We start from the raw sequence: 57,671 nt of genomic DNA, 5'->3' as shown, positions 1-57,671 counted from the left end.
TGTATTAGGAATAATTACTTTATCGCTATGTACAATACTGACAACAAATTCAACGAAAAATATAAAGTATTTACTTTTAATTTCGATAGTTTTTTTTATTCTTGCATCCTTTATAACCTTAACCAGGGCTTCTATATTTAAACTTTTTTTACTGATAATTATAGTTTTTTTAATTACGGGAAGGTTAAGTCTTAAGAGTGTTTTTTCGCTAAAAAGTACAGCTATAATAATTTCCCTGTTTTTGTTCTTTGTTTTCATCCAAGCGGCTAGGCAAAGTGAATATGTTGATAGTTACGGTTATGTTAGTTTAGTTTATAAAACTTTCTTTGGCTATTTTGGAGCTTCTTTTAATAGAGCTGGAGCTATACTTTATGAAGATTATTACCTTCCAGGGAGCGGTTTTTTTTATTATAGCTTGAATTTTTTATGGAATTACCCCTTAATCCCGGACCTGCTAGGGATCAAAGATATTGCTTTATATTTTGACGAAAGCTTTCCTGTTAATAGTTTAGAGGCAGTGAAAACTAATTTTTATTACCTATCTAGTTCTTCACTTTCTTTGACTTATAACTGGCCCAGTATATATGGTGTTGCAATCTCGGAGTTTGGCTATCTTTTCCCAATTTATTTCTTGATTTTAGGAGCTGTTTACGGGCTCGTTTTCAGGGCATGCTGTATTTTTAGAACTCCATTCTATTTTGCGCTTTGCGCGTATTTAATTAATTCTGTTTTATGGTGGTTTGCAGGTATTAATTCATACGACCGCTATTTCGGAATCTTTTTTACAGCAATATTTATTTTCTCGTTTATTCAAAGGGTTAAGTTAAAAAGTGTCAAGTAAAATTCTTTATTTCAATTACTCGCATCTTTACCCAGTTACAGGGGTAGGAAAAGTTGTTGCTGGTTTTAAATCAGAGTCAGATTATGAGTCTATTAATCCCTTTCAAATTAAAAGTAAGAGTAAGTTTTTAAATTATGTGAATAGAATAATTTTTCATTTTTACTATAGCATTCTGTTGCCTATTTTCTTCTACCTTGGTAGATATGAACGTTATATCGAATTCAATATGGTTAAACCTCTTTTTATACCAACAAGTAAAGTAGTTTACTTTGTCCATGATCTCGCCTTTTTGAAAAACCCAGAGCATTTAACAGGCAGAAGTCTTTCGGTTAGGAAGGAATTTATTGAGGCGCTGAAATATAATAATTCTTGCCTCTGCAATTCTGAAAATACAAAAAATGACATAGTCAAACTGCTGAAGTTGGAATCTAAAAATATTTATGTATGTCTATTAGGTTTTGAAACTAAATTAAAATTGAATAAATCTGAGCTCTCTAGATTCAAATCACGCGATAAGAGATCTTACCTATATGTTGGAACAATCGAACCAAGAAAAAAACTCTACGAGATGCTTCGAGCATTTAAAAAATCTAGTGCAAAAGATGCTGAATTGATTTTAGCAGGTAGTTATGGATGGAAAAATGAATCGACTATTAACCTAGCAAAAGAAATAAACAATGAACTTGGTTATGAAGCTGTAAAGTTTACAGGTTATATATCTAATGACGAACTTTCCAAGCTATATTCGTGTTGTCAATATTTTGTATACCCTTGTGATGAAGAGGGCTTTGGTATTCCTTTGTTAGAGGCATTATATTTTCGCATTCCCGCATTTGTTAAGTATTCAGATGTGTCACAGGAAGTTCTTGGAGATAATGCTATGTACCTAAATGAGTTTGATGATTTTATTAAAGTTTTTCAAGGGAAGTTTGATTTGCAGATTGATGACGACAAAGCTATTGAGCATTTAAAAGCTTTTACCTGGGATAATTTCAATAAGAGTCTAAAAGATGGAGTAAAAAAAATTGGCTAGTAAAAGTAAAATATTATGGGTCAATGCTCCATTGTTTAATAAAAATCAAGGAGTTTTTAAGTATAGTGAGGTTATCATTAATTTGATAAACAGCAGACTTGACGGCAATGTTCAGGAACTTTTTTGGACTGGTAAAAAAGGAGTTTATCGTCATTTATGGGAGTTTTTAATTCTACCTTTTATTGTTTTATTAAAATCATTTTCTTTTAACAAAATTGTATTGTACCAAGAATCAATTATATACCTTCTTCTGTTCTCTATTTTTTTTAAAGACAGAGTTGTTGTTATTCATCACTTTCCAGATATGAAGACTACCGGAACTTTAGTTAGTCGTATAAAGGTTATGTATCTAAAATTTAACTTTATGCTTTTAAAGCTGCCATTGAATTACAAGGTTCTGGTTCCGACAATATCGACTAAAAATGACTTACTCAATAATTCCACTGTGCATGAAAGAGACGTTTTTGTTATCCCGAATCTTTTTGATTTTTCAATAACCCCTGTTGAGCGAAGTGGTAGGGTAGATGATGAACATGCCTTTGTTAAAATATTAAATGTTGGCTCAGATGAACCAAGAAAATCCCTCAAAACAATCGTTAAAGCATTGTCTGAACTAAATAATCAGTGTGATAAAAACTTCATTTTTGTACGAGCAGGGAAGATTGTAGACAAGAAGAGCCATGAGTCTACATTGCAGTTAGCAAGGGAGAAAAATGTGAAGTTGAAGTACTTTGATGAGCCAAGTGACTCTGAGTTGAAAAAGTTATATTTAGATTGTGATATTTATGTGTCAGCTTCTGAGCATGAGGGGTTTGGAAGGACGGTAATTGAAGCGCAGTTAGCTAGTTTACCTGTTGTGGCTACTGCCATACCTGCGCATGAAGAAGTGCTTCAAGGATCCGCATCTTTGTTTAGTGTCGGTAACCATAAGCAACTTACGCAATGTGTTTTAAAAATACTTGACACTGGTTTTAAACGGAATCTAATTAAGAAGGGGAAAGTTAATTCATCTAGATACCTGCCAATTAATAGTGAAAATGTTATTAAAAAGGTTTTTTTTGATGGGTAGTAAAATTTTATTATTATTAACTCGCTCTCCACTCCCTGCTTCTGGAGGGAGAGAGATGATGTTAATGCAAGCCATACATATGATTTCTGAAATGGGAGCTAAAATTGATATAGCTTTCTTCACTAAAGATGGCTCTGTTTCTTCTCAGAAATTAAAGTTGGAATTGGAGGAAGGTGGAATCTTTGTTGATAAAATTGTTCCTTTGTCTTATGCCGGGATGTTTACTGCAGCTTTGCGCGGAGTGGTTTCAAACAAACCAATGCAAAATGCACTTTTTTACACTAAAAGTAATATAAATATACTGACCCAGCTAGAGCTAGAGAATAACTATGACGTTGTCTATTTTGATATGTTAAGGACAGCGCAATATGCGAGTTTATTTCCTCACTCAAGAACTGCACTCGATTTAGATGATTTGTTATCAGTGAGGTATCGCAGAGTTTTGAACCAAGGTATTAAAGAGTTTAATGCGTTAGGTACATTTTCTAGATTTTTTGAGTCAACATTCACAAAGAAATTACTTAATTTTACAATTAATATTGCTTTGAGTATTGAGGCAAAGAGACTTCATAAAGCTGAGAGGTTAGCATTAGAAAAGTTTAATGCTGTTGGGCTGGTCTCACCATTAGAGGCCAAGGAACTTTCTTATGATACAAAGAAAGAGGTTATACCTTTACCTCCGATTCTTGAGATCAAGAATGTAACCTCAAATAGTGTCAAAAATGATATTGTGTTTGCTTTTGTTGGTAATTTAGCTACTAATCAGAATTACCAATCGTTGATGGTAATAATTAATGACTATTTACCAGTTTTATTTTCTGAATATCCTACATCTACTTTTATTGTTATTGGAAATACTCGAGGTGTTGATTTAAATATAGTTCCTAAGGAGTATTGCGAGCGAGTCACCTTCAAAGGTTTTGTTGATAATTTGCAAAGTGAATATGAAACGATTGATTTTGCTTTGTGTCCAATAAAGTTTGGAACAGGAATTAAATTGAAAATAATTGAAGCAATTGCTAACAATACTCCAGTCTTGACAAATGACATTGGGGCTGAAGGTATTGGTATTGAAAATTTCACAATGGGTTCTATTTCTAACTTAGTAAGTGGGCATCTCAGTTTTATCGATAAATGTATTGAAGATGATAATTTTTACGATGAAGTAAAGGTTACTTCAAAAAATTATTTAAAATCTTCCTTTAGTTCTGAAGTCGTTAAATATAACTTCAGAAGATTTTTACTTGGTTAGTTAGTTTTATTTTTAAACTATTAAGAGGGAAAAATGATTTTACCAGTAATCATGGCGGGTGGCTCAGGCACACGCTTATGGCCGCTATCACGTGGCAACTATCCAAAACAATTTTTAAAATTAAATGGCGAGCATACCATGCTTCAAGATACGCTAACTCGCTTAACGGGTTTAGCGCACTCACCAGCCATGTTAATTTGTAATGAAGAGCATCGTTTTATTGCTGCAGAGCAAGTGCGCCAATTAGGTGCAGAGCATGGCGGTATTTTTTTAGAGCCAGTAGGGCGTAATACCGCACCGGCTATTGCTTTGGCTGCTTTTAAAGCCATTGAAAATGAGCAAGACCCGTTATTATTAGTACTTGCAGCAGACCATGTAATTGAAGACTCAGCTGCTTTTCAGGCTAGTGTAAATAAAGCTGCAGAGTTAGCAAACCAAGGTAAACTAGTTACATTTGGCATTGTAGGTAACAGCCCTGAAACAGGTTATGGCTATATTAAACGTGGTGACGCTGTAGAGCATGGCTATGTTGTTAACAGTTTTGTTGAAAAGCCGAACTTAGATACAGCCAAGCAGTATATTGAAAGCGGTGATTATTACTGGAATAGCGGTATGTTTTTGTTTAAAGCAAGCCGCTATTTAGAAGAATTAAAAGCATTTCGCCCAGACATCTACAAAGCTTGCGAAAAAGCTATTGCAGTACAAAACAGTGATATGGACTTTATTCGTGTTGATAAAGCGGCTTTTGAGGCCTGCCCTGATGAGTCGATTGACTATGCAGTAATGGAACACACAAAAGATGCCGTTGTTGTACCAATGGATGCTGGTTGGAGCGATGTGGGTGGCTTTGCTGCTCTTTGGGAAGTGTCGTCACAAGATGAGAATGGTAATGCCTTTAAAGGTGATGTAAAAGCGGTAGATACAAAAAATACACTTATATTTGGTGAAGATAAACTCGTTGCAACAGTCGGTGTTGAAGACTTAGTAATTGTAAATACGAAAGATGCGGTGCTTGTTGCGCATAAAGATAAATCACAAGAAGTTAAAGCGATTGTAAACCAGTTAAAAGCAGAAGAACGTCCTGAAGTTACTTTTCATCGAGAGGTGTATCGCCCGTGGGGTAAATATGACTCAGTTGATAATGGTGAGCGCTTTCAAGTCAAGCGTATTACTGTAAAACCAGGAGCTAAATTGTCGGTACAAATGCACCATCACCGCGCAGAGCATTGGATTGTGGTATCAGGCACAGCAAAAGTACAAATTGATGATAAAGAGCAATATGTAACAGAAAATGAGTCAGTTTATATTCCCATCACCGCGGTTCATGCTTTAGAAAACCCAGGTAAAGTTGACTTAGAGTTAATCGAAGTACAATCGGGTTCGTACTTAGGCGAAGATGATATCGTGCGTTTTGAAGACCGTTATGGTCGAGTGAAATAAGCGAGAGATAGGTCTTAGAAGTTAGATAACAGTAGTTAAATAAAATACAAAAGACATCAGTTATCAAATGTTAGTAGTCATATTTTAGAAAAGCAGCTAGGGCAATTTATATTGTGCTAGCTGTATTCTTATAGAATAGTTAAATAAATAGGTTTTTTATGGATAGCCAGTTAGTTTGCTCTCAAGTCATTGCAAAAAGTGGTATTGAGTTCGGCACAAGTGGTGCGCGAGGTCTGGTAAAAAATTTTACCTCAGATGTAAATGCGGCATTTGCAGTTGCCTTTATATCAGCGATAGAAAATGAATTTACTTTTGATACTGTAGCAATTGCTATAGACAACCGCCCAAGTAGTTATGCAATTGCACAGGCTTGTGTAGAGGCATTAAAACAACATAATTTAAATGTTGTGTATTATGGTGTAGTACCCACTCCAGCACTTGCTTACAAAGCAATGCAAGATAATATGCCTTGCATTATGGTCACAGGCAGCCATATTCCGTTTGATCGTAACGGCTTAAAATTTTACAGCCCTGACGGTGAGATCACAAAGGCAGATGAACAAGCTATTCTGAACAGCCAGGCCTTATTCACAGCGTTAGCAGAATCTCTTTCTGAACTGACAGTAGATATTTCTGCCTGCGAATTTTACACACAGCGCTATACCTCTCTTTTTAATGCTAACACGCTTAAAGGTAAGAAAATTGGTATTTATGAACACTCAAGTGCTGGGCGTGATATCTATAAGGTACTCTTTGAGCAACTAGGTGCAGAGGTTATCAGCCTTGGCCGAAGTGATAAATTTGTACCAATCGATACCGAAGCTGTATCTGATGAAGACAAGCAACGTGCGCTTGATTGGTCTCGCGAATACAACTTTGATGCGATCTTTTCAACAGACGGTGATGGTGACCGCCCCTTAATTACTGATGAAAATGGCAATTGGCTACGTGGTGATATACTTGGGTTGCTTTGTAGCCGATTATTAAATATCGAAGCCCTTGCCACGCCGGTAAGTTGTAATACTGCTATCGAAAAATCAGCAAGTTTTAAGCAAGTCAAGCGTACTAAAATTGGCTCGCCATATGTTATTACTGAGTTTGCAGAGTTAGCTCAGCAATATAAATCAGTGGCAGGCTTTGAAGCTAATGGGGGTTATATACTAGGTTCTGATTTAACATTTAATGGTAAGTCACTTAAAGCTTTGCCAACAAGAGATGCCCTATTACCTGCATTAATTTTATTGGCGCAAAATGAGCCTGTATCTAAGTTGCTCGCTAAGCTACCACAACGGTTTACTGCAAGTGATCGTATTAAAGATTTTGCAAAAGAGAAAAGTTTAAAATTGATAAACAAGTTTAAAGATGATGCTAGCCATTTTTTAAATCATTTAGGATATGAGGAGGGGTACTCTGTAAATTCAACAGATGGCTTACGTATTACTCTTGAACGCGGTGATATTGTGCATCTTAGGCCATCAGGTAATGCGCCAGAGCTGCGTTGTTATGCTGAAAGTAGCAGTGAACATTCATCCACAAAACTTGTAGAAAATGCATTGAACTTTATAAGTACCTACTAGTTTATTATATAGATAGCAAAGTTAAAAATGAGTAGTAATTTGAGTGTATTCAGTTATCCTTAAATTGCATTTATAACAACAATAATTGAGACTATATGCAAATGCATAAAGGAATTTTGCAAAGTAATGCAACCATTGTTGCATTTATTCAGCGGGTGCTCGACATAGTAATAATAGTAAGCACCTTATGGATTAGTACATACCTACATAATATTCCCTGGTTATTGCAGCACACAACAGCTGCTTTGCTGGCTGTTTTTTTATTTCACTTTACTAGCGAGCTCGACAAACTTTATATATCGTGGCGCGGATTGTCATTATATAAAGAGCTTAAAAAAACCATTTCGCACTGGTTTATAAGTGCGGCAATTTTATTTTTAAGCGTTAATTTTATAGCCTCAGAGTACTTAAACCCTGCTGGACTGCAGTTTACTTGGTTTTTGTTAGCTTTAGTATTACTGAGCGTTTATCGTGTTTTTTTACGTTTTACTTTAAGAATGCTGCGTGCGCAGGGTTATAACACTCGCAATGTAGTAATTGTAGGTGCAGGTGTGCTAGGGCAAAAGCTTGCTAATAATATTATTGAACATGCGAGTTTTGGTTTGGTTTTTAGTGGTTATTACGATGACAAAACACCCACCCAAAAAGTAGTGGCTGCGCAAACATTAGGTAACTTAGAGCAATTAGTTGCTGATTGTAAAAGCGGCGGGGTAGATCGCGTTTATATTGTATTGCCGCCTCAAGCTTATGAACGCCGTAAATGGTTAGTTAAACAATTAGCTGATAGCACTGCAAGTGTTTATATAGTGCCCGATGTATTTACTTACCAATTACTGCATTCACGTAGTGATACAATAATGGGTATACCTACTATCAGTATTTACGACTCACCTATAGACGGTAGTAACGCCATAATTAAGCGTATTGAGGATGTAATACTTTCTACTTTAATACTTGTTTTAATTTCGCCTGTATTAATAGGGCTTGCTATTGCTGTTAAGGTTACATCGAAAGGGCCGGTGTTTTTTAAGCAAAACCGCTATGGCATTGATGGTAAACCAATTAAGGTGTGGAAGTTCCGCTCAATGAATGTAATGGAAGACGGCGCTAAAGTAACCCAAGCTACAAAAAATGACAATCGCTTTACACCTATCGGGCAGTTTATTCGAAAAACTAGCCTTGATGAGCTACCGCAGTTTTTAAATGTACTACAAGGGCAAATGTCGATTGTTGGGCCTCGGCCTCACGCCGTAGCACATAATGAGCAATACCGAAGTTTGGTTGATGGCTATATGCTACGCCATAAAGTAAAACCCGGCATTACGGGTTGGGCACAAATAAATGGCTGGCGTGGCGAAACCGACACCCTTGATAAAATGGAAAAACGCATAGAGTTTGACCTTGAATATATTCAAAACTGGTCACTCGCTTTAGATTTAAAAATAGTGTTTTTGACTATTTTTAAAGGTTTTATAAATAAAAATGCGTATTAATGTTTTGGCTACCGGGCTACGGGCTACGGGCTACGGGCTACGGGCTACGGGCTACGAAAATGAGAAGTAAATGTTTAGCAAAGTAAAAGCTATTTTTAGTGATGCCGAACACCGCCACACGGCAATAAATGCCGCTATTGCGCTCGCTATACGCGTTTTTGGTGCAGGTATGGCATTTATATTTAACTTAATTATTGCAAGGCAATTAGGGGCTGAGCAGGCAGGCTACTTTTTTTTAAGCTTAGCTGTAGCTATGTTGTTAGCAGCATTTGCTAGGCTTGGATTTGATAATACTGTGCTGCGTTTTACTGGCGCAAGTGCAAAAAGTGGGTTGACGGTAAAAAATATTTTGTTGTTTGCTTTAAAATACAGTCTACCAGTGGCTACTGCTATTGCTGTAATTCTTTATTTTTTATCACCAGAGATTGCAAATAGTGTATTTAGTAAACCGCAAATGGCTAATAGCCTTGCGTTTATTGCGCCTGCAGTCATTGGGTTAAGTGCTGTAACCATTATTGCAATGAGTTTACAGGCCAGGCACAACTTAATAGCGAGTATCCCGTGTCAAAACATTGCGCACTTTTTACTGTGTGGTGCTGCTGTTTTATCATTTAATACCTCTACAGCAGACACCTCCGCATTGTATCTAAGTTTAAGTTTAGGTGTTACAGCAAGCTTTTTTTATTGGCTTGCAATGAAAGATTTAAATAACAGTGGTGATGCGGTTAATGCAAATGAGCTTTGGCAAAGCGCTCGCCCTAATTGGGTTATTATTTTAATGAGCCAAGCAGTACAGTGGAGCGCGCCTATTATTATTGGTGTGTATTTAGTGGCTGAGCAAGTGGCTTTTTTTAGTGTTGCACAGCGTATAGCCTTGCTTGCAAGTTTTATTTTAATGGCTGTTAATTTAGTAGTTGCGCCTAAGTTTGCTAATTTTAAAGCTAAAAACGATATGGAAGGCATACGTAAAACCGCATTGTTTAGCGTACGCCTATTAGTTTTAAGCGCAATGCCTATTGTATTGTTTATGTTGTTGTTACCTGAATTCTTAATGGGGCTATTTGGCGAGCAATTTAAGCAAGGCGCGGTTATTTTACAAATATTAGTGTTAGGGCAAGCTGTAAACGTAATTACAGGGTCTGTCGGGTTTTTATTGCAAATGACAGGTAATGAGCGTGATATGCGGTTAGTAACTATAATAAGCGGTTGCGGCGTATTAGTAAGCGTACCACTATTTACAAGTTTATATGGCGTAATAGGAGCTGCGGCTGCTACCGCCTTTTTTATTAGCTTACAAAACATACTTGCAGTGTACTTTGTAAAAAAACGATTAGGTTTTAATACACTAAAGTTTTGGCAGAAGATTTAAGAAAAGCTGAGAGTTACTAGCTGTGGGCTAAGGGCTAAGGGCTAAGGGCTACGAGTTAAAAGCTACTAGCTGCGAGCTAAAGGCTATAAGTTACGGGTTGTGAATTGAGTTTAAGGAAGAATAAGTGATTTTAGAGCAGTGGTTGATAGTGGTTATATTTATTACAACCATTGTAGGTTTGATTAAGTTTCAAAAAGTGCCAGAGCGCGTATTTGCTGCAGCCAGCCTTGCTTGCTTTGCGCTTTCACTTGTCTCTACAGAGCAGTTATTAAATAATGCGGTTAACCCAGGATTAATAACGTTATTGCTTTTGGTTGTATGTGCATTCGCATTTGAACGAACAAGCCTTTTACGTAAAATTGCCACTATTTTATTTAATGGTTCAGTATTTAAATCGTATTTAAAAACCTTGTTTGCCACTGTTATTGCATCTGGCTTTTTAAATAATACCGCCGTAGTTGCCACTCTTATTAGCCCTGTTAAAAATAATAAACTTATTCCTGCTACTAAATTGTTACTTCCGCTTTCGTACGCTGCTATTTTGGGCGGTACGCTCACCCTTATTGGTACTTCTACTAATTTAATTGTTAACTCTATGCTGATTGAGCGAGGCAAAGCTGGCTTTGCATTTTTTGACTTTTTACCGATTGGCCTAGCTGCTGTTATTGTGTGCTTTATTGTTATGGCTTTAACAATTAATAGATTAAAAGGCACATTAAATAACCACACCGTAATTAGTGATTATTTTGTAGATGCCAAAGTAACTGAAAATTCACCACTAATAGGTAAAACTGTAGAACAAAATGGTTTGCGTAATTTAGAGTCACTTTTTTTAGTTGAAATAGTGCGTGACAATCGGCTTATATCGCCTGTGGCGCCTAGCCAAATGATCCGTGAGGGCGATAAGCTTATTTTTTCGGGCGATGTAACTAAGGTACTAATATTACAACAATTTGAAGGCCTAACTTTATTTGCCGAGCAAGATGGTTTATTACATAACAACCTTACCGAGGTGGTTATAAAACCAGGTGCTGCGATAGTAGGAAAAACACTCAAAACAGCTGGATTTAGGGCGCGTTTTGATGCTGCCGTTGTTGCTGTAAGGCGAGAGGGTGAAAAGCTCTCTGGTAAGCTAGGCGAAATAACCATTCAAAGCGGTGACTTTTTAGTGCTTGCTGTTGGAGCAGACTTTGCCAAGCGTACAAATCTGACTAAAAACTTTTTTATATTAAGCGGTGTAAAAGCCGAAAATATGTTAAGTGGTCTAAAAGAGCGACTAGTTTTATGGGGCTTTTTAGCGACTATTGGCGGCTCACTTATTTTTGATATTAGCTTATTTAAGTGTTTTGTATTTTATTTGGCATTACTTGTTGGTAGTAAATGTTTGTCGTTAAACGAAATAAAGCGTCGTTTTCCGCTTGAGTTATGGTTGATTGTAATGAGCGCATTAACACTTGCTACGGCATTAGATAATACAGGTGTTTCCGCCCTTATTGCCTCTGGTGTAGAGCACTTGCTTGCAGGCCAAAGTGTTTATGTAGCATTTATAGGGGTGTTTATACTCACTTTAGTGCTCACTGAGGTTATTACTAATAACGCTGCGGCTGCTCTCACATTTCCTATCGCGTTTAGTATTGCACAGGGCCTTGGCGTGAGTTATTTACCCTTTGTACTTGCTGTTGCTTTTGCTGCAAGTGGTAGCTTTATTAGCCCTTATGGGTATCAAACAAATTTAATGGTATATAACGCCGGCAATTATAAATTAACAGACTTTATTAAATTTGGTTTACCTATTTCTATTACATACAGTGTGGTGGTTATAACGCTTGTGCCTTTGTTTTTTCCATTCTAATAATAAGCGTGAAAAACAAAAGTAATTTAAGGGTGAGTTTATTTAATTAAGGTCCTTCTGTGCAGCACCTTAGTGCTTTCTGTTGTAGTTAAATGTAGTTTAGTAATAAAACAAAAAGTGCCTTACTCACCAAAGAGAGTTCAGAGAAGTAAATGAGAAGAGCTTTTTCTCGGAGTAGCGCGAAGCGCCTCGGTGGTAGAGGTATTTGGGGTTAATAACCCTAAAGTAATTAAAACATTACTATTACCACAGAGAAATGACGGAGAAGTGCTGGATAAGTAATTAATAAACTTTATGTATCTCTATCCAGAAATTAAATTTTGCCAGCATATAAAATAGCTTACTAGCTGTTAAATACTTCGCAATCATAAGCCAAACTAGTAACCAGATGAAAATAGATAAAGTTTAGTATAAAGGTAAATTAATGAATCAAGACGAAAATATAGTATGGCATTCGCAAACCGTGTCGCGAGAGCAAAAACAGCAACACAAAGGTCATAAACCTGTCTTACTTTGGTATACTGGTTTAAGTGGTTCGGGTAAATCAACCATTGCTAACGCCGTAGAAGCCAAATTGTTTGAGCTAGGCTGTCATACCTATTTGCTTGATGGCGATAACGTACGCATGGGGCTGAACAAAGGGCTAACTTTTAGTGATGAAGACCGCATTGAAAATATTCGCCGTATAAGTGAGGTTGCTAAATTATTTGTTGATGCAGGACTTATTGTATCTACAGCGTTTATTTCGCCATTTAAAGCCGATCGTGAACAAGCACGAAGCATAGTAAATGAAGGTGAGTTTGTAGAAGTGTTTATTGATACCCCACTCTCTGTTTGCGAAAGCCGCGATCCGAAGGGGCTATACAAAAAAGCGCGTGCGGGCGAAATACCTAATTTTACAGGTATTAGCTCTGCATTTGATGTACCCGAAGCCCCTGAGTTGCATGTGAAAACAGCAGAGCAAAGTATCGAACAAAGCGTAGAGCAAATTATTCAGTACTTAAAAGCAAACAAAATTATTAAGTAATCAGGTTCTAAGTTTTAGTGGGCTTTTTTCTTAGTTATCTTTTTACCTAGAGATGTATATGAAATATGATATTTTTAACGGTGATGCCGATGGTATTATCGCTTTACTACAGCTTCAATTAGCTAACCCTACCGAGACAGTAAAGGTAACAGGGGTAAAACGCGATATTCAGCTAATGCAAAAAATCACTCCAAAAGCGGGTGATTGCATTAGAGTGTTGGATATTTCAATGGAAAAAAATATGCCTGCGCTTCACGATGCTTTATGTGCTGGGGCGCGTGTTATGTATGTAGATCATCATAAAGCCGGTAATATACCTACTCATGCTAATTTGTATGCTCACATCGATTTAGATGCGAATATGTGTACTAGTTTGATTGTTAGTGATTTACTAGATAAACAATTTCATTTATGGGCTATTACAGCAGCATACGGTGATAACTTATTTGCTAAGGCTGATAGCGAGGCCGATAAGCTTGGATTAACTGAACTTCAAAAGTCACAGTTAAAAGCATTTGGTACTTACATAAACTATAACGGCTACGGAAGTGAAGTGGCAGATTTACATTTTGCCCCTGCTGATTTATTTGAGCTGCTTATGCAGTATAAATCGCCCTTTGATGCAATAAACGATAAAAGCTCGGTTTATTATACTCTTGAGCAAGCTTATAAAGCTGATATGGAAAAAGCTGCCAATGCGCAGATTCTCCATAATTGTGATACCGCAAAAGTTATTTTATTAGAAGATGCTGCTTGGGCACGCCGGGTAAGTGGGGTTTTGGGTAATGACCTTGCTAATCAGTCACCAAATAAAGCCCATGCAGTTTTTACGTTTAATAACAAAGGCAGCTACTTAGTGAGTGTTAGAGCTCCCCTTACCAATAAGCAAGGTGCTGTTGATATTTGCAGTAAATTTGATACAGGTGGAGGCCGTGCTGCCGCTGCTGGCATTAATGAATTACCTAAAGCGCAAGTTGAACGCTTTATTAAAGAGCTCGTAGAGTATTACGGATAGTTAGGCCAAGAGCCGAGCGATGTAAAATTTAATTGTAGATGCACAGCTTGCTGGCGTTTAAAAGCAGCGCTTTTTACGGTGGTTATTACATTATAAGAGACGCTTTGCTTTTAACCATCGTAAACGTTAGCTCTTGTGTCTGCTGCGGGGATTGACTTTGGCGCTGTAGCGAAGTTTATTGGCGGGCACTTGCTGGCCTAAGCAAGCATTATTTTTGTTTTACAAAACCCTAAACTTATATACTGTATAAAAAGCACGTTATGAAATATATTCAGGTTGTATCTACTTTTAAATTGCTAAGTTAAGATCAACATATAAACTATTATTTTAAATAAAGGACTAACCATGAAAGCTGTAATCCCTGTTGCTGGCCTTGGTACTCGTATGCTACCAATGACTAAAGCCATCCCTAAAGAAATGTTACCTATTGTTGACAAACCTCTTATTCAATACATAGTAAGCGAGTGCGTGGCTGCTGGTATAAAAGAAATTGTTTTAGTTACACATAGCTCAAAAAATGCAATTGAGAACCACTTTGACACGAGCTACGAGCTTGAAGCTACACTTGAAAAGCGAGTCAAGCGAACCCTACTTGAAGAGATTCGTTCAATTTGCCCTGCCGATGTAACTATAATGAGTGTTCGCCAAGGCGAAGCGAAAGGCTTAGGGCACGCCATTTTATGTGCTAAGCCAATTGTGGGTGATGATGATTTTATTGTGTTACTGCCTGATGTAATACTTGACGGTTATACGGCTGACCAAAAGACTGAAAACTTAGCAGCTATGATTAAACGTTTTAATGAAACTAAAGCAAGCCAAATTATGCTAGAGCCAGTAGCACAAGAAGATGTAAGCAAATATGGTATTGCTGATATAAACGGCGTACAGCTAACACCTGGCGAAAGTGCGGCAATTAAAACCATGGTTGAAAAACCTGATGTAGATAAAGCACCATCGAACCTTGCAGTTGTTGGCCGTTATGTATTAAGTAAAAATATTTGGCCTTTACTTGCTAAAACCCCAGTAGGTGCTGGTGGCGAAATACAATTAACAGATTCTATTGATACGTTAATGACACAAGAAACTGTTGAAGCATTTCATATGAGTGGTCGTTCACATGACTGTGGCGATAAGCTAGGTTACTTAAAAGCGATTGTTGAATACGGTATGCGTGATGCTAAGCTTGGCGACGACTTTGGGCAATACTTAACGTCGTTGGTTAGCGATGAGCCGACTGCGCAATCAGATAATGTTGTAAACCTGTAGTTACAAAACGTTAAACTGAGTAACTTACTAAAACCGTGTTTGAGCCAAACACGGTTTTTTTGTTTATAGCTGATACTTATTTTAAGGCTTTAATAGAGAGAAATTAATCAACCACAGAAATCACGGAGGAGTGAAGCAAAAGTAATTAATAAATATTATGCTTTTCTTCTGTTTAGTGCTCAGCGCCTCGTTGTCCTAGGTGGTATAAAAATGTTTAATTAACCACAGAGCACAGAGCACACAGAGAAGTAAATGAGAATATTTTTTCTCTGTGTAGCGCGAAGCGCCTCGGTGTGCTCGGTGGTGTAAAAATATTTAATTAACCATAGAGAAGATAAGAGAGGCGACTAATCAATATTATTTATCGCATTTGTATAAGGCAAAGCCCTTGGTCTCTTATCTGGTATTATAATTAAATAAAGTACTGAATAGGGAAATGTAATTTTAGATTTATACAGATCCTAGTTGTTTACTCATTAACGTTTTTTTATCATGTAAACATAACCTAGAACATAAATTAAATGGAAAAAGAATGCTAAAAAAATTACCGCTCGTAATCGGAATAATCTTTAGTTCTCAGGTATCAGCTAACGGTGTTTCGGCTTATTTACCATTAAAGCAAAACCCTCAATTAGAACAATTAGTTGAAAAGCTTCTTGTAGTGGGTGATAACACGCATATGATGGCTAAGCCTTATAAAACAAGTGAAGTATTGAAAGCTTTAAAATCGATAGAACATAGCTACCCTAGTCTTTATCAAAAGCTCTTTAATGAACTTGCCCTATACAAACAAACGGATGCGGTAACCTATGCTAAAGCAACAGTTGCGTACGGTAATGAACCGAAGTCAATTCCTAATCAGCGTGGCCAAAAAGTAGATACTTATTTAAAGCTAGAAGCCGGAGCGTTTGCTAATTTTGGTAACCACTTTGGTGTGAGTATCGCGGGTATTGCCAATGAAGATGATTTATTACCCATCCAAAGCTTTGTATATTTTGGTAATAGTTACGCACAAGTAGATATCGGTTATAGGGAGCGTTGGTATTCACCTATGTACGATAGTGCAATGATACTGAGTACAAATGCCAAAACCCTCCCTTCTATTGGTATTAGCAATGTGGAGCCTATTACCGACTTTGATATACGTTATGATTTGTTTTATATGAAAATGAAAACCGATCCAGCAATTAATTCGGGTAAAGAAGTAGGCAAAACAGTACCAGGCAAGCCGCACTTAGCTGGTGTTCATTTGAGCTTTTCTCCCTTTGAAGATTTAACCTTAAGTGCTAACCGTTTATTACAGTTTGGAGGCGGAGATCGCTCTGTTGGTATTAGTGACTTCGCTGAAGCATTTTTTTTACCAGGCAATAACGACAATGTTAATGGTGAAGAGCTCGAAGAGTTTGGGCCTAATTATGAAGTAGGCGACCAACTCGCATCTGTTAGCTTTGATTATAAAGCGACTTGGTTTAATGTGCCTTTTAGTTTTTATGGTGATATTGGCTTTGAAGATACGTTTGGCGGTGGTAAAAAGAATAATGCATATAGCTTTGGGGTGTTTTTACCATATTTAAACGAAGATCATAGTTTAAGGTTTGAAAATAGCCGCTGGCAGGAAGGTTGGTACCAAGCAAAACTATACTCTTTAGGTAATACGATTAGTGGCCAAGTTTTAGGGCATTGGGCAGGTAATGAACGCGGCGAAAACCATCAGCCGGCGGCTGAGAGTCAATCTATTAACTGGGTATGGCAATATAGTTCTACACAAAATATTGATACTACTATTCGACGAATAGAAAATGGTTTGGAGCGTGGAGACAACGGCGCAGGCCGTTTACCTTTATCTTCTTACACGATAGGGATTGAACTAGAAACACGTTACACGCAACAGTTACAAGAGGGGTTTTGGGGCTTAGAACTTTATACTGGTAAAACAACGTTCGATGATAGCTTTATCAGAGTAGGTGCATTTTATGGCTGGTAATTACACAAATACAGGTAGTTAGCTTAGCTAGTAGCTATAATTTGTTTATTCAAATAGCATGAGTTTATTGCTATTTAAGCGCGGCATTTAATATGCCGCTTATCTATTTTTTAATACTTTTGTTAAGGTAAGTGAGTTTGCACTATCTTTAATTTATAGAATCCCACGCTCAATCATCATTTCATTAAATGCATACCCATCCTGCCTAGATGCATTAGCTACATATGGCGCATAAACCTCAAATAATAAACGTGTATCGCTATGCCCTAACATATGTGAAATATATAACGGGTTTTCGTGTGCGGCAATATGCAGCACAGCCGCAGTGTGGCGTGTTTCGTAAGGGCGCCTACGTGCTAATCCCGCTTTTTTTAATGTGGGGTACCACAGCTGTTTACTCACAAAGTGATTATCGAGCGGGTTGTCTTTATGAGTAAATACAAAGTCACTACTTGCTTGCTCTTTTAAGCGGTTAAATAGTGTATAGAGCGTATCGCACATTTTTAATTCGCGGCGTGACTTAGGCGTTTTCACATCACACAACTCACCATTAACCCAATTATGGCGAATACGAATAAGACGATGGTTAAAATCAATGTCTTCCCAACGTAAGCCATGCACCTCACAACTGCGCATACCTGTCCAAAAACGCACTTTAAAGTAATCTTGCCACTGTGTAGGCGCTGCTTCTAAAAACCGTTGAACCTCATCAGCCGTTAATGGGTTAGAGTCGGCGTGCTCTTCTTTAAGTATTTTGTATCGACGCATAGGGAAAGGAAAGTTATGCTCTTCAGCCGCTAAGCTTAAAATTGCTATAAGTGGCCATAAAATGCCATTAATACGCTTGTTGGTGAGCTTTCGTCGGCCATTTTTTTCTATCAACGTTAAGCTTTCACGAAAATAATCTACATTGGCCAATGTAATTTCGCTTACCAATATATTACCAAATTCAGGGATCAAATAGGTATCGAGGGTATTGCGTACTACGCTTTGGTAGCTGCTTTTCCATTTGGCTTTTTGACGATCGAACCACTCATTGGCGTAGTCGTTAAAAAATGGGTGAAGGCGATCGGGGTGTTTACTGCGCTGTAGAGCTTCAAACTTCGCTACTTTTTTACTCTCAGGAAAATAATCACGGTATTGAAACGTTTCTAAATCAATTTCCGCGTTCATTTTTTTGAGTAGGGTATTGGCTTTTTTTAAATTAGCCGGCGTTGCCATCAGCTTAGTGCCTTCACGAAAGCGTTGCCCATAAAGGTGTAAATCAAATTGAATACGTCCGTTAGGACGAATGCGAATGTGAGCCATAATGGCCTCCATTAGTTAATGGATCTATAAATAGATCTATCCCTCACCAATGGAATTCGTTAGAATTAAGCCATCGGCTGGGCTGGTTTAAACGTCGCGCAGCCGGTACGGGGTAGGGAGGTTCCAGTCTCTCTACCCCAACTGCTTATTTTATTGTCAGTAATACGAATACCATACACTAAGTACAAAATTGCGCTACTGACTAGAATTTCACATTTAAAATATAGTAAACACTGTATATTTGTCTAGTGCTTTTCAGCGTTAATACTCTTTCTCTTTATCCATAATGTACCCAAATAAATCTTCTTGTACTTCTCGCTTTGTATTTCGAGCATTTGTACCAGCTTGACTTTGATTTAACTCTTCAAGCAACGCTGCAACTTTAGGAAGCTGGCTCTCATCTTTCTCAATCGAAATAGTGCGATGTGGTAGTGTGTTCTCAAGTGAAAAATACACACCTAATTTACGTTCGCCGTTTTCGTACTTAAGAATGTCGAGGCGCGTACTTTCCGCTTGGGTTAAGTCGCTAATGTTAATGCCCAATAGTGCTTTTAGTGAAAAGCGATATAATGACTCACTATTTTTTGTTTCGCTACACGTTTGAGTTACCGCGATTGGGTGCACAAATTCAAAAGGGGGCATAATAAATGCAATAGCGGCTTTATCACCGCTTAAATATAAGAGTGCATTATCTGATTTTTTAATAGTTTTATACTCAGCTGAGCAGTGCCTAACTTCATTTTTAAGTGCAAGGAAATCTACTACAACATGTTTTTCGTTAATGAATTTAAGAGGCTTCTTTGCGTAAAACTCTTCAACGCCGGCCAATGAATAAGTGACTGTGACTTCCGGTGTTTTAAAGGTGATTGATTCACCTTGTTGGGCAACTTCAATTTCATCGCCTTCTGTTGCTTTACATACATTATCAACCTCACGGATAATCTCCTCTGTCAAAACCATTGAAACCGGTAGATTTAGGTTGTCAGGTAGGTGCACTTCCTCTACATTTCCATCGCGTTGAACTCGACAATATTGTTTTTCTGCGTTCATTTCACATAATTCTAAAGGCATATTTTGTTTTGCCTCATATATAACTCGCTCTATTGTAGCTTTAGAAACAGTTGAGGTTGGGCGCTGTGCACTTTCTTTGAGATAAGCTAAATGCGCTTCATATACATCAACACACTCACACCGACGCAGTGCATTTTCGCTGCTTTTAGTGTCTTTATGGATTAATTCAACTGATGTCGCATTTGAAAAGGAGGTGTGAACACTGAATTCAATGTCTTCATTTTTACTGAAATAGTTTGGGAGCTGCTTTATAAAACTGCCATCTATAGAAAATTGTGTGTCTTTTACATGACTAGAAGATTTATCAAGTGTAAATTTACTATGCGAGCATAAAGGCGGTTTACCCGCTATTATTGTAATCGACTCTTCTTTTTTATTTATTAATACGGTTGCTAGGTTATCAAAATAACGAGTATCAATAACCTCCGTGATGCTTTCGAATAGTGCTTTTTTATTACTAGGAATTTTAATCTTCATGGTTGTTCCTTATTGTATTTGAATGATTGAATAAATTTATGTGCAAACTTGAGCACACTAGGTGAAAGAGGCTTTTTGGGTATTAAATAAATAGTTAATGTTGTTTCTCCTGTAGCATGTTTAGTGATTTGAATGACTTCATTTTTCTGAGCGAACTGTGCTTTAAGCAGCTGTTTTTGTCGTTCGATATTGGTTTTTCGATTAACGGATAATACAAATTTGCAAGTTAACCAGCCCCAATCGCTATGTCTAAAAGCGGTGGTAAATGCACGAGCGTTTTTGCTATTGCAGGCCAGCGTTATTTGTAATGATTGACCATCATCAGAAAGTGCAACGGGAGGTAGATTGCTTAGAGCTGTATGCTGCTTTTTAGAAACCGGTTGAATATGATGCTTACTGCCATTACCCCATATAAAGCTAAGTGCACTGAAGTCGAGTGCTTTATGTTCAAACATGGCTTCAAAAATAAAACCCAGTAACGAGTGTTCGCTACTATGAATTGATTTTTTCCACATTGAGGCAAGATCAATAGTTGTACTCGTTTTTTCCGCTTCACTCTTTTTGCCAAGTATGACCTCTCTGAGCTGCCTATCACTCATTTTTACTGGTTGACTGCGTTTTTGTCCCAGTGTTTTATTGGCGTATTCAGGGCTGAGCCTAAGTAGTATTCGAGATAGGTCGTTAGATTTAGGGTGTAGCCCTAATAAATAGCGCAGCTCACTGTGCGTATATTCATGAAGAACATACGGTGCATGTGCACGACTAATAATAGGGAGTAGCCATTCAATATCATGTAAATACGACCACCTTGTTGTTTCATAGTAGAGGTGACCAATTTGCAAACCCATTTCATCTAAAAAAGCAGCATCATTCACTTCGTTAACAGCTCTGCCTTCAAACCAATAATCGAAACGAGTAGTCACCGAGTCGTTTGAAAGCACTTCTTGCTCTAATGGGGTTTTCCCTCGGTGTTCATTTGGTGTATCGATCACGAAATGTAGTGTTTGCAGCATAAACAGATGTACACCACTGTGGCGAAGATGATGAAAATTAAGATGCTTACCAAATAAATACCGTAAAGCACGCGACACAGGTAATAAGTAATAAAGCTGGCGTGAATGGTATTTCTCGCCTTCAAACCCCAACAAAGGTTCCTCGCGAGGTATGTTCTCTTTTATTTCAAATAGATATATAAATAACAGGCGGTACTGCACAGGAAGTGTGGTGTACACCATGCGAGTGGTGTTGCTTTTGGTGTTGCCTTCTGATGTATTAGTTACCGTGATCGTTATAAGACCAGTCCCTGGTTTAAATCGAATATCTTTACGGCGTAACCTTAGAACTTCACCACGACGCAACATAGCGTAAAACCCTAATAATGCTGCAATCGCACCAAATAAACTACGAAAAGGGTTGTTAGTTTTGCTCGATAAAAGCACTTCAAGTAGACGGTCCAATTCGTCAACAGTTAATCGACCAGGACTCACCGATGGCGCTACCAGAGGTGAGCTAAAGCTAGATAAATCGAGTGTATCTGTTTGTTCTTGGTAGCTTAAAAAGCGTAAAAAATTATAAAAGGTGCCTTTTACTATATCGGAGTCTATCGAGTCATAGACAGTTTGAGCCCACGCATTAATAGCCTCTTCGCTAATAGCCTCTGCGTAACACAGAGGGTAGGGCTCAAGTTTACTTTTAAGTGAGGTGTAGTTTTTAATCGATCCTAATGCAAGGGACGCTTTTTTTACTCCCCCATACACAAGCAGCTGTTTTGTGTAATCAAATAACAAGCGCGGTAGAATGTTATTGGCATCCCACGGCGGTGTTTCGACAGTGCTGAAACTTTCAGAGTGTTTGAGTAAGTCTTCATGAGGCCAACGCACTTTTTTTTGTAATTTAGTTAATGAATCAAACCATTTGGTATCCCAATCGATAGCATAAATCCCGGCCTCTCTTATTTTTGATAGAGTAGTGGATTTTGATAGACCGACATGCCGCTCAGGGTTAGCCAAATCCTTAACGAAAACAGGCGGTAGCTGAAAACGAAGATACCAATGGATTTGAAATCGTTTCGGCCATATCTGTTTAATACTACAGGCCGGTAACCCATTTTCTTCCAACCAACTTGATAAGTCTGCATACAAACATTTTGAGCCGATTCTTGGAGGTGACTGCGCATAATAGTCCTCTAAGAAACGATAGCTTTCGATTGATAAATAGTAATGAGTTGTTCTTAATTCATCTGCCCCATACCCCATGTGAGTAATAGCAAGGCGTGGATTACCTTCTTTATCTATAATCGAATTCGGATTATTTAAAATAGCGCTGATATGCTCAAGCGATAAGGGGGCTATCTCAAAGCCAATTATTAATGCCATAAAGCACGGTGTTAATGAGCCCCTTGTATCAAAAAAATACGTTTTTTGTTGTTGGTAGCATGCAAAAATTTTATGTGCGTGCGCTGCACCTTTTGCAAGCTCTTCAAAATATTGATGGTTGGTGTCACTGATTGTGTTTTTTATAAGTGCTGGTAATTGCCAATGACACGCTTCTCCCAAATAAAAAAGAATCCCCTCAAGCGCCTGCTTATATGCTCGTTGCTTCCCGGTCGGAATAGCATTGATCTGCTGAGTGATCTTCCTGAGATCGGTATTATCGACAATACGCGTTTTCTTTTCTGTTATTTGCCAGTGTTCTAATACCCAAAAGATGTCATCTTCTGTTGTCTTTAATGGCCAAGATTGAGTCAAATACTCAGCAATTTTTTTTGCATGCTGATGTATAAATTTTTCAGACATAAGTTAAATCCTTCAGTCCTAAACGCTTCGGTAGTGTATTTAAAAAACCTTTAATTGCTTCGAATCGAGGTGAGAACAACATATCGCTTCCGAGGCGCTCTCCCAGATTTTCATGCCCCATCAGCCGATCGATATCGTTGTCATATAGCTTGTCTGAAAACATATGGCTATTAGCACAGAAACTAAAAAAGTGGCGCAATTGATAAGGCACTACATTGGGCCAAATTTGATGCATGAATAAACGAAGTTCGCGACTTGTTAGGGCCTTCGGGATGTTTTTCTCACTACACGTATACCAAAGCTCATCTAATTCAGTATGTATGCTGAGTTGTGTACGAATAACTGATTGTAAGGATAAATACTGTTTAATCTCTTGTTGCAAGTAATCACAGAGTATTAGCTGCCTAAGGACACCTTTATCTTTGATAAATACAACATCAGAGCCTGAGTAATAAATTGATAATATACTGATGCTATGTGTAGGCCTTGCGCCAGTAAGAACAATAAACAGTAATGCAATACGATAGGTTGCTTTATTATAGTAATCTCGCAGCGCCGATTGATTTGCTAAATATGTTTTTGAACGAGGGCCTTTAGCCAAGACACTTTCTTTAGCATTTACGACTAACGTATGTACTTTTTGGAAAAAGTGACTGACGTGGTTATCTTCAAGTGATCGAGCACTGCCTATTAAAATCGCTGGAGTGCGCTTTTTATCACGACTGTTTTGTGTGATATCGAGTTCAAACTGACTTATCTCACCAGGTTGCGATAAATAGTCGGCCTCTGTTATTGACGCATTAATAAGGTTTACAGAATACTCTTCCAGAAAGAGCTCAAAATATACGTGGAGTTCAGCTTTTTTTGCTGCGTTAAGAAGGCGTGATAAGTAGCGGTTATGCGCATTAAATATCTTGCCACGGATACGATCAGTATTTAACTGTTGGTAATATATCGCGCTAGAATGATGTGCTCTATTATTCGTTATTAGCTGTGATCGAACTATTGCACCTAGTGTGTTATCCGCCTGAGCACAATTAATAAAATAATGCTGGAAGGTATTTTTGTTAACGCGAGGGTTATCTTTTAATGTATTCGGTGTTTTCCATGCTGCCTTTATTATTTCAAATAAATGTGCTTTGTTTTTGAGATTTAAAAAAGGCGTACCGTAAGTGTGATCGCTAATAAAGCGTTGAAAAAATACATTTAAATAGGTCGGCATAGGTTGCCATAAATACACAATACGGTTTTTGTATTTATAGGGTTTCGCATACTCAGCCCACGATACTGTACCATCATAATAAGTGCGAAAAGTGTGCTTTTTACAAGGTTTTGTGGCTGGTATTTTTATAAAATCAGGAATATCACTTGCCGAACTAATGTACTTCCAGCCTAGTGTTAACCACATGAATAGTGCTACTGCAGTCATTGCTGGACGAGCTTTAGCATCAACTCTAGCTAGCTTTATCAACATAATAGCTAATGTTGTGGCGTGCGCTAATGCATTAGGGTAGCGACCACCGGCATTACTTAAACGGTTACTTCTCGCAATATGCTCCGATATGCCCATGTTTAGCACTCCATTACCGAAAAGTTGAAGGAGATGTATTAGCTAGATTTGCCAATACATATTGTTTAGGTGTCGCTATTCCTTGCTCTTTAATGCAATTAAGACGGTGTTTAATATTTGTACTTAAATTGCTTTTTGAAAAAAGCGTTAATGCACCGTCAAAGAGTAGAGTTGTCAGAAGAACTTGTTCGGTAACTTCTTGCGGGTAAATAAGCAGTCTTAAGTTTAATTTCGCTTTCAGTGGATGTGCTTTAAAGCGTTCAAGTATGCTGCTTGCTGTAAGTGTTAAATAGCTATTATCGTCAGTATCAAAAATCACAGCTAATGGGTGCAAGTCTAATAATGACTGTATTACTTCTATAGGTAAGTCATCGATACTTTGGTTTGCTCTTAGCTGTATCACATCATTTTTGGTTAATTCAATTAGTAGCGGGTGAGGCTTCAGCTCAGCCTTTGAAAGTGGTATCGATTTTTGTTTGTATTTCATAATTAGCTTCTCTATACATTTTATTATCAAAGGAGCGTTAAGGCTCATTTCGAAACAGCAGTAAACTAGTCGTGTTCATAAGACCTACATAAGTACAAGCAAAAAAAGTTACTTGTTATGAGCACGGCAAGTGAATAACTAGCTCTATAGGTACAAGTTGAATCGTAAACATTATTTTTGATGTACAAAAAAAATAGAGAACCCTAAAAAGCATGCTGTAACCTACTTATTCCTAAATATTGTTTAATTTCAGTGATTTAAAATTTGGTTTTTTTCTAATAAAAAGGGTGTTTTTATGTTTTTTTAATTGATGTTATGTTTCTAGTGGATTTTGAGGCGATAAATAACGCTATTTACGCATTTGAATGTGGATGTATAAAAGAAGAGCGACTGACCAAGTATTTATTCAAGGCAGGCGAGTTCAGCTAACGAAAGCGGATAGTAAAGTACGCTAGTATTGACCCTCTGATTTATTTAAGTAGTTGCTTAACGGTAATATGAATCTGAAAAGCCTGTTCAGTTAAAACGTTATATGTTTTAAGTTTATGATTTTTAAAAATAAATTAAGATAGTCTCAAAAATGAATATCCCCCCATCTAAATGACTTCAAATTTTAGGTTTTTCATAAATTAATAAGTTTTTTGACGAGTTCCAAAAAATAGAGCATCCTATTTAGTATTCTCTAAAATTTGACTTTTAAGAAATAACTTTAATTCAATAGGTTAGTTTGCTATTTCTGTAGGGGTTATTGATTAGGTATGAATCAAATCGTAAACATAATTTTTTGGTATGTAAAAACATCAGAGCACCCTTAAAAGCATGCTGTAATGTCTTTTCTTTATCAGTCTTTTAATTTCAGTAAACTAAGTTTTAAAAAAAGGCTCTTTATGTTTAAGTCGGTTTGGAAGCAANCCCTTAAAAGCATGCTGTAATGTCTTTTCTTTATCAGTCTTTTAATTTCAGTTAACTAAGTTTTTAAAAAAGGCTCTTTATGTTTAAGTCGGTTTGGAAGCGATAAATAAGGTTATTTATGGGTTTTAATACGGGCCCAGAAGAAGACCGTTGTTGAACAAGTATTTACTCAAAGAAGACGTAGTTCATATATAAAGCATATAACGATGTACGCTAGCATCAATGTTCTGATTTTTAAAATAGTTGCATAATGGAAATATGAATTTGAAAATGAACAGCCTGTTTAGCTAAAAATTTTCGCTATTTTAAGCTCTGAGTTTTTACCAATAAATTTAAGATAGTCTCAAAAATGAATATCCCCCCATCTAAACGACTTCAAATTTTAGGTTTTTCACAAATTAATAAGTTTTTTTGACGAGTTCCAAAAAAATAGAGCACCCTATTTAGTATTCTCTAAAATTTGACTTTTAAAAAATATTTTTAATTCAATTGGTTAGTTTGCTATTTCTGTAGGGGTTATTGATTAGGTATTAATCAAATCGTAAACATAATTTTTTGGTATATAAAAACATCAGAGCCCCCTTAAAAGCATGCTGTAATGTCTTTTCTTTATCAGTCTTTTAATTTCNAAACTAAGTTTTAAAAAAAGGCTCTTTATGTTTAAGTCGGTTTGGAAGCGATAAATAAGGTTATTTATGGGTTTTAAGTTTAATGATTTTTCGCCGATTTCTGTGTAGCTATAAATATGTAAATAGCACTAATAACTTATAATAATAGCTCTCGTAAACCCCTATTTACGATAGCTATTATTATGTTAAGTAGGTGGTTAGGTTACATCGGTCATGAAATAAACAGAAATATTGACTTGTATCTAGCCTCAATTAATTTGGCTGGTTTAAAGGCTCTCGCATTAGAGCTCACACTCATACAAAAACTGGAAAAGTTAAACAACAGAAATTCTATAGATAGCCTCCATTAAAAATGGGGGATTACCTCTGCATTCAGCGAATAATGATCTATCGCCTATGAACAACTCCCACTAAACGCTGCGCGTTTTGAAGGAGTTTCAAAAAGAAAGCCTAAGCTACCTTTTTAGGCTGGTTCCCAGCCTGAATACCTAACGCCCAGTTTAAGTTAACTTGCGCACTGGCTACATCGCGGGGCTTCTCACAACCACATTCGCATGAGTGCCAGCGGTCTGCTAAGGATTTCTTCTTCTTAGCTCCGCAGTCTGGGCAGGTTTGACTTGGCTTAACTTGCTTTGTTGGTACTTCAACAAATTCGCTACTAGCTTCTTCCGCTTTGTATCGCAGCAAATTAAGAGTCATGGCTGGCGCGGTGTTCAGAATTTCCCGATTCAGACCAGCCTTTTGTTTCACCATTTTTCCGTTTTTCTCGACAGTACCTTTGGCACTGCGAGTCATGTTCTTAACGGTGAGTTTTTCGGTGGCGATCAATGCCGCCACTTCAACTAATTTTGCAGTTTCTTTATGAGTAAAATCGAGTCTTTGACGGGCGATTTTCTGGTGGAGTTTGGCTATTTGATGCTTTAATTTTCGCTGGGTGCGAGTGCCTTTTTTCGCTAACGCGAGGTCACGTTGTAAAGAGGTTAATCGCTCTTTGCTGTTTCTGAGGTAACGGGGGTTTTCGACTTGCTCAAAATTACCATCCTGATCGATTGTCGAAAAGTAATGAGAAACACCCCAATCCAAGCCAACAGCTTTAGTGCCACAGTTTCTCTCAATGGTGTCATACTCCATTGAAACTGAAATGAACCACTCACCATTCTTTCGGATGATTTCGCCAGTTTTCGGCTTGCCTCCTGTGTTTCTAGCTTTACCTCGGATCTTAACGATACCAACATCAGCCAAATAAACAGCACCATGCTTTTTTTCTTTCAGGTTGAGCTTCCAACCATCACCATGAGCCTTGTAGCCCCAACCTTTAAAGCGTTGAAATGGTTTAAAACGTGGGAATCCAGCTTTCTTATCACCTTTTTTGAGCCGTCTAAAAAAACCGTCAAAAGCCAGTGCAACACGTTTTAATGTGACTTGCTCACTCTGAGCATTAGCATTGAAAATGCCATGCGCTTTACGATTATTACGCCACAGAGTGTTGATTTTGCACTGTTCGTGAAAGTTAAGACTGTAATTAGAATCACGATATGTTTCGATGCGATCACGTAAAGCCCAGTTGTACAACTGGTGATGGTGGACAAACAAATCCATCAGCGATTCTTCTTGAGAAACTGATGGTTTCATTTTATATGTAACTTTACGGATTGCTTTTTTCATAACAACTAACTATATTTAGTTGTTATGAAAAAACAAGCCCTAAATACGCTGTATCACAGCGTTTATAATATTCACTATCATTTAGTTCTTGTAACTAAATATCGTCGTCGCTGTATCACGCCAGAGGTTGCCGCGTACTTAGAATCTCAGTACAAAAGGTTGTTAAAATCTTGGGATTGTGAGCTTTTGGAGTGCAATGGTGAGCCAGATCACCTTCACCTTTTAATTTCTGCTAATCCCAAGATGCAACCAAGTAAAATGGTGAACAGTTTAAAAACTGCTACATCAAGACTTGTGCGAAAGGAGTTTTTCGAACACTTGGGTGAGTTTTACTGGAAGCCAGTTTTTTACAGCAGAAGTTATTGTCTGGTTAGTTGCGGAGGTGCGCCACTTGAAATCGTGAAGCAATATTTAGCTCAGCAGGAAGGATTTGATTAAAGCCAGCACTTCGTGGTGGTGCGCCTTTCACCACCACCTAAATTAACTCGCTTTGGCTCATTAGATTTAGATGGAGCACTTGGCGCTATTGGGTAGAGTTTGAGAATTATCAAATTAAAGTGTCCAGTTTTAGTTGACCAGAACACCTTAATAAGAAACTAAAAAATAGTTGCTTATACTTTAGCAACGCAGGATTAGGAGGTGTTTTTTGTGTTTCTTAATTGACTTGATATGTTTTTGATACCAAAATATATTGAATTTTGGTATTGGAGGTTGGCATGGCGAAAAATACAAGTGTTACATTAGGTGAGCATTTTGACTCATTTATTAGTCAGCAATTAGAGACTGGTAGGTATGGATCTGCAAGTGAAGTTCTAAGAGCTGGATTAAGAGCCTTAGAAGATCAAGAATTGAAAATGAACAATTTAAGGAATATGTTGGTTGAGGGAGAAAACAGCGGAATAGCTGACTATTCATATGACACACTATTAAGTGACTTAGATAAAGAAAATCATTGATATGAAATTTCATATATCTAAAAAAGCTAAATCAGATTTAATAAAAATTGCTCGTTACACGCAACTTAACTGGGGCAGGCAGCAGAGAAATGACTATTTAAAATTACTTGATAGCGTTTTTCATCAAATTGCAGAAGAACCAGAGCTAGGTTATATTTGTGATTACATTAGAGAAGGCTATAGAAAGCGACCGCAAGGGAGTCATGTAATCTATTACAAAGAATTCGGCAAGAAAGAAGTTGTAATTATTCGAGTTCTTCATAAAAGCATGGATGTACATCGGGCTCTCTGAAAACGTAACTGGCCTGTGTAGTTGCTTTTTTAGGAATATATCTAACCATTCTGGATTGATTGCTTTTTGACCTTTAACTTTGGAGCGGATCGTTGCGGGAGCCGTGGTTTAGGTGGATAAATCGATTTATTGGGATTTTATGCGTGGTATAACAACGACAAAACGGACGCTGCTGCCTATCTGACTTCGTTAATGGGCCGTTTAAAATAAGGGGTAACATCTCAATTTTATCGAATCTTTCCGAGAAAACCCATTGATCGACGCGTATTGGCGTCGATGGGTAGTTCACGCTTGCATATGTATACGTTGTTAGTTTAAGAAACAGTTCTGGTCATTACTTTTAATGTTAAAATGTATTAGTTCAGACAAGATCTGACAGTTCATGTTAAGACTTATTCAGCTAAACGCTAAGGTCTAAGCTTATTTAGGCTATAAGTGTCTTTACTTTAAATCGTTAGTTCCGTCGGCCATTTCTGAAAAGCAAATACAGGAAAAATTTGGAGTGGCTGAGGGATTACCAAAGCAGTTGCGTGATTAAAAACAGCTGAGAAATTAGGTTTACGTATGAATATATGCGGCTTAAATGACAAACCGAAGCCTTTTCAAGCATACCCGATTGTTGTGTAGAGGCGGTATAAGCAGCAATACAACGGGTTTAGCACTATGGCGTTCAATACTGAAAGACAATTACAGGGATTGTTATATTGCTTAGGACCTATCCGATAAACGACTATTACGCTGTAAATCCATGCTGTAGCCCGCTAATGACTCTGCGTATTAATTCACGGCCACGGATACTGTTCATTATGGCTCGCGCGGGTTGATTATCAAACTGAACATTGGGTGTGCCTAACCATATATTCCAATTATCGATACTGCTGAAATATGCAATCCCAAAGTTTGACAATCGTGCCACTTCAATCGCATTCTCACTGATCTGTTTATTTAGAGGCTTATCTTTATTACGTAACAAAGTACGTTCAGTTGTGCCCAGCGCTTTTGCTAAAGTACTCAATTCCCATTGTATTGAAGTAGAAAAAGTACGTAAACCGGCTGTTGTTAAGCCTACTTTAACTATCGCAATTTCAGCCATAGGGTTTGAGTGTGTATTTAATTCTCCAAGCGTGACGGTATTGATAAAGTCATGCTTTGTACTTATATGCTGTACCTTATTCATTAGTAGCTCACTATGATTGACAACAATTACCTTTAGCGTTCATAGCTAACTCGTAAAACCCTGAGTAAAATAATATAGCAAGGTAATGAGTAATATCCTAAATCGCATACGATCTTTGGGACACGAAATGCGTATGTCGACTTATACGCTATCAAAGCTGGAAAATATTGCTAATTAGATAAAAGAACACTATCTGTTTCTATTTTTAAGGGCGTATAAACCAGTGGCGAGAGCCACTACAGACATAGCTAAAACTAATAAAGTGGCTATTTGTATTGCGTTCATAAATTATCTCCTGATGAGTATATTTTAAACTTCATATTAAACTATAACTTTGATAATTTTTAGTACAAATTTAATATTTACAGACTAAGGCTTTATCTAATGTTGTCGAGCAAACCGGTGTTCAGAATGAAGTAATCTCGCTGTATAACCACTGTTGAGCTGACTCATGGAAGAGTTTTTTCTCGTTATAAGCTTAGCTTTAGCCATTAATAAGACTGTGTTTTCTGAAGTTAGATAGCCTACTCCGCTGCCAAATTAATTGCTTATAATTCAAATTCAGTTGTATGAACTTTACTTTTTTTTTGCGGTTTAACATCTCAATATTAGATCATTGTTCGTTATGACAATGTTCTGCTCAATTAGCTGACCACTATGCACGGTAAGTGTTATTCACGATGAAGTGCGTCTGTTTAGCTGAATGCTGGCGTGGTAATTGATTATCATAGTAAGAAAATGTACATTAAATAGGTAATTAAAATAGAAGTTTTAATGATTAAAATGCAGTATAAATATTTCTCGACTTCGTTAGCCCCCTTTAATAAGTAGATGTAAGTGCTCTCTTTCTATATTACAAAGTACTTGTTTTGCTTATCTTTACCGCTGGTTTTAAGGAGATAATAACTTATATTCTTAATATGATTCAGTGGGGCTAGATATACGAGTTCAATAAAATATTTATGATAAATATAAATGCTCAAAATGTATTGTTTTGGGTAAAGGGAAAAAGGATTGTTATGGAAAGCCACTTTGATGATGCATTATCTGAAGGTGAACACTATCAGGCTCAAGGCTTGTCTAACTCATTTGCTAAAAAAGTAGTGCCAGAGACAAATAAAAAGTTGGAAGGGGTGCTTTATTGGAGCAACGAATCTAACCGGAATGAAAAACGTTTAAAAGACTCACTAAAGCGCTTGTTTTCTAAACACCCGGCACTAAAAGAAAAATATCAAAAGCATAGTGAAGGCCTAGAAGATCAACTAGATAAATTCTTAAATGATTTTTTTATAGAAAATATCCCGCTGCCGTACTTTTTAGCAAACTTATCGATTAAAGACGCCGCCAATGAACGCATTAACCTTGCAATTCGCATACCTAATCATGGCGAGTTTTTAGGGTACCTGCCGCCTACCAGTACGATTTGTATTCGAGGGTTTTGGGGTGTCAACCAAAGAAACCCAGTGTTTATCCCGGAAGATATTTTTACGAGTTTTAATGATGAACATGCAACTAATTACGAGGTGGAAACCCTTACATCTGCAAGTTCTATCCGCCCTGAACGTCGCTGTACTGACAATATATTAACTAGGGAGCTTGCGGCAGCGCTCCCTGCGATTTCAGTAAAAGCTGCAGAAAGGTTAGAAGCTTGGCAGGAGTTCTTAACTTTTAAAAAGCAATTAGTTGACCGAAAAACAATTGGCTTAAGGTATTTGGAGTGTACAGTTACGCCTGAGAATAACTTAGCATTCCTTGTTGTCAGTGAAGATGCTCAGGTAATTAACCAAGCAGGGCATTTATTTAAAAGAAAAAGCTTAGAGGCGTTCGAGTTAGGGATCTCCCAAAACAAATGGGACTTTAAACTTGATGCTAATAAAAAGTCTACTCGTATCCCCCGGGGTGAGGAGCTTGGTCAACTGAAAGGTAAGATAAATAAATTAGATGCCAAGACACTCAAAGAAAATACGAACCATATTAACTATTTGAATGAGAGCGGCATTAAAGATCCTACTTTAGCATATTTAGTGGTTGAACCATCTGAAGATTGGAAGAATAAACTTGATAATGCGCAAAGGCACTTTGAATTAATTGAACATGGCGGTGAAGCTGAAGAGACACTGAAAAGTTCTGATGATGAGACTGAGTTTGACCGCGTTATAAACGCACTACTTAATGCTATCCCTAAACAAGGTTTTATCTCTTTCCCCTCTGTAGGTGATCTGGCTCTCATCAAACGCCATGAACAAACTGTAAAAAATCTACGTCAAAATGAAAGTTGTTACTCTCCCTATTTATCGAGTTACCTATTTGATATCACGCAAGCTAATCAGTCAACAAATGATGCTCATATTGCGTCGTGGTTTAACGAGCAGTTAAACGATTCTCAGAAACTTGCCGTTAATAAGATGATGTCTGCACCAGATTTATGTTTAGTGCAAGGCCCACCAGGGACAGGGAAAACAACTGTAATCGCAGAAGCTATTCTTCAATTAGCACGCAGGGGAGAAACCATTTTACTCGCGAGCCAATCACACGATGCCATCGATAATGCTCTAAGTTGTATTAAAAACCGCCCTGAATTAAGAGCCATTCGACTTGCGCGCGGACAGGGGAAAATCACCGAAGAGGGAAAAGGGTTCGCTGAAGATAAAGCACTAGAGCGCTATTATTCTAGTTTGAGTACATATGTATCGCAGCAGTGGCTTGAGCCTAAAAAGCAACGTGATAAAGAGTTTACACAATTACGGCTATGGATTGATGAAGCTGATTATGTGAGTGCTGATTTAGAGTATGCTCAATCCGAGTGCAACGACCTGCGACAGCAAAGAAGTGTAGCTAAAGCGCGCTTGAGCACAGAGCAGCGAGCTTATAAAGCAGCGGTAACCAACTATGAAGCATTGGCTAAACAAAAAACAGCAACAAAGAGCTCTTTGCTAAGCATTGAAAGTCAAAAGTGGGAATTGTCACATGATTCATTTTTACCAAAAGTTAGCCAAAACCTGCTTCAAGCATTGCAAAGGATGTCAGTACACAATATTAGTGTAGATCCTAATTTTTTAGAGTTTAATCAATTTAATAATCAAAACTCCTGCTTGTTGGTTCTGAACGCGTTACTGGATACGTGGGCTAATGTTAAACGTATACTCCCAGCGATCAGCACTGACTTATTGCGCCTGCGTGATGCTGGGGCTGGTGCATTACAAGACACTGCTATTAGAGAAGAGTTAGCGTTACTTAAAATACGAGAAACTGAACTCGCTAATCGCATGGATGAAGATGACACTGAGGAACTCGCTCAGCAGTGGCGTGAAGTCAGAAGACGCATCAAAAAGCTAAAAAACCAAGCCACAGGATTAGATGCTTCAACATATAATTGTTTCGTTGATTGTACACATATCATTAACGTCATCGATGCTTCGAAAACGTATGCATTGTTAGCAAATCGCCTCCATGATTTAGAAGTGCTCGATAAAGAAATTAACAACGCACTTAATATAGTCGCCGATCAATTAAAGCAATGGTTAATTGAATATGATGCGATTAAAGCACCTGCTGATGAACAAATAAAAGAGATAGAGGCGTCGCTTTCACAGATAGAGAAAAAGTTAATCTCACAAACCCGCCGTCTTGAGTCACTTCAAGCCAGTGCTTCTAGATTAGTATCACAGCGTTATGATGATACAACACTTAGCTTAAGTGAATGTTTAATAAAAGCTAAAAAAGATTATGAGGAACAAATGTATGTGGCCATGGAGGAAGATAAGCGCCAGGCACCGATGCAAAACTTTTTAAGTGATTGGAAAGATAACTTAACGAGGGAGAGTTCAGCGCAATACGACTGGGAGCATGTTAGTGAAACGTTCGTTGAAAATTGTAACCTCGTTGCTATTTCGTGTAATGAGAGTGATAGAACGCTTAGAGATGCGGGCATGGAAAGCTTTGATACGGTTATTATTGATGAGGTATCTAAAGCAACCCCCGTTGAGTTGTTACTCCCTTTGATGCGAGCTCGACGAGCGGTATTGGTTGGTGATCATCGTCAATTACCACCTGTTTTTCAAGAGAGCCAAGATGCGCAGGCATTTACGGACAAAGTTGAAGAGTCTGAAGATGATGCTGCCGAGACACTACTAACAAAAGTAAACTTGCAGCGTTTCGAAAAAATGGTGACAGCATCACTTTTTAAAGAGCACTTTGAGAATGCGGATGAGTCAATTAAAGAAAGATTAACCACACAATATCGTATGCACCCGCAAATTATGAGTTTTGTAAATCACTTTTATGATGGTCAGCTTATATGTGGCAATAAAGATAAAGATCGTTCACATAATATTGTTTTGAAAAGTCGCAATAACAGACTTTTATCCGCAAATGATCATGTGCTGTGGATTGATACATCGCTTGATTTAAAGCGAAAGCCATTTAAAGAAAGTGAGGATAGAACCAACCGTTTAGAAGCTGAGCTCATAGCTAAAACACTTGTGGAGATCAATCAACAATATTCACAACAAGGGTTTGGTAAACAAGGAAAGAAAAAGCAAGAGGTTGGGGTGGTGTCTTTTTATGCTGCACAGTGTCGCGTTATTCGAGAGGCAATTAAAAGGCATAACCATGGTAAGGTTCAGTTTAATGCTATTCATATTGAGATCAATACGGTTATAAGGTATCAAGGCAAGGAAAAGCCCATTATTTTAATGAGTTTAGTACGTAATGATGGTGGGCCAAAAGAAAGGCGCAGATCGGCCAAGGCGAATATCGCACGGTATGAATTTATTAACGTGGCGATGTCACGGGCACAAAATTTACTGATCGTCTTTGGTGCACGAAATATGCTGGAAACCAGGGACATATGGCTTCCTAATATGGACAAACCTGGGAAACAAAAGAAGCAGGTTTACCGGCAAATATTTGCTCAATTAGATCGGGAGGCAGGCATTTTTGATGCTGCTGAATTTGCGGAACAATTTGCTTATACAACACCGTTAGGTAAAGGAGTACAACGATGATTTACGAGCATAATATACGAATTGATGTGCCTGTTTTTATTATAGAGTCTAAGGTTGCCTACCAAACGGTACGCCGCCCTACGGTATTTGAAAAAAGCGTATTGCAGTTATTTGCTAAGCACGCTGAGCAACTGGGACATTATCGACTTGAAGATATAGCAAATCAGTTAAAGGTAAACTCGGTCTTTTTTGTAGAAGCACTTAAATATTTGAGTGGATTTAGGGCTGTGGAATTTTTATATGGCTCCACAATATCAGATGGTGCGGCATTAACATGCAATAGTATTGCCATTACCGCGGAGGGGCGAGAGTTTCTCGAAAAAAACGCATTGCCGAGTAAAAGCAAAAATACAACGGAAACGGCGTACTACCATCCTTTTTCCGGTAAGCTAATTGGAAAAAACCAAATAAAAACGGATACCTACTCAGATGTGAAGTGTCTTCCTAGTGAAGAGATGGACGTTACGCTTTCTGCGGTAAAGCCGCTGGTGGATGAGAAACTGGGTCAACAATGGGAAAAAAAACCGAATGAACGAATTAAAAGCATAGAATCTGCATTTCGTGGTGCGCTTCGTGATCGAAAAACGTTTAAAATAGATATTACTCGTAACGGCAACATAGAAATCATCGCTAATGATAATGATTTTTCAATATGGCTTGATGCGGCTGATGCGGAATATCTTTGGCAGTTTTTGGTCTCTCCAGCTTTTACCACAGAGTCTAGTAACCCACCTTTTAGGGTGGATTGGCGTCAAGTACGTGATTTAGCCCCTATTAAGAAAACACGCGATTTAATTGTAAAGCAAAAGCCTTATTATCTTTTTTCTTTAGTAAACACCATTAAAACTGATGACGTACTTATTGTTTTAGATCCAAGTGAAGAAACGTCATTGGTCAATAAGGTCTTAACGCTCAAAGAGTCTCCAGTTGAATTGGATAGTGGTGTTGATGCACTAATAAAAACTAAACCTAAAGAAGGGAGTGTTTTAAAGCGTGGGCTCTGCGAGGTTTCTTATCGTGGTCAGCCGCGGCTTGTTGACCTGGCATTACTGGTTGAGTCGAGTGAAAAAATAAATGAGTTAGAACACTTTTTACTAACAAACAATGATATTAATATTATTATTTTTTCTGCCGTTATCGGTGTTCAGCAAGCCATTGAGCGCTTACCTAGTATATATATGTCACAGGTAGTCGAGTACTACGAAAAAATGAAAAAACTTAATACTGAAGTATCTCCTCATCACTTTAGAAAGAAAGTGAAGCTATTGAGAAGTACAGAAGAAGTAGTGAGTTATGCCCAGTTATTTAATGAGCAAAATATACAGTTAGATGCATTGACACCTGAGTGTGCGGTTACGCTTATCAACAACGCTATTAAAAAACGTGAACCTACATCTAGTTTATCTATTTCTAAGACACTTGCAGAGTTGGCTGATGTGTACGCGTCACTTAGAAATAAAACAGGGCAGGATTTATTAAGCTTAAATAACTTTGACTTGTTAAAGCTTAATGTTGCACGCTATAAGCTCTTACATCGCCTTCACGATCACGTTAATGTGTTTCGCGAAAGCCTTAATCCTTCTATTTTTAGCTGCTCAGATTTAGCGGTATTAGACGATAAGCTAACAAAAGCGCTTGCCCACTTTAGTATCCAATATGAAGACCCTCAGAAAACTAATAAGCGTATTATTATTATTGATACGAACTGCCTCATGCATAGCCTTCATCTCCTCGATAAAATTAAACCCTCAGACGAGCTCAAAATCCCTGTCACAGTAACACACGAGCTTGATAGGTTAAAAAATGACAAAAATGAAGAGGGTGAGTGGACAGAAACCGCTAAGCGCGCCAGAGCTGCAATTAATCGGTTAAATGAACTGAATAGTTATGAGCCTTCTCATATCGAGCTGGTGGAGAAAATGGATAGATCTTCATTAGACTCACCAGATATTCATATTCTCTCGGTGGCTGTTTATTTTAGATTGTGTAATTCATTACTGCTCACCGATGATAAAAATTTAAGAAATATGGCTAATGCAGAAGGCATTGCGAATAAGTCGACACAGGAATACCTAACGAACACGGCAGGTAAAAAGTCGAAGAAAAGGAAGAGAAAATGAGCCAGATACATAATGCACGATATAGGTTGGAACGTGAGCAGCGTCAAAGAGTAGCTGAGGAACGGGTCCGAAATACCACATATTCATTTATCGATCGTTACCATAGTGAGTTAGCTAGTGTACAGCAGCAAGGTTTAGCAGAGTACGTACAGGAACGTTATAACAGTTGTTTATCCCAGCTTAAGCGAATAGAAGCAGAGCTTGCTCATGACCCATTTAGTGCTAGAGAAAGATCTAAATCGTTGGGGAATGACGTTTTTGCTCTGCGTAATGTAGCGCGACGTATTAAAGTGCAAGTTGAAGAGGCACAGTATCAGCAACACCGAGATGAGCTTGAGGCAAAAGCCAACGCAGTAAAAGAAAGAAAAGCACATATAAGTAATGCGTGGTCAGAAGCGCTACGTAATTGGACTGATAAATTATCACTGAATTTAATGCTAAAAGAAGTTAAAGAACTTGAACAGCAAGTGTTCGCGGAGCAATCATCAGTAAAACTTCAGGATTTATTAGATCAATTTAAGCAACTTAAAACCAGAGGGTTAGCAAAAGCGGTGGAGCATCGAGCTATCATCGAAAAGCAAACACAGCACACGACTAATTGTGATGTCGTCCAAGCTGTAGTCGACATTGTTTCACCAAGCCTGCCAGCTGATGAGTCTAAAAAATTGACTGAACAAGCAAATACAATTATTTCTGCGAATTCTAAAGATGCAAATGAGCAGCTTAAAGAAATAGATCATTTATCAGATAGAGCAGATAAAATAATCGAAAATGAAGCGGTGAGAAAAGAAACGGTAAAAGCTATTTTTACCACGCTAAAGAGCACTGGTTTCACAGTGCAAAAACCAAAAATGGTGGAAACGAAAGCTGGCATTCGCGAAGTCGTTATTGCTGCAAGTAGACCTGCTGGAAACAGAGCGAGATTCAAAATACGCTTGGATGGCAGTTGCACCTATGAGTTTGATAATTATAGAGGCCAAACTTGTAAAAAGGATATTGATCAAGTTCTACCAAAGCTCAGTGAAGTATATGGAGTCGACTTATCCGATTCGCGGGTAGTGTGGAGTAACCCTGATGATGAAGATGCACAGATGAAACCCATACCATCGCAAACGATGAATAAAAAAGGGTAAGGACATGAACAAACATAAGTTGTCAGAATGGATTGAAGATCTTTCGCGCCAGGCAAAGTTGCGCCGCGGAATTGTTATAAGTGGTAATGTTAATAATAGTGTTTTTACTCAAGAAGGAACACAGCAACCTTTTAAGCTGGTGTTAAACACAACGTTTGAAAGGCTGGGTTTTAAGCACGTAATTCATTACTCTAGGGTAGGAGGGATTTGCGGTATATCGCCAGAAGATTGGAACGAATTACAGCAATCATCAACTCCACCTTCTGAACTAGTTGAGGGCGATGATTATGACTTTGATGATGAGTCAGAGGTTGATCAGCAACAAGTGCAAACGGGGCAAACAGAGCTGACGCCACAAGATTTTTTTACAGTTGCTCAACGTGTGATGCTAAATCCTCATTTTCCGAAAGTCGCATTTGTCATCGACTGGTCCAATTTACTTTTTGGGCAGGTAAATGCGCTTTCAGAGCAAGAGCGGGGCTGGTTAGCGCAATTACTACATAACCTACGGGACTCAGCAGATGAGATGTCGCGTGTAGAAATAGATAAAGTACAAAGTTTAATGGTTTTTGTTTGTGAGGGCGCGAACCAACTACCACCACAGTTGACCGTAGGTAACCCTCAGTTTGCTGAGATCGTTGTCCCGCTACCCAACCGTGCTGAACGCCAACAAGCGATACTAGGTCTTGCTCCTACCTTTAATCTTGAAGGCAGCTTAACGGTAGGATCTCGTTTATTAGAAGATTTTGTTGATTTGACGGATTCGTTAACTCTGCGTGAGATAAACCAACTCGCTCGACTTTCACGTCATCAACAAGAAGCCTTATCCTTAGAGGCATTAGTCTCGTTATATCGTTACGGTAAAAAGGAATCGCCGTGGGAGCAATTAAACTACGACAAGTTAAAAGATGTTGAGGGTACCTTAAACCAGCGAGTAAAAGGACAAGAAGAAGCCATAAAATTAGTTAGAAAAGTGCTTGTTAGAGCGTTTACAGGTTTATCAGGTCTACAGCACTCGGCAAAGTCTAGAATGCCAAAGGGGGCACTTTTTTTTGTTGGTCCAACTGGTGTGGGTAAAACAGAACTAGCAAAATCATTAGCCAGTTTTTTATTTGGTGATGAAGATGCCTGTATGCGTTTTGATATGTCTGAATTTAACCATGAACATGCAGATCAGCGTTTGGTAGGTGCTCCGCCAGGATATGTTGGTTATGAAGAAGGTGGCCAGTTAACTAACGCTGTCAAAAAAAGGCCGTTTTCATTGTTATTATTTGATGAAATTGAAAAAGCTCACCCGCGTATTTTAGATAAATTTTTACAAATTCTAGAAGATGGTCGACTTACTGATGGCAAAGGCGAGACTGTTAACTTTGCTGATACCTTCATTGTCTTTACTTCGAATATTGGTGCGAGTGAAATTGAACCTAGTGAGCAAGCGCTCGAGCAGTTCAAAAGCCACGTTACAAAGCACTTTGTTCAAGAACTTAAGCGCCCAGAGCTGCTGGGCAGAATAGGTGAAGCAAATATAGTGCCTTTTAATTTTATGACGGATTTAGATTTTCTGGTTGCTATTGCAAAGGCAAAATTAGAGCCTCTAAAAATACGTTTAAAAGAAAAGTGGGGCATATCGGATCTTATTTTTGATAATGAAACCAAAGCCCTCACCACAATTGTCGCGCAAGTTGATAAAACGGCAGGCGGGCGAGGCGTGCTGAATGCGATGGTGTCGGCTTTGTTTGACCCTTTAGCTGAGTTTTTATTTGAAAATATTTCGGATTTTTCGGACTTTAATGGGCGGCCAATCAGAGTCGTACAAGCAGGTAAAGCCTTTGATTTTGAGGTGGATTAATGGCGTGGTTAAACGTAGCTGCAATTGTAGATGCTACTGATGCAGAAGGCCCAGGCACTCGTACCGCTATTTGGGTGCAAGGGTGTTTGAAACGGTGTCCATCGTGTTGTAATCCTGATTTTTTAAAGCTTGAACCGGCAAATGTAATTGCAGTCGAACAATTGAAAAAGCAAATTCAGTCAAACAAAGAGCACTTTGGCATCGAGGGAATAACTTTACTAGGCGGTGAGCCAGTGCTCCAAGCGCCAGGTTTATCGGAGCTTGCAGAGTTTGCACAGTGTATAGGCTTATCAGTGATGTTGTTTACAGGGTATAAACTTGAAGAATTAAAAGAGCAGCAATTCAGTGGTATAGATAAGTTATTACAATACGTGGATATTGTGGTTGATGGAGAGTTTGAGCTTGATGATATTGAGCAAAACCGAAACTGGGTTGGCTCTGAGAATCAACAGTTTCATTATTTGAGCCAGAGGTATAATAGTGCTATTGAACCTATCAAAGAGGGGGTTATGACTGAGTGGCGTATAGATCCCGATGGGCTCGTTTCAGCAAATGGAATACCGTTTGTTGTGAAAGTTTGAACTAAGTCAGCTAAAGCTTGCGCTGATAAGGTATAGAGTAAACTCTAAATTACTTAATAGCTATTAAAGACATTAACATAACTGTATTTAGAGGTAAGTACCAAAATAATAAGGGTGTTGTAAGCACCTTATTATCTTTAAAACACGCAAATAAATATAAAAGGGACAGTATATGACTACACTAGAATTAAGCAATGAAGCTTTAAATTGTGAACCTTCATGGGCAATTAATAACCCATACCTAGAAATATTATCGCCACGTTTTTTTTCAAACCATGACTCGGCCGATTGGTCGGACTTACCTAAACGTGTTGGCAGATTATTTTTAAAGGCAGAGAAAAAATATTCAACCTTGGATGTAGCCGAAGAAAAAACGTTAGCGCTTGTAAAATTAATACACGAAGGTGCGTTTCTTCCTAATAGCCCAGTAATGATGAATTCAGAATCTGACGACAGTACAAACCTATTTGCGTGCCACGTATTATCACCACCTTCTAGTTTTAGTGATTTAGATGTGGCTAAACAGATCCATGATGGCTGCGGTGGAATTGGTTATGATTTTTCAAACATGGAAGATCCTATTTCGGCAACATTAAATATAGAGACGCAAACAAATTTACTAAATCCTAATAGAAAAAGGAAAGCACACAGCGCCGTTACTTTATCTTATAAACACCCAAAGATAATAGATTTTATTAAAATAAGCTCTCAATTAGTAATAACCCACACAAATATTGAATTTGATAATGATTTCTTTGATAACGTGTCCAAGCATGATTCTGACTCTTTAAAATTATGGAATACCTTATGTGAATCAATTTATACAACAGGCCGCCCTTCTATTTCATTAAAGGCAGAAAAAGAGAAACGCTCTAAGAGTAAATTAATAAACAATGTTTGCGGTGAATCACTGCTTCGTGAAAATGAGTCCTCTTTGATAGGTTCGATTAACTTAACGAAATTTGTAAAAGAGGGCATTTTTGATTTTGAGCGTTTTAAAAAAGTCGCAAAAGTAGGATTAAACTGCTTAGATAACCTACATGATATTCAAGATCATGCTTCAGAGCTGGTTCAAGAAAGGTGCCTTGAAAGTAGAAAGGTCGGTGTGGGTATAATGGGTTATTCTGATACGTTACTTATGCTGAATATACGTTATGGCTCCGATGAGTCTTTAGCATTTGTAGAAAAATTAATGTCATTGTTACAAGCTACATTAAAAAGTGAAAGTGAGCGTTTAGGAAGAGAAAGAGGGTATTGTAGTCAAGCGTTACTTTTAGAAAATAGTCCCCCTAGAAGAAATGCATCTTTGATGGCTGTACCAGCGAATGGGACGTTGAGTCTAATTGCAAATGTGTCTGGTGGAATTGAGCCTATATTTTCATATTTGATCAAACAGACAGTTCAAGGAGAAGCTATTTTTCAGCTTCAACCCACATTCAAACGTATTCTTCAACGCTATGGTGTTGATACTAATGTCATCTTCACTGAATTAAAAGCCGGAGTAAACGTGGCTGAATTAACTTCGCTCCCATTAGAGCTAAAAACTGTATTGGTAACAGCCAATGATTTATCAACCAAAGAACATATTTTTACACAATCTATGTTTCAAGCTTATATTGATGGCGGGATCTCTAAAACTATAAACCTTCCAAATAGTGCTACGGTTGATGATATTAAGCGCGCATTGCTTCTTGCTAAGGACAAAGGCTGTATTGGCGTTTCTTTGTACCGGAATGGGAGTTTAAAGGATCAGCCAACACAATCGGTGAGTTAAGTGAACAGTCCATTTATTGTATTTGAAGGGATGGATGGCGCAGGTAAAAGTGTCATCAGTTCTCTTGTTGCAAAAAAATTAAAAGCTATACATTTGGAAAGCCCAATAGGGCAGTTTAAAGCGCTTCGGGAGTATGTGGACGAGTACTTACCGAATAGTGGGCGATTTCATTTTTATATGGCTTCTAATTTCGATTTATCTAATAAGATCAGAGAATATAAAACGAATAACACCTGTGTTATTTGTACTCGTTATATATACAGTTCAATTATAGGGTATGCGTCGAGGCAAAATATAGATATAGAAACTTTATATAAGCGAAGTATGGCTGAAAAAGATGAACTTGAGAAACCTGATCTAACATTCTTTTTATACGTTGATAAGGCGCAGCAATGCTTAAGAATTAAATCGAGGAGTGATATTGAAAATAGTAAAAGTGATTTTATGTCCCTCAATGATGAGTCTTACCAAAGAAGACTATCTATGAACTATAAATATATATCAGAAAAAGAAAACTGGTTACATATTGATACGACTTCAAAAGACATTTCAGAAGTCGTCGATTTATGTATCGAAGCGATAAGTAATTTGTGACGTAAGCACCTAGTCAAATATAGATGTAAGTAACTCGTCATAACGATTTAGTTATTTCTAAATTTCAATTAAAGGATAACTGTGAGAGAAGCACTTAGACTTGAGCAGTTCCGTTGTATTATATAAGCGCGATAACTAAGTGACTTAACTATTGCTGGTTATTATCAAAACTACACTTTATAGCCACAAAAAATAAACTAAAAATGTCAAAGCTTATTTAGGCTGTAAGCGTCGTTACTTTAAATCGTGAGTTCCGCTGGCCATTTCTGAAAAGCATATACAGGAATAATTTGGAGTGCCTGAATCAGATAATGCGTGATTCATTGACAGCACGTATATCAATAAACCCTGTGAAAGTTGGCTGTATTTCGCTGTGGCTGTCGGTGTGTTCTTTTCTAAGGTAGTTAGCGGGCGTTACAGCTAATAATGAAGCGGGAAATCGTTATCAAAGCGATATTAGTGGCTGTATGGACTGATAAAACAAAGCAGCCTAGCTTAAAAAGCTAGGCTGTCGAATCCTATTGTTCGGCACGTAGTGGTGACGATGGATCGTTCACATTATTAAGCATTCGTTACTTCAGCGACTTTTGCTTTTACGCTTTTCAAAATTTCAGCGACATCAATAACGTTTTTATTTGACTTTTTGGTTTCAATTATAGCATTGACGACAACTTTTGAGCCGTTTCTATAAGGGAAAGACTCTACGAGCATAACAACTTTAGCACCGTCGACTGTCGTCATATAGTAATCCTCTAAACCGAGTTTAGAGTTACTACCATAAATGCGGAATCTGCCATGTACTTTTTTCATTAGGCGATCAAAGTTAGCTTTTACTGACTGAGAAGGGTATTCAGAGTTGATTTCAAATTTTGTTTTAAACTGCGAGTTTTTTAGATAAGCAGCTATATCGATGCTAGGCACAGCAAAAGGAAGTATAAACCCTTGCTGATAAGGCGTCATTTTTACCGGCTGATAGGTAACTATATTAGCATCTGCTGTACGCTCGGTGCTTTGTTTAATTGTGTAGACGGCACCGGATCCGATTGTTCCATTATGGACACGCTTTTCTACTAAAAAGTCGCCAGACGACTCGGCCGTTTTTATGCTGTCATACTTCACGCAACCGCTGTCGCCAGAAGAAACACATGTATTGTATGCGTTAAAACTAATGTCAATTGATTGATCGAGTGGCATCTTATAGCTAACGCTAGGGATGTTTGTGAGCTGAACCTCAGCAGGAGGCGGGGTTGATTTACACGCTGTTAATGAAGAAGCCAACACTGCAACGGTCATTACTTTTTTAAACATACTTCGTCCTTTGTAGTAATAAAAAACTTGCACTTCCTGTGCCCTGTAGTTTGTGCATAAAAGTACAAGTTATTAGATTTAAAATATATTCTAATAATATTTGATTACCTCATCAATAGATAAAGTGTATTTTCACACATTTTTATCTCAGCCTTTTGCGAGGTGGAAGTGTCTCAAAGAGCCATTTTCAGACGTTTTCATGTCTCATATGTAGAGTTAAATAGGGCGGAAAGTCTTACTGTATAGGGCTGCCGGGGAGGGGAGTGTTTTCTTCTAATAGCGGGAACTATCGGATCCGTTTGGAAGCGAGGAAGGTGTCTGATATTCATTAATATGTAAAATTGCCAGCCTTAAATGGGCTGGCAACAAAAATGGAATTAATAATCAATTTAGAATAATTATTTTAATTTAAAAGACGAATTTTCTTTAGTAAATAAATACATAGTGTTGTCATGAATTACATATGGTGCTGGGACAGTGTATTTAACGCCACCCCAACTGCCGTATGTTTGAGGAACAACCGCATAACCTGATGTTGCTATCAGAATTTCATCTATACGCTTATACCCACCAATAATAGTAAGAGTAATAACGTCTTTAACTTCACCTTCGACATTTACCTTGCCAGTTACGTTAATATCCACAAAAAAACCACAAGCACGGTCATATTCTGGCTTTACATCTAAAAACAACCCACCTCGCAATAAGCCTGCATAAGTGTAGCTTGTTTGTTTAGATGGTTCACATCTTGCTCCTTTAAAAGCAACACCGAAATTATCATCTCTATTACTTGAACTAGATCTCATTAAACCTAAAAATTCACTATCAATATTATTAAAAGTATTAGTAAGCTCTCTTTCGACAACTTTCACTGCATCAGCATCGATGTTCTGACTATCTAAATCACCTAAAAAAACAAACATAGGCTTCCAATTAAAGGCTCTATCGGCCTGTGATTGAGCACCCATACTGCCCGCTAAATCAACTAAGCCACCAGTTAAAAATGACATAGCGTATGCAGCGCCTACTAAGCCACGATTAGCTTTGAATTGTGCATCTTCTGGTAGCTCTACATCTGATAACCCCGCTGTTTTACGTGTCATTTGAGCTACATTTAACGCAAAGCTCGCGTTATCATCAAATTGATAAACCTCGTTTGACTCTTGTGAAATAACTGGAGGCTGAGTAGACATACAGGCCGTAAGAGAAAGCACCGATAATGCCAAAAAAGAGTTTTTAATTGATTTCATAGTTGTGTACCGCTTTCATGTGTTTTTCAAAAGTGAATGTATTTAAATATATTCTTAAAACTAGGCTACTCATTTATGAGTTGAGTTACCAAGTTTCATGTATTCGCCATACTTCTTCGGCAGTCATAGTCTCATCAGTATATGTATCTTTTAAAGCACCACACTCTTGCACTGAAAGAATTAAAACTCGGCGTAGGCCAATACTTTGTGGTTATTTTATGAATATCGGGTGTTGTTGCCGTTGTGCCAAGTGAATAATACTCTTCAAGCCCTTCACCATTTCTTTTCTTACACACATCGGAGAAAAGTAGCTTTATGTTGAAGTCAGCCAGAACTTTGGTGCCCGCAAAGGACATGGCACGCTGCCTTAATATCGCTCGATTTTTGGGTAATGTTTTTTAACTGTGGCAATACCTTTTGATGCAGTGCTATGTAATACAAGCTCATTCACTGACTCTTCTAGATTTGTATAAGGATGATATCACCTTTAAAAAACGAGCATTTAAAGATTAGTCATCGCGCTACCTAGTAAATAAGAGTTTTACCGACGGTGTAACGGCGAGACTAATTTCCATGCCTACGCTTTTCATGCTTCTAATGTTAACTTTTCTTTGCAAGTCAGCGCTCATTTTTATCGCGCGAACTAACATTGCCACGACAGGTTTTTCTTTAACTTTTTCTTCAAGTTCTTCCATTGATAGCGTCGTTTCACTGTTCATTTTAATAATTACATTCACTTTTGGTGATACACCGACTTCCATTTCAAGGTCTTCGATAATGTATCCTGCGTTCTCCAAATAGGGTATGGATGAATTTATTTGTACTACAGACTCTTGTAATTTTACCATGCCGATTGTTTGTGCTCTTTTTAGTTGCTCAAAGGCTACTTTTTGTGCTTTTTGTGTAAAAGCGTTCGAGTTAATAAAGCTAGGCGTTTGCTCTTCGACGACATACGCACCTGACACTAGATCATGAAACCCTCGACGCTTAGAGTTGAAGAGGATGCTTATCGCTGATATGAAGAAAAAAGCTAAGCCTACTAAGAAGGAAACGGATCTGATGAAGGCGTTAAGTAAGCTTGGTGGGGCTGAGTGCTCATCTACGACTTTTATTTTTAATAACCTTGCACCAACTGTTTGTCCGCCCGATACACTACTTGTCATTAGCGTGAAATAAATAAGGCTGAATACGAATCCAAGGTATTTTAGGCTTTCAATTGAGGGTGAGAATAAGGTCATTATTAAATACGTAATGACGAACGTAAATAGCATGGTGATCAGCTGATCAATACACACGGCTGCAATGCGTTTCCATGGTTTAGCTATTAGCAAGGTGTCTACGTTGGCGGTATCATTTTCCAGGGTGGCTTCTTGAGCAGCAGCGGAGGCTGGAGCTGCCCCTATTGTCGAGATGTCTTCAACCACAGCAACGGTTTCAATTTCTTCTTCTGTAGCTAAGTCATCTACTTCTTCAATTTTTTCAAGATCAAAAAGATCGTCATTATTATGTTTAAATTGAAGCTCAACTTTACCCCCAAACTTGATAATAGCGAGCTCAATTTTATTGGCTTTTTCTTCGTCTAGATCAGTAAATAGAAGGAGTTCATCTTGCTTTAAATAGTTGATTAGATCAGCTTTAGATGCGGCAGGAAAACAGCGCTTAAGAATGCTTGCAAGGCTAGCGATATTATTTTTATGACTGATCCCTTTGTAGATAACATCACATTTCATCATGTTTTTATATCCCTATAATATTTAGTTTGTAATCGAATTCTATTTGTTTAATATCAGAGTGAGCCATGGCTCGTTGATTAACAAAGCATCGGCCAATTTTTTCTAAATCGCGATCATATGGGTACATCTTGGATAGGGATATTGGGAAATGACTATGCTTTACTTCCATGTTAACTCATCATCCAATTTGATAAGTACTACAACCGACTAGCCTTAAAATTGTATATATTTCTATTGCCTATTTCAAATTAAATTTATTCGGATAAACAATGTACTAGCTCTATTTCCGTCTAAAAAATAATAGGTTTTATATGGGGGTAGGTTTACGAAGGTCCGATCGCGATAAAAATCAACTCTGATTCTATCAATCCGTTTTAGAAAGAGCAGTTTTTAAACTAAGAAAACTAAGCCTGTGTGACTACTTACATTGTTTTATCTATTATAATTTTACTAAACAAAGCAGATAGATACTGTTGATTTGTTAATTTTTTTTAATTAACATGGTAGGTTAATGTTAACTGAACGCAAGGGATTGCGTTAGTTGAAGGTCTTTGAAAAATTGTTTTCAAATTACGACTTTCTTGCGTTCATATAAAGGAAGATACACATGAAGTTCAAACAGCTATTTATATTGCCACTGTGTAGTTTAGCGTTGGCAGGTTGTGGAGGATCTGATGATAAACCTGCCACTCAAGTAGAGCCCCTCCAAGATACGACTCCCCCCACCATTACACTTACAAGTGGCGCTGAAATTGAAGTCGAAGTTCATACAGACTTTGTCGAGCCGGGATACTCCGTATCAGATGATACAGACACTGATGTAACAGTCTCAATTGATAGTAATGTTGATAGTAGTACTCTTGGTAGTTATACCATTACTTATTCAGCAACAGATAAAGCTGGAAATAGCATTGAAGTAGTAAGAACGGTTAGGGTCGTTGATACAACAGCCCCTGTTATAACCTTATTAAATGAAGAGCCGCTTACGCTTGAGCAAGGAACAGAATACCGCGAATATGGTGCACAGGCTGTCGACAATTACGATAATGAAGTTGAAGTTACAATTTCAAATAGCATTGATTTGGCACAGCCTGGTAATTATACCGTTGTATATTCAGCCACCGATAGTTCAAACAATACCGCAACAGTTGAAAAACAAGTAAAAGTTTCACCTGTTACAGTCACAGTAACGATAGACTCATTTGGTGAGGGGAGTGTTGAACTATTAAATAATGCTAGCCCATTAATATGTTCAAGTAGTAATGTCTGTTCAATTGATATTGATCAAGGGACTGCGCTATCGCTAAAAGCTACTCCTACGAATGATTGGCAGTTTTTAAGTTGGCGAGGCTGCGAAACTGCGCAAGATGCTAATGTGTGTCAACTGACACCTCACCGCGATACTTCTTTATCTTTAACCTTCTCTCCGAATGAATCTGGTGTTGACTTAACTTTAGCCGACAACGTGGTTGTCCTTGATGAGCAGCAAAAAGCGTCAATTAGAGATTACAATGAGACCACAGGAGTGATTACGTTCGATGGGAGCACAGATCTAAGTAACGTAGTTATTGGAAGTATTCTAGTATCAAACGGAATAAATGACGGGGAAGGATTAAAGCACTTCTTCTTAAAAAGAGTTGTTGAAATACTGGGTAACCAAGGCTCATTAAGGGTCATAAAGACTGAAGAAGCGACCTTGGATCAATTAATCACCGAAGGTACGATTGTTTATCAACAAGTATTAACAGCAGATAGTGTGCAACAGTCGACATTGCCGCAAGGTATGAAAGTACTACCAGTACAGCAGACAGCAGAACCACAAAATGAAGTAGCGAGTGCGACACCCATTGAATTTGCGGTTACTAACCTCATACTGCACGATGCTGACGGTGATATAGGTACTAAAGATGATCAGATCAGTGCAACAGGTGGGATAAAGTTAACGGTAAATCCGGACTTCTCTTTAAAAGTAGATTTTCCATCTACTATAAGTCACTTTCGAAGCGTTGCACACATAGATGTAGACAGTGAACTTGGTTTAGATATTGGGGGCCCCGTAAATGTGGCTGCTTTGAAAGAGAGTGTGACATTGCCGATTCGGTTCTCACCGATTACGCTGGGTATTATTGTCATTCAGCCTGAAGTGCAATTATCTTTGGTTGCTGATGCATCCGTTGGAATGACACTGAAACCACGTTTAGTGGCTAAGTTAGACATCGTTGCTGGAGCACAATATACAGAAAGTAAAGGGTTTGAGGGGATTAAAGGGTTAGACTTTGATGTGGATGCTAATGATCCATTCACCACCGTTGAGTTTAAAGCAGAGGCGAAAGCAGGCCCAGAGGTTGCTTACTTTAGTCGCTTATATGGTATTGCAGGGCCAGGTGTTGGAAACTCATTAAAGCTAGGTGTCGAAGCGATCCCATTAGTAAATAATAATAACTGTGTTTTTGATGTGAATACTTTTCTTGAGCTGGATATAAGCTTTAAAGGCTCTTTTAGTCTGATCACAAAAAAGTTTGATTACACATCTAGCTTATTTAAATTTAAAAAACAGATAGACAGCCTTAGTCGTTCGTGTGGCACTACAGAGCTTAATGCGCCAACAGAGTTAACGGTAACTACAACAGGTAATGAGAGCTTTATTCTTGATTGGGACTTTATTGATAGTGATGCTGATATCAGCTACAAAATTTATAGAGATAGCGTATTTTTAGAAAATGGTATTTATGGCTCACAATATGAAGATTCAAATGTGGCTGCTAATAAGCAATATTGTTATTTTGTTATTGCAGAAGATGATTTAGGTAATGAGTCACCGGCGTCTAATGAAGTATGTGCGATTGTTACAGCGTTAGATAGTACGAAACCAACGGCACCAACGCAAGTATCAGCAGAGCCACTTTCATCAACAGCGATTAAATTAACATGGAGCGGAGCGACTGACGAAACGGGTGTTACAGGGTATACAGTCTATGCATACGACGGTGGTACGACGTATGCCAAAGAAGTATCTGTAGATCCTATGGCGACTATTTTGCAATTAGCACCAGATACTGAATATTGTTACTCTATCGCTGCTTTTGATGCACGAGGAAATCGCTCTGAGCTATCACAATCAGCTTGTGCAACAACAAATACGAAAGAAGAGTCTGAGTGGAGCATGTTTATTGCGTGTGCTGGTAGAGATTATGTTGTTGAGGAGCAATTCGATTTAGACCAGAACCTAACCTCAGAGGTTTTTGTTTTCGGCAAAGCGCAGGATTACGATGGCTCGCCAATGAACTATAGTTTATTTGGTGTGTACACAGATACATCAGGTACTTTTAATGGCGAAATAAACTGGTCTTTTGAGGATTCCAATAATCTTAGAAAAGATGAGTTCATAGTCGACTTATCTTCTGGTGACACAGGTGATGTTGCAATGGATCAGACTCTCGTGACTGGGTGTGATGCTGTGATCCGCTTTATGTCAATTAAAGAGCAAGAGCCTGCAAATATACCAGAGGTACGCTCGATGAAAAATAATAACCTAGGAGAGACAATTGGTGGACTTGGATACCAATAAGTCTACCCAGAGGGGCTCATTAGAGCCCCTTAATATGGGTGGAACACTTCATGTTACACACACTGCACAGGAGTCTGATGCACAATTAATACTCACACCGTCACGTTCAAGCAAATTAGCCTATACCAGTTGTTTATTTTTTGGCGCAGGTATATTAATTGCTAGCGTGTATACGCTTTTTGCCGTAGTTGATGTATTTGCTGCATGTGCTTTATTTATAGGAGGGGGTACATTAATTTGGCTAGGGGGGGTAGTTAAAAAAGGCAGTAAAGAATACAGGTTTATACAATCTGAAAAAAAATTAATAGGATTAGAGAAGACAATTCCATTTAAAGAAATCGCGGAAGTAGAGTTAATAAAAAAAATTGTAAATGCGAAACGTCAGGAAGAGCCGTTTCAAAGTGGTGAAATAAGAATTTTAACTAATCAAGGAACACGCTATCTACTTGCCGAAGGAGCGAATCGCACGCAGATGAAAAAAATTGCAACGTTAATCGCAGAATATATAAACGTCCCTTTAGTGAGTGATGAAACGCTTTATAGGGTCTGAAATTACCTCCATGCTTATCAGAGTCTGCGAAAAGCCACACAGTTTTCTGCACAGGAGTTGTCAAACTCCATTCAGCCACTATTTACCTATTAGCTGCTAGTTTATAGACACTTAATCACTTATAAAGGACTACCTATGAAAGCTGTAATTCCTGTTGCTGGGCTTGGCACACGTATGCTGCCTATGACCAAAGCAATTCCAAAAGAGATGCTCCCCATTGTAGATAAACCGCTTATTCAATACATTGTTGCTGAATGTATTGCCGCGGGTATTAAAGAGATTGTACTGGTCACACATAGCTCTAAAAATGCAATTGAAAATCACTTTGACACAAGTTATGAGCTTGAAGCCACCCTTGAAAAGCGTGTTAAACGTGCTTTGCTTGAAGAAGTGCGCTCTATTTGCCCTGCTGATGTAACCATTATGAGTGTGCGCCAAGGTGAAGCAAAAGGCTTAGGGCATGCTATTTTATGTGCAAAGCCCATTGTGGGTGATGATGATTTTATTGTTTTATTGCCAGATGTAATACTAGATGCATATACGGCAGACCAAAAAACTGAAAATTTAGCAGCGATGTTAAAACGCTTTAGCGAGACACGTGCAAGTCAAATTATGCTAGAGCCTGTAGCGCAAGAAGATGTAAGTAAATATGGTATTGCTGATATCGATGGTGTGCAGCTTACTCCTGGCAATAGTGCAGCTATTAAAACCATGGTTGAAAAACCGGATGCAGACAAAGCCCCCTCTAACCTAGCGGTGGTAGGGCGCTACGTACTGAGTAAAACTATTTGGCCACTACTTGCTAAAACACCGGTTGGCGCAGGTGGCGAAATACAGTTAACTGATTCAATTGATGAGCTAATGAAACAAGAAACGGTGGAAGCCTTTCATATGAGTGGTCGCTCGCACGACTGTGGTGATAAGCTGGGTTATTTAAAAGCGATTGTTGAATACGGTATGCGTGATGAAAAGTTAGGGAGAAATTTTTCTGATTATATCAAGCAACTCACAAAACACGATAAATAAGCGCTAAATACACATTCACGCTTTTTGCGATAACGCACCCCAGGTACCGCTCGGGTGTGTTATAAAAGGGATATTTTTTAATTACGGTTTTGGTTGTTCGTTTTCCCTCCTCGCTCTGATAAAATAGTAAAAATATTTTTAAACATAAAGGAATACCATGAAAATTGCTGTGGTAGGGACGGGCTATGTAGGCCTTTCAAATGCAATGCTTTTAGCACAACACAATGAAGTGGTGGCATTAGACATTGATGAGCACAAAATTGCGCTTTTAAACGATAAGACATCACCAATTGTTGATACTGAAATTAGTGAATTTTTACTGCGTGATGATTTAAACTTCACAGCAACCACCGATAAAAAAGTGGCCTATGAAAACGCAGATTTTGTTATCATCGCCACTCCAACGGATTATGATGTAGAAACAAACTACTTTAATACGCGCTCGGTTGAAGCGGTTATTAAAGATGCTGTGGCACATAATCCTAATGCGGTTATGGTGATTAAGTCGACTATTCCGGTTGGCTTTACGGCTGATATTAAAAAGCAGCTTAAGGCTGACAACTTACTATTCTCACCTGAGTTTTTACGTGAAGGTAAAGCGCTGTACGACAATTTGCATCCGTCACGCATTGTTGTGGGTGAGCAAAGTGAGCGCGCCACTATTTTTGCTAATTTACTGAAGCAAGGTGCAATTAAACAAGACGTTGAAGTGCTATTCACTGACTCAACGGAAGCGGAAGCGATTAAGTTATTTTCTAACACCTACCTTGCTATGCGAGTTGCTTACTTTAATGAACTTGATAGCTACGCAGAAGCACACGGCTTGAACTCAAAGCAAATTATCCAAGGTGTAGGTTTAGACCCACGTATAGGCAATCATTATAACAACCCGTCGTTTGGTTACGGTGGTTACTGTTTACCAAAAGACACCAAGCAATTACGCGCGAATTATCAAGATGTGCCAAATAATATTATAGGTGCGATTGTAGATGCAAACACCACCCGTAAGGATTTTATTGCAGGGTCAATATTAAAGCGCAATCCGCGTGTTGTGGGTATTTACCGCTTAGTTATGAAATCGGGCTCAGATAACTTCAGGGCTTCGTCTATTCAGGGGATAATGAAGCGTATAAAAGCCAAAGGCATTGAAGTGGTTGTGTATGAGCCGGTGCTTGAAGAAGAGGAATTTTATCACTCACGGGTAATTAAAGACTTAAACGAGTTTAAGCAACTCGCTGATGTGGTTGTATCAAACCGTATGGTGGAAGAGTTGAGTGATATAGCAGATAAAGTGTATACGCGCGATTTATTTGGTAGTGATTAAAAAATAGCACTATCAGGGTTTTAAATTATTCTATTTAGATGAAAGACTCCCTCAGTACGAAGCGCACCTAAAGAGCAGTTAAACTGCTCTTTAGGTGGAGTGAATCAATAGCTTTAAAAGTTAGCAAATACACTCAAGCGGGCAAATGTTTCGCCATAAACATCTTTACCTTGGTAAAGCTCTGCTCCCAAACTTTGTGCGCCCATGATTGGTTTTGCCAGTTTACGAGTATAGGCTGTTTGTAGTTCGTAGCCAGTTTTATAACCATCGTTTTTGTTTTCAAGCGAACGAATAGTCGTATTGAGTGTTTCTATTGGGCTTAACTGCCAATGCCAGTTGACGCTCATTGATTTAGCTGCTGTGTAATCAGTATAGTCGTGCTCATCACCTGCCCAATGCCCAATGACATTCCCCGAGTTTCGGTTTCCATCAAGGTACAAGTGGTTACCATACCTACTCGGCTGCCAATTGCTGTGCTCAAATCGTAAGCTGTGGTCATTACTAATAAATGGTAGGTAGAGCCCAAAACTGTACGCGTTATTTCGGGTTCCGCCTAGTGTGTCTTCTAGGGCAATTTCACCATATAATTCAAATGGCAGTGAGTAGAGGCTATTATTGTATTCAAAGCTAATTGCCCCAAGCTGATCGCCCAGCTCGTATTCATCTCCTAGCTCATCTGCATCTGCAGTTGTTATGTTGTCTTTACTACCAGGGGTAAAAAAGCCTTCTGCAAAATCTTTAAGGGTAACAGTACGTGGCCCCCCTCCAAATTGCATTAAGCGGCTTAAATCAATAGTTAAATTATCGGTAGCTGCAAAGCTTGTATGAAGACCAAATAAATAGGGCTTGCCTGGTTCGTAAACTCTTTCTACACCAGTTTGTTTACCCTCTTTTAAAATTCCACGTTGCTCTGTCATTTGGCTGATAAACATATCATACCTAATGTTAAAGCTAGTGATTGGCTCTACGTTACTTATTGTTATAGAGGGCGTCGTTTTAGCTTGTGTGCTTAATAGCATAGCGCTGTCTTCAAAGGGAGAGTACCAATGTTCACGGTAGCCAATATCTAGTTGGGCATATTTATAACCTAGGTAAACAAAGCTTTGTGTAGGCAGTATTCGTCTTCGTTGGCTATGCCAGCGACACTTACACCAAAGTGGCGGCCAAAGTTAGCGTATGCTTCACCTTCAACAATTAAGTTGGTTTTTGTGGTTTGCCCGCGCTGGTTTGGCAGCGTTTTATCTTTCGTGCCTGCTGCAAGGGTTATTTTGGCAAAGGCGCCCGCGTCGCTTTGTACATACGGACTTAGCTGATACGACAGGGTTTGATATAGTGCAGGGTATGTCTGATGGTTTGTAATACATTGTAAATATCATGCGCTTTATAGGGTTTGCTTATTATATGTGTATTTTTACTTACAGCTAAAAGACGTTGTATTTGATGTTCAAGCACAGGCGCTTGGTTTAATGGTAAGTAAGGAGAAACACCGCCTTTAGCCACTGCACTTGTACTCATTGCCATCCCGACAAGCAGTGATATTTTTTTTTAGCATAATTATTCCGTTAGCAAAAAATTGTTTAAGTAAAAAACGTTAATGCGAGGTTAGCAATAATCGCATAAGTAATAAAGCGAAAAGCACGCATGCCCAGCAAGATAATTTCAGTGGGAAGCCCACCCGTAATGGCAAAATATGAAGGCAGCTTCATGAAGCCTATGGCTATTTTTCTTGCATAAATGTTGTTTTTTGTTAACCTACTGGCCTTCCTTCTTTTGCTTGTAGAGGTGTATATGGCGTTGTTATCTCGTGCGATATTGGCGTTGTGTTTTGCTTTTTCAAGTTCGAGTGTACTCGCTCAAACTCAATGTGATGTCGAGTTGAGCCATGGTTTAATCATTACCGACGATGTTATTCGTATTCTAGATAAAGGCCAAACCCGTGTACAAATTAATAATAATAACCAGCTTTTTATACGGGGCTATTGGGTCGATTTAAGTACTGAAGAAAGTAAAGTGCTTGAGCAATTTAGCAATGGTATTCGCCATACGGTGCCAGAGCTTGTAAATTTGGCGACCGATGGCGTTAATTTAGGTTTAAGCGCGATTGAACATGTGGTTGAGGGAATGTCTGACAAAGAGCCTGAGGTATTAAAAACCCAGCTCCAGTACGTAGAGCGCGCGCTGATGGACAAGTTTAAGCGCGGTGATGATTTCTTTTTTATCGCGCCACAGTCGCTCTCGCAAATAGATGATTTTTTCACTAAAGAAATTAGCCAGCAAATACACTCTGCCGTACATGGCTCGTTAGGAGCTATTTTAATGTCGCTTGGTGATGCGTTTAAATCACGCGAAGGTAATATTGAAGACCGCATTAACGATATGGGGCAACGTATGGATATTATCTCTAAAGAAATCGATAAATCACTACAAAAAAAAGCCCAGCAACTCGAGCTTAAAGCCTCTGAATATTGCGAATGTTTAAACGCACTCGATGTGACCGAATCGCGCCTGCAAGCGATTGTCCCAGGCATGGCTGATTTTGATTTAGTGCAGATAAAATCGTAAAGGAAAGTAGGAAGTTATTAGCTGCTAGCTATTTGGTCCGTTATCTGACCCCGATAAAGTAGACTCTAGGGTTTAATGAGCAATATCGAAATGCAAAATTGATAACACCTTTTTAATATTACATTGTTAGCACGCGACTTGCTGGCGTTTAAAGGCGATTATGTCACCACTGAGAGCCCAGAGAAGTAAAGGAGAAGAACTTTTTCTCAGCGCAGCGCGCAGCGCCCTCGGTGGTAAATTTTTTAATAAACACCTAAAGTGGTTTTATCACCACAGAAAACATGCAGCAGTGAAGAAGTAATAATTAGTTGTAGATATCATCTCTCATTTTAAGCTTCAAGGTCGTACTTAACTTACTTGGAGCTTAAACGCTTCTTGGTTTTTTATTACACCAAAACATATATGAATGAGCTTTCTCANAGCTTCAAGGTCGTACTTAACTTTCTTGGAGCTTAAACGCTTCTTGGTTTTTTATTACACCAAAACATATATGGATGAGCTTTCTCATATTCGCACACACAGTTTGCATCGGTGTTTTACCGTTATTTATTAATGTTAACTTGTGTCGTTTGATTGTTTTATTCCATTGCCCAGCGACAATAGCTGCCATATAGAGTTTGCAGCGAATTCTGGCTGGCCCAAGTTTACTGATTGATGTTCGCCCTTTTAAATTACCCGATTCATTATGCTGTGGAATTAATCCACAATAAGCTGCTGCTTCTTTGGCTTTATTAAA

Annotated in this window: 41 protein-coding genes (1 of these 41 running past the window's edge); 28 read left to right on the top strand and 13 right to left on the bottom strand. The window is 38.2% G+C overall.

Features of this window, described 5'->3' with window-relative positions; translation table 11 throughout:
* The 13 genes from AN390_RS10765 to AN390_RS10705 all read left to right on the top strand — a co-directional run.
* Positions 1-841: the 3' portion of an O-antigen polymerase gene (locus tag AN390_RS10765; protein ID WP_157686042.1), read on the top strand. The gene continues 443 nt to the left of window position 1, outside the view; the window shows 841 of its 1,284 coding nt (coding positions 444-1,284); its start codon lies beyond the left edge, outside the window; the stop codon is at positions 839-841.
* Positions 831-1,874 (top strand): glycosyltransferase, encoded by a 1,044-nt coding sequence (locus tag AN390_RS10760; protein WP_055254470.1) that lies wholly within the window; start codon positions 831-833, stop codon positions 1,872-1,874. Before AN390_RS10765 ends, AN390_RS10760 begins: the two co-directional genes overlap by 11 nt.
* Entirely contained in the window at positions 1,867-2,943 is a 1,077-nt protein-coding gene (locus AN390_RS10755; RefSeq protein ID WP_055254468.1) for a glycosyltransferase, read from the top strand. Before AN390_RS10760 ends, AN390_RS10755 begins: the two co-directional genes overlap by 8 nt.
* Complete coding sequence (locus AN390_RS10750; RefSeq protein WP_055254466.1) at positions 2,936-4,195, top strand: glycosyltransferase; 1,260 nt, start codon at positions 2,936-2,938, stop codon at positions 4,193-4,195. The genes AN390_RS10755 and AN390_RS10750 overlap by 8 nt, the downstream gene beginning before the upstream one ends.
* 33 nt (positions 4,196-4,228) lie before the next feature.
* Positions 4,229-5,635, top strand: a complete 1,407-nt coding sequence (locus AN390_RS10745; RefSeq protein WP_055254464.1) for a mannose-1-phosphate guanylyltransferase/mannose-6-phosphate isomerase — start codon at positions 4,229-4,231, stop codon at positions 5,633-5,635.
* 158 nt (positions 5,636-5,793) lie between these two features.
* Positions 5,794-7,212: a phosphomannomutase gene (locus tag AN390_RS10740; RefSeq protein ID WP_055254462.1), complete on the top strand. Its 1,419-nt coding sequence runs from the start codon at positions 5,794-5,796 to the stop codon at positions 7,210-7,212.
* A 95-nt stretch (positions 7,213-7,307) separates the two neighbouring features.
* A complete protein-coding gene (locus tag AN390_RS10735) occupies positions 7,308-8,705 on the top strand; it encodes an undecaprenyl-phosphate glucose phosphotransferase (protein WP_055254460.1) in 1,398 nt (465 codons plus the stop codon).
* A gap of 70 nt (positions 8,706-8,775) precedes the next feature.
* Entirely contained in the window at positions 8,776-10,074 is a 1,299-nt protein-coding gene (locus tag AN390_RS10730; RefSeq protein WP_055254458.1) for an oligosaccharide flippase family protein, read from the top strand.
* A 124-nt stretch (positions 10,075-10,198) separates the two neighbouring features.
* Positions 10,199-11,926, top strand: coding sequence for an SLC13 family permease (locus AN390_RS10725; RefSeq protein ID WP_055254456.1), 1,728 nt, complete (start codon positions 10,199-10,201; stop codon positions 11,924-11,926).
* A 424-nt stretch (positions 11,927-12,350) separates the two neighbouring features.
* Entirely contained in the window at positions 12,351-12,953 is a 603-nt protein-coding gene (gene cysC, locus AN390_RS10720) for an adenylyl-sulfate kinase (RefSeq protein WP_055254454.1), read from the top strand.
* A 58-nt stretch (positions 12,954-13,011) separates the two neighbouring features.
* The gene (locus AN390_RS10715) at positions 13,012-13,968 is read left to right on the top strand and encodes a DHHA1 domain-containing protein (protein WP_055254687.1); all 957 of its coding nucleotides are present in this window, start codon (positions 13,012-13,014) and stop codon (positions 13,966-13,968) included.
* Between the two features lie 345 nt (positions 13,969-14,313).
* A complete protein-coding gene (galU, locus tag AN390_RS10710) occupies positions 14,314-15,234 on the top strand; it encodes a UTP--glucose-1-phosphate uridylyltransferase GalU (RefSeq protein ID WP_055254452.1) in 921 nt (306 codons plus the stop codon).
* 532 nt (positions 15,235-15,766) lie between these two features.
* Positions 15,767-17,218: a capsule assembly Wzi family protein gene (locus AN390_RS10705; protein ID WP_055254450.1), complete on the top strand. Its 1,452-nt coding sequence runs from the start codon at positions 15,767-15,769 to the stop codon at positions 17,216-17,218.
* Positions 17,219-17,371: 153 nt separating this feature from the next.
* On the opposite strand, the gene AN390_RS10700 is transcribed toward AN390_RS10705, so the two are convergent.
* The 6 genes from AN390_RS10700 to AN390_RS10675 form a co-directional block, all read right to left on the bottom strand.
* Positions 17,372-18,526 (bottom strand): Arm DNA-binding domain-containing protein, encoded by a 1,155-nt coding sequence (locus AN390_RS10700; protein ID WP_055254685.1) that lies wholly within the window; start codon positions 18,524-18,526, stop codon positions 17,372-17,374.
* A 261-nt stretch (positions 18,527-18,787) separates the two neighbouring features.
* Positions 18,788-20,074, bottom strand: a complete 1,287-nt coding sequence (locus AN390_RS10695; RefSeq protein WP_055254448.1) for a hypothetical protein — start codon at positions 20,072-20,074, stop codon at positions 18,788-18,790.
* Positions 20,071-22,869 carry a site-specific integrase gene (locus AN390_RS10690; RefSeq protein WP_055254446.1) on the bottom strand — a complete coding sequence of 933 codons (2,799 nt, stop codon included), beginning with the start codon at positions 22,867-22,869 and terminating at the stop codon, positions 20,071-20,073. The genes AN390_RS10695 and AN390_RS10690 overlap by 4 nt, the downstream gene beginning before the upstream one ends.
* A complete protein-coding gene (locus AN390_RS10685) occupies positions 22,862-24,439 on the bottom strand; it encodes a hypothetical protein (RefSeq protein ID WP_055254445.1) in 1,578 nt (525 codons plus the stop codon). Before AN390_RS10685 ends, AN390_RS10690 begins: the two co-directional genes overlap by 8 nt.
* Positions 24,440-24,452: 13 nt before the next feature.
* On the bottom strand, positions 24,453-24,926 hold the full coding sequence (locus tag AN390_RS10680) for a hypothetical protein (protein ID WP_055254443.1): 474 nt from the start codon (positions 24,924-24,926) through the stop codon (positions 24,453-24,455).
* Positions 24,927-26,917: 1,991 nt separating this feature from the next.
* The gene (locus tag AN390_RS10675; RefSeq protein WP_157686041.1) at positions 26,918-28,132 is read right to left on the bottom strand and encodes an RNA-guided endonuclease TnpB family protein; all 1,215 of its coding nucleotides are present in this window, start codon (positions 28,130-28,132) and stop codon (positions 26,918-26,920) included.
* A gap of 24 nt (positions 28,133-28,156) precedes the next feature.
* On the opposite strand from AN390_RS10675, the gene tnpA reads away from it, so the two are divergent.
* The 3 genes from tnpA (at position 28,157) to AN390_RS10660 (ending at position 29,380) form a co-directional block, all read left to right on the top strand.
* Positions 28,157-28,570 carry an IS200/IS605 family transposase gene (tnpA, locus tag AN390_RS10670; protein ID WP_055254441.1) on the top strand — a complete coding sequence of 138 codons (414 nt, stop codon included), beginning with the start codon at positions 28,157-28,159 and terminating at the stop codon, positions 28,568-28,570.
* Between the two features lie 278 nt (positions 28,571-28,848).
* Positions 28,849-29,088 carry a type II toxin-antitoxin system ParD family antitoxin gene (locus tag AN390_RS10665; protein ID WP_008113998.1) on the top strand — a complete coding sequence of 80 codons (240 nt, stop codon included), beginning with the start codon at positions 28,849-28,851 and terminating at the stop codon, positions 29,086-29,088.
* A 1-nt stretch (position 29,089) separates the two neighbouring features.
* On the top strand, positions 29,090-29,380 hold the full coding sequence (locus tag AN390_RS10660; protein WP_024606401.1) for a type II toxin-antitoxin system RelE/ParE family toxin: 291 nt from the start codon (positions 29,090-29,092) through the stop codon (positions 29,378-29,380).
* Between the two features lie 733 nt (positions 29,381-30,113).
* Here AN390_RS10660 and AN390_RS10655 read toward each other — a convergent pair.
* Positions 30,114-30,557, bottom strand: coding sequence for an antitoxin Xre/MbcA/ParS toxin-binding domain-containing protein (locus tag AN390_RS10655; protein WP_055254439.1), 444 nt, complete (start codon positions 30,555-30,557; stop codon positions 30,114-30,116).
* A gap of 1,019 nt (positions 30,558-31,576) precedes the next feature.
* Between AN390_RS10655 and AN390_RS10650 the strand changes: the two genes are divergently transcribed.
* From AN390_RS10650 to AN390_RS10620, 7 genes are all read left to right on the top strand, one after another.
* Complete coding sequence (locus AN390_RS10650; protein WP_055254436.1) at positions 31,577-35,563, top strand: ATP-binding protein; 3,987 nt, start codon at positions 31,577-31,579, stop codon at positions 35,561-35,563.
* Positions 35,560-37,683, top strand: coding sequence for a PIN domain-containing protein (locus AN390_RS10645; protein ID WP_055254434.1), 2,124 nt, complete (start codon positions 35,560-35,562; stop codon positions 37,681-37,683). Before AN390_RS10650 ends, AN390_RS10645 begins: the two co-directional genes overlap by 4 nt.
* Positions 37,680-38,816: a hypothetical protein gene (locus AN390_RS10640; RefSeq protein ID WP_055254432.1), complete on the top strand. Its 1,137-nt coding sequence runs from the start codon at positions 37,680-37,682 to the stop codon at positions 38,814-38,816. The genes AN390_RS10645 and AN390_RS10640 overlap by 4 nt, the downstream gene beginning before the upstream one ends.
* Before the next feature lie 4 nt (positions 38,817-38,820).
* Complete coding sequence (locus AN390_RS10635; RefSeq protein ID WP_055254430.1) at positions 38,821-40,665, top strand: AAA family ATPase; 1,845 nt, start codon at positions 38,821-38,823, stop codon at positions 40,663-40,665.
* Positions 40,665-41,246, top strand: a complete 582-nt coding sequence (locus tag AN390_RS10630) for a 4Fe-4S single cluster domain-containing protein (protein WP_055254428.1) — start codon at positions 40,665-40,667, stop codon at positions 41,244-41,246. Before AN390_RS10635 ends, AN390_RS10630 begins: the two co-directional genes overlap by 1 nt.
* 172 nt (positions 41,247-41,418) lie before the next feature.
* Positions 41,419-43,020, top strand: coding sequence for a hypothetical protein (locus tag AN390_RS10625; RefSeq protein WP_055254426.1), 1,602 nt, complete (start codon positions 41,419-41,421; stop codon positions 43,018-43,020).
* Positions 43,021-43,614, top strand: a complete 594-nt coding sequence (locus AN390_RS10620) for a deoxynucleoside kinase (protein ID WP_055254424.1) — start codon at positions 43,021-43,023, stop codon at positions 43,612-43,614.
* 561 nt (positions 43,615-44,175) lie between these two features.
* Here AN390_RS10620 and AN390_RS10615 read toward each other — a convergent pair.
* From AN390_RS10615 to AN390_RS10600, 3 genes are all read right to left on the bottom strand, one after another.
* Entirely contained in the window at positions 44,176-44,922 is a 747-nt protein-coding gene (locus AN390_RS10615) for a hypothetical protein (RefSeq protein ID WP_055254422.1), read from the bottom strand.
* 398 nt (positions 44,923-45,320) lie between these two features.
* On the bottom strand, positions 45,321-46,172 hold the full coding sequence (locus AN390_RS10610; RefSeq protein ID WP_055254420.1) for a hypothetical protein: 852 nt from the start codon (positions 46,170-46,172) through the stop codon (positions 45,321-45,323).
* A 521-nt stretch (positions 46,173-46,693) separates the two neighbouring features.
* Positions 46,694-47,905: an RDD family protein gene (locus AN390_RS10600; RefSeq protein WP_055254416.1), complete on the bottom strand. Its 1,212-nt coding sequence runs from the start codon at positions 47,903-47,905 to the stop codon at positions 46,694-46,696.
* Positions 47,906-48,512: 607 nt separating this feature from the next.
* Here AN390_RS10600 and AN390_RS10595 point away from each other — a divergent pair.
* The 4 genes from AN390_RS10595 (at position 48,513) to AN390_RS10580 (ending at position 54,373) form a co-directional block, all read left to right on the top strand.
* The gene (locus AN390_RS10595) at positions 48,513-51,473 is read left to right on the top strand and encodes an immunoglobulin-like domain-containing protein (protein ID WP_055254413.1); all 2,961 of its coding nucleotides are present in this window, start codon (positions 48,513-48,515) and stop codon (positions 51,471-51,473) included.
* Positions 51,474-51,507: 34 nt separating this feature from the next.
* Positions 51,508-52,023, top strand: a complete 516-nt coding sequence (locus AN390_RS10590) for a hypothetical protein (protein ID WP_029773258.1) — start codon at positions 51,508-51,510, stop codon at positions 52,021-52,023.
* A 135-nt stretch (positions 52,024-52,158) separates the two neighbouring features.
* The gene (gene galU, locus AN390_RS10585) at positions 52,159-53,049 is read left to right on the top strand and encodes a UTP--glucose-1-phosphate uridylyltransferase GalU (protein WP_029773259.1); all 891 of its coding nucleotides are present in this window, start codon (positions 52,159-52,161) and stop codon (positions 53,047-53,049) included.
* A gap of 157 nt (positions 53,050-53,206) precedes the next feature.
* Complete coding sequence (locus tag AN390_RS10580) at positions 53,207-54,373, top strand: nucleotide sugar dehydrogenase (protein WP_029773260.1); 1,167 nt, start codon at positions 53,207-53,209, stop codon at positions 54,371-54,373.
* Between the two features lie 113 nt (positions 54,374-54,486).
* On the opposite strand, the gene AN390_RS10575 is transcribed toward AN390_RS10580, so the two are convergent.
* On the bottom strand, positions 54,487-55,437 hold the full coding sequence (locus AN390_RS10575; RefSeq protein WP_236695096.1) for a capsule assembly Wzi family protein: 951 nt from the start codon (positions 55,435-55,437) through the stop codon (positions 54,487-54,489).
* Positions 55,438-55,678: 241 nt separating this feature from the next.
* On the bottom strand, positions 55,679-55,888 hold the full coding sequence (locus AN390_RS19890; protein WP_236695092.1) for a hypothetical protein: 210 nt from the start codon (positions 55,886-55,888) through the stop codon (positions 55,679-55,681).
* Positions 55,889-56,161: 273 nt separating this feature from the next.
* Between AN390_RS19890 and AN390_RS10570 the strand changes: the two genes are divergently transcribed.
* On the top strand, positions 56,162-56,935 hold the full coding sequence (locus AN390_RS10570; RefSeq protein WP_029773261.1) for a YggN family protein: 774 nt from the start codon (positions 56,162-56,164) through the stop codon (positions 56,933-56,935).
* Positions 56,936-57,371: 436 nt separating this feature from the next.
* Here AN390_RS10570 and AN390_RS10565 read toward each other — a convergent pair.
* Positions 57,372-57,671, bottom strand: a 300-nt coding sequence (locus AN390_RS10565) for a transposase (protein WP_157686040.1), incomplete at its 5' end; no start/stop codon positions are given.

The organism is Pseudoalteromonas sp. P1-11, assembly GCF_001399995.1.
GTDB lineage: Bacteria > Pseudomonadota > Gammaproteobacteria > Enterobacterales > Alteromonadaceae > Pseudoalteromonas > Pseudoalteromonas atlantica.
The sequence above is the reverse complement of the archived record's forward strand: the minus strand, read 5'-3'. Positions and strand labels throughout refer to the sequence as shown.

Coding starts and splice junctions, on each gene's coding strand:
- AN390_RS10750 (WP_055254466.1), top strand. CDS start 2,936: ATGGGTAGTAAAATTTTATTATTATTAACTCGCTCTCCACTCCCTGCT.
- AN390_RS10745 (WP_055254464.1), top strand. CDS start 4,229: ATGATTTTACCAGTAATCATGGCGGGTGGCTCAGGCACACGCTTATGG.
- AN390_RS10740 (WP_055254462.1), top strand. CDS start 5,794: ATGGATAGCCAGTTAGTTTGCTCTCAAGTCATTGCAAAAAGTGGTATT.
- AN390_RS10735 (WP_055254460.1), top strand. CDS start 7,308: ATGCAAATGCATAAAGGAATTTTGCAAAGTAATGCAACCATTGTTGCA.
- AN390_RS10730 (WP_055254458.1), top strand. CDS start 8,776: ATGTTTAGCAAAGTAAAAGCTATTTTTAGTGATGCCGAACACCGCCAC.
- cysC (WP_055254454.1), top strand. CDS start 12,351: ATGAATCAAGACGAAAATATAGTATGGCATTCGCAAACCGTGTCGCGA.
- AN390_RS10715 (WP_055254687.1), top strand. CDS start 13,012: ATGAAATATGATATTTTTAACGGTGATGCCGATGGTATTATCGCTTTA.
- galU (WP_055254452.1), top strand. CDS start 14,314: ATGAAAGCTGTAATCCCTGTTGCTGGCCTTGGTACTCGTATGCTACCA.
- AN390_RS10705 (WP_055254450.1), top strand. CDS start 15,767: ATGCTAAAAAAATTACCGCTCGTAATCGGAATAATCTTTAGTTCTCAG.
- AN390_RS10700 (WP_055254685.1), bottom strand. CDS start 18,526: ATGGCTCACATTCGCATTCGTCCTAACGGACGTATTCAATTTGATTTA.
- AN390_RS10695 (WP_055254448.1), bottom strand. CDS start 20,074: ATGAAGATTAAAATTCCTAGTAATAAAAAAGCACTATTCGAAAGCATC.
- AN390_RS10690 (WP_055254446.1), bottom strand. CDS start 22,869: ATGTCTGAAAAATTTATACATCAGCATGCAAAAAAAATTGCTGAGTAT.
- AN390_RS10685 (WP_055254445.1), bottom strand. CDS start 24,439: ATGGGCATATCGGAGCATATTGCGAGAAGTAACCGTTTAAGTAATGCC.
- AN390_RS10680 (WP_055254443.1), bottom strand. CDS start 24,926: ATGAAATACAAACAAAAATCGATACCACTTTCAAAGGCTGAGCTGAAG.
- AN390_RS10675 (WP_157686041.1), bottom strand. CDS start 28,132: ATGAAAAAAGCAATCCGTAAAGTTACATATAAAATGAAACCATCAGTT.
- tnpA (WP_055254441.1), top strand. CDS start 28,157: ATGAAAAAACAAGCCCTAAATACGCTGTATCACAGCGTTTATAATATT.
- AN390_RS10665 (WP_008113998.1), top strand. CDS start 28,849: ATGGCGAAAAATACAAGTGTTACATTAGGTGAGCATTTTGACTCATTT.
- AN390_RS10660 (WP_024606401.1), top strand. CDS start 29,090: ATGAAATTTCATATATCTAAAAAAGCTAAATCAGATTTAATAAAAATT.
- AN390_RS10655 (WP_055254439.1), bottom strand. CDS start 30,557: ATGAATAAGGTACAGCATATAAGTACAAAGCATGACTTTATCAATACC.
- AN390_RS10650 (WP_055254436.1), top strand. CDS start 31,577: ATGGAAAGCCACTTTGATGATGCATTATCTGAAGGTGAACACTATCAG.
- AN390_RS10645 (WP_055254434.1), top strand. CDS start 35,560: ATGATTTACGAGCATAATATACGAATTGATGTGCCTGTTTTTATTATA.
- AN390_RS10640 (WP_055254432.1), top strand. CDS start 37,680: ATGAGCCAGATACATAATGCACGATATAGGTTGGAACGTGAGCAGCGT.
- AN390_RS10635 (WP_055254430.1), top strand. CDS start 38,821: ATGAACAAACATAAGTTGTCAGAATGGATTGAAGATCTTTCGCGCCAG.
- AN390_RS10630 (WP_055254428.1), top strand. CDS start 40,665: ATGGCGTGGTTAAACGTAGCTGCAATTGTAGATGCTACTGATGCAGAA.
- AN390_RS10625 (WP_055254426.1), top strand. CDS start 41,419: ATGACTACACTAGAATTAAGCAATGAAGCTTTAAATTGTGAACCTTCA.
- AN390_RS10615 (WP_055254422.1), bottom strand. CDS start 44,922: ATGTTTAAAAAAGTAATGACCGTTGCAGTGTTGGCTTCTTCATTAACA.
- AN390_RS10610 (WP_055254420.1), bottom strand. CDS start 46,172: ATGAAATCAATTAAAAACTCTTTTTTGGCATTATCGGTGCTTTCTCTT.
- AN390_RS10600 (WP_055254416.1), bottom strand. CDS start 47,905: ATGATGAAATGTGATGTTATCTACAAAGGGATCAGTCATAAAAATAAT.
- AN390_RS10595 (WP_055254413.1), top strand. CDS start 48,513: ATGAAGTTCAAACAGCTATTTATATTGCCACTGTGTAGTTTAGCGTTG.
- AN390_RS10590 (WP_029773258.1), top strand. CDS start 51,508: ATGGGTGGAACACTTCATGTTACACACACTGCACAGGAGTCTGATGCA.
- galU (WP_029773259.1), top strand. CDS start 52,159: ATGAAAGCTGTAATTCCTGTTGCTGGGCTTGGCACACGTATGCTGCCT.
- AN390_RS10580 (WP_029773260.1), top strand. CDS start 53,207: ATGAAAATTGCTGTGGTAGGGACGGGCTATGTAGGCCTTTCAAATGCA.
- AN390_RS19890 (WP_236695092.1), bottom strand. CDS start 55,888: ATGAGTACAAGTGCAGTGGCTAAAGGCGGTGTTTCTCCTTACTTACCA.
- AN390_RS10570 (WP_029773261.1), top strand. CDS start 56,162: ATGGCGTTGTTATCTCGTGCGATATTGGCGTTGTGTTTTGCTTTTTCA.